The organism is Aeribacillus pallidus, assembly GCF_050478865.1.
GTDB lineage: Bacteria > Bacillota > Bacilli > Bacillales > JACDOC01 > JACDOC01.
Genome location: NZ_JBCNBW010000021.1, coordinates 1 through 57671, shown reverse-complemented (window position 1 = coordinate 57671; position 57671 = coordinate 1). Strand labels below are relative to the sequence as shown.

Here is a 57671-nt window from a genome sequence, read left to right as displayed (position 1 = left end):
TCCACTGATTGAAACGATTACTGCTGTAATAAGAGAAGTAATGATGACTAACCATTTTCGAAAACGCTCAACATTTACCCCTAACGTTTGAGCAACGTCATCTCCCATTAACATAACATTTAAATGTCGATGGTGAACAAACAAATAGATTGCACCTAACACAATACATAAACTAGGAAGAGATAAATAGGTCCATTTCGCTCCAGATAAACTTCCTAGCATCCAATGTAACGCATTTTTTATTGCTTCTTCCCTCGGCACTGAAATAACAATAAAACTCGTAACAGCTGATAACATCATTGAAACGGCGATTCCAGATAGTAACAGCCTACTTGTTGAGATTCTTCCGTGCACCGTTGCTAAAATATACACGAGAACTAATGAAGCTAATGCTCCTAAAAAGGCCGTAACCGACACTGCAAATTGGCCAAAAATACGAAACAATCCAAACAAAATGACTAAGGTAGCACCAACGGAAGCCCCTGACGAAACTCCTAATATATACGGATCAGCTAACGAATTTCTAACTAGCGCTTGAATCGCTACCCCACAAACTGAAAGGCCAGCACCGACAATAACAGCTAGAAGGACTCTCGGAAAACGAAGGTCCCATATAATATGATAATATGCTGCCGACCAATCTGGATAAATCCATTGTCCAATAAGAGGTAGCTTTGATAATGGAATACGCCATACCGTTAGGGCATCAATGGAAACTGGTCCAAAAGTAATAGCTGTTGTAATAGATAGGAAAAGGATGATAAATAATCCACTTATGACAAATGGGAAAAATAAAGAATGTTGACGAATATCGGTCATGTGGATGCTCCTTCTTACTCACCAAATTTTTCTGGATAAAATCCTTTTGCCAAAATTTCTACTGCATCATCATTACGTACACCTTCAAAAACATTAGATAAAGATAAAATTACAAATCGTTGATTTTTTACCGCTTCTACATCTTGCAAGGCTGAGTGGGTAAGTAGTTCATTGATTTTATCTTCAGTTGGTACTTCAGAATATTCATTAATGACAATTACATCTGGATTACGTTCTACTAACTCTTCCCAGCTTACTTTTGCCCATGTTTTCTCAATATCAGCAAATACGTTTCTTCCACCTGCTAGTTCAATTAAATTCGACTCTAATGCCTGTGCAGCAGTAAAAAGAGAATCTCCTCCCATATCCATAACAGCAACAGACACTGGTTCTTCGATTTTTCCGATTTGTTTTTGTACTGATTCAATATTTGCTTTCATTTCATTAATAATCTCTTCTCCCCGTTCTTCAACGTTAAATATTTTTCCTAAATTTTCAATGTCCTCATACACATCTTCAATCGTTGCTCCTGGCGTATATGTACCTTTTGATACAAGGACGTTAATTCCATATTCTTTTAATTTCTCTGGTGTTCCAATAGAATTTTCTGTGAACGCGCTTTCACGTCCAAACATGAAGTCTGGTTCATATTCTAAAATAGCTTCTAAAGAAGGATAATGATGATCAGATTGAGAAATTGTCGGAATTACATCAAACGCTTCCTGAAATTCTGGTAAAATATCACTTTCATGTCCTATTACTTTCCCAACAATGACATCTTCTAGTCCAAGCGCTAATAGCAACTCCGTCGTATGATTATTTGTACTAATGACTCGTTTTGGTGGCTCTTCAATTGTAAATTCGCGGTGATAATTAGAGATTGTTACTGGTGATTCCGCTTGTGCCTGTGTCTGCTCTTTATGAGACTCTTTATTCACCTGTTCAGTATTACAACCAGCTAACATAAGGGAAGAACTTACAATACTTACTCCTAACACATTAGTCCATTTCATTGAGAATTTCTCCTTCCATTCTAGTAATTCTTTCAACGAAATTTTATTAAACGTTTGTGAATTCTATGTGAAACAACCAAAAAATTTATATTTTATTAACAGTTATAATCTTCAATCTATTTAAATTGGTTTAAGAATTAAATAAAGATTGGTAGGCTCATTTAGAAGGAGAGTTCGCGAAACAATTCCAAGAGTTAGGAATCAGGAATCGACTCGATTTGTATCGGCAAATTTTAAAAAGCGAAACAAAAACTTAGATTTCTAATAAAAGATAGAAAAATATGTGAAATAAAAAATAACGGAGAAACCCAAAGTCATCATTGTCTATTCCGAAATCAGTAGAGTAGAAAACTGATTTCAAAGGGACAGCTTATGCTGTCTCTTTTACTCTCAGCTTCCCCTCATCAAACCGTACGTGAGGTTTTCCCTCATACGCCTTTCCGACATTCTTCTTCCTTTGGCTTTCGTTCTTGTCTAACTCGCTAATTTCACTAATAAACCATGCGTTACTTTCATAACTTCCTTCATTCTCGTATGTTTCTTCCTTTTGTTCTTCTTATAGGTTTCCTCTTTACTTCTTCAGAAGTGTGGAGGAGGGCCTCCCCAGTTCCGTTATCTACTTTCTCAACATACCGCTCCCCTTACCCCGAGGGATTCTTCGGTGCTGCACTTCCAAGTTCTTCACACCTTCCATGATCTTCGCCATATTGGCCCAGGCTCGACTTCCCTTTGTCCTCCAAAGGAGGTCTCTTTTGACGAGGCGGCAGGATTCACTTTATGTTACGGTCTGCTGATTTGCTCGCACTCTTCTAGTGAGTTACTTTGTCACAGGGCGCTGGCCTGGATTTCTCCACCAGTTGCCTGTCAGCTACCGAGCGTCTTGGCACTTACTCGGGTTGGACTTGCACCAACTATCAGATAACAGCTTTGCTGGGCGCGCTCAAATAAAAAAACGTACGAATTCAGATTCGTACGTTTTTTATACTTCATTTCGACTTGAAAACATGTACCTTTTATTGTGATATTGAACGGAAAAGATAAGCCCCATCGCTAACATATTCCCCATCAAGGAACTACCTCCATAACTAATGAACGGAAGCGGAATCCCTGTAATCGGTAGTAACCCAATCGACATTCCAATATTTTGGAAGACGTGAAACGTAATCATAGCAATAACACCTGAACAAATGTACGATTCATATGGGTTAACCGATTCTAATCCAACCTTTGTAACGAAATAAATGAGCATAAAAAAGAGCCCCACGACTATGCTCGCACCGATAAAACCAAACTCTTCACCAATCACACTGAAAATAAAATCCGTATGGCTTTCCGGTAAATACACTTCACGATTGTTGTACCCTTTTCCAATTGTTTCACCAGAACCGATCGCTAATAGTGAACGTATTAATTGATAACCGGATGTACTTTGATAATTATACGGGTCCAACCACGAGTAAATACGCCCGAATTGGTAAGGCTTCACATTTAAATATTTTTCTAATATATCAGGATGCCATAACACTAAATAAAAGATGACCCCAACCACCGACGTAAACACCCCAAATAGAGGAAGCAAAATACGCCATGTGATACCGGAAACAAATATAATTCCGAGCATAATTGAAAGGAGAACGAGTGACGTTCCTAAATCAGGTTGCATCATCACTAACAATAGAGGCCCAGATGTAACAAGCCCAATTTTGATTAACAGCCAAAAGTCCGTTTGAATCGTTTTTTCCGTAAATTTTTCATAATGACGTACTACTGTTCGTGCGAGTGCTAATATTAAAAATACTTTAACAAACTCTGACGGCTGTAAAGACCCTAACCCAGGCACGATAAACCAGCTTTTCGCTCCGTTTTTTACTGGTGCAATGCTAGATGGAGCAATCATTAATAAGGCAAGTAAAAATATTCCAAATCCATAAGCGTACCAACTTAAGCGATACAACTGCTCTGGATCAAAACGCATAACGACTATGATAATGCACGAACCGACAATGTACCAAACAATCTGTTTCATTAAAAAATTATCGCCATATTGTCCAGTCGTTTGCGCACTATAAATGGCTAAACAACTAACAAGGCCCATAAATAAAAGAACGAAAATCAGTCCTATATTAAAACGTTTTTGTTCCGTATTTTTTGATGTCATGTTGTTCTCTCCTACATCGTTCTCATGACTTCATTATACTTGATCTTATAAGAATCACAACTGACAGAATATAGTTGGAAACTTTCGATAAATATACTTCTTTATTGCATGACTTCGCTTCCTCTAGGTGCTATCAAATGGAACACAGTATTTTCGGTTGGTAGCACTTTATTTTGGGTTTGCCCTTATCAAGGCCAATATGCTGCTTTACATTAGGCTCTACCCTGAAATAACTGTGGATAACTTTTGCTGTTATTTCATTTATCGATGTGCCAATTTTTATTGGCATGGTTGTCTGTTAAACGATACTGTTGATATTTATACATTACCGCGGGCAAGGTGCAAGCCGCTTCCCTCGCTACGCTCAAGTAAGGGTCTTGCCTGGCTTCTTGTTCCCGCTGGAGTGGCCGCCGTGTGAATAACTTGCCAAAAATCAACAATGACATTTAACATAGCCTTACATTAAAAAAAGCCCAAGAAAAACGGGCCTTTCTTACACGAATGTCATTAGCACAGAGATAAGGACGGTCCCTAATACGACTTTCCACGGTGTCCCTTTCCAGAACATTAAATACGAGAAAGCGAGCATCGCGATCACAAAATCTACCTCATTTCGAATCGCACTTGTAAATACTGGGTCATAGAAAGCCGCAATTAATAACCCGACCACCGCGCTGTTAACTCCCAGCAACGGAGCACGAAATCCAGTCCGTTCCCGAATGGAATTCCAAAATGGTAATACGCCAACAAGTAACAAAAACGAAGGCAAAAAGACGCCGATTGTAGCAACTAGCGCCCCGGTACTACCCGAAATGACCATCCCCAAATAACTCGATAACGTAAACAACGGACCAGGAACCGCTTGAGCCGCCCCGTATCCGGCTAAAAACTCTTCCTCCGTCAAAAATCCATGTGGTACTAACTCCCTCTCTAACATCGGTAATACGACATGTCCACCGCCGAAGACGGTTGAGCCTACTCGATAAAATGTATCAAAAAGAGCTAGCGACATGTTCGGCGCCATCGTTCGCCAAAATGGGAGTCCGAATAATAAAAGGAAAAATAACGTGAAAGCAAGCACACCTACTTTTTTCGAAAACAAAACCGGGGCTTCTCCATCGATCTCGTTCGTTTCTTTTCGATACAAAAAGTACCCAATCAATCCTGCCGCAACAATAACGCCAAATTGAACAATAGCGGATGGAACTAATAACATGATGGTTGCCGAAATCATGGCAATAAAAATTCGTGGTCGATCAGGAGTTAGTTTTTTCGCCATTCCTAAAATGGCGTGGGCCACAACTGCCACAGCTACGATTTTTAATCCATGAATAAATCCGCTCGTATCAATAGACGTCCCTTGAAGAAAAAGGGCAAATGCGATTAAAATGAGCACACTTGGCAACGTAAAACCAAGCCACGAAAGAATGCCACCGAGTAATCCGCCCCTAATCATTCCGATTGAAATCCCCACTTGGCTGCTTGCTGGCCCAGGGAGAAATTGACAAAGAGCAATTAAATCGGCATACATCTTTTCGGTTAACCATTTTTTCTTTTCAATATACTCGTCACGAAAATAAGCTAAATGAGCGACAGGTCCTCCAAATGAGGTTAATCCTAACTTGGTCGCCGTCCAAAAAATGTCCATGTATTCTCGAAACATTCGTTTCATGTAGCAACCATTCCTCCAGTCTATATTAACAAAAGGACGGATAGTCCATGCTTCCTATTTAACCTCATCTAAACCAGAGGTCGAATATAGGTTCATTTCTCTTTTTTAGTTAAATACCGTGCCATTTGTTTATCGACTTCCCGTAAAATAGGAGCAGGAACCATCCGCGAACGGAATCGTTTCAATCCATATTTTCGTTTCTTAAGAACGAAAGTTAACGAAGCTCGATCCCCGCGGTCATCCAATTCATACGTTTGAATATCTTCCCATCGAAAATACAGGCCGTCAATCAGCATTCCTTCTTCTCGAACTTCAATGATATGGTTAAATAGGAGTGCATAAGGTAATACGGTAAGTACAAGCATGATAACGTTCTTTTCAATCCAAATGTTATAAAACCAGGAAAACGCAACAAATGCTAAACTTGCATAGGCAATAAAAACTGCTACTCGATATCCGACATGTTCTGTCGTCCGCCATCGGAAAATGAGATTGTATTCATCAAAATCTTTTCGCTTCGGATAAAGGATTAGCCCTAGTTGATGACGCCGATGATAACTAACAATAATTTCAAAATAAAGATAAAAAGCAATAACGGAAACAACGGTAACGACGATAATGTGAAGAACTCCGCTCATTGGACTTCCTTATGTATGGTTTCAAAGTTTATTGTTATCATCGGACCGTGCCAGCTGCGAGAGAAATTCAAGCCCATTTTCCATTCTCTCATTGTTTTTCCTCCTCCAGACTCTACTATGACCTATCTTATCATATTTTTTTGACATATTAGTGAAAAAGGTCGATTTTTCATATTTTTTGTTGAAATTTTAGAGAATTTTGTATCATCGCGTCTTTTTCGTTAAAAGTAGAAGGTACATTACTTCAAAACAATCAGTCATCTTTTATATAATAAGAGGAGGGAGGTTAAAAGAATGGAACAAATTACAAGCCAAGAACAGTTTGAACAACTAATCTCACAACAAGAACCAATTATCATTAAATTTTTTACGAACTGGTGTCCAGACTGCACACGCATGGATATGTTTATCGGTGAAATTATGGAAGAGTATAACCAATATAAATGGTACAGCATGAACCGTGACGATTTTCCTGAGATTGCGGAAAAATATCAAGTTATGGGAATTCCAAGCTTGCTCATATTCCAAAACGGTGAAAAAACTGCTCATCTCCATAGCGCCAATGCAAAAACACCTGAACAAGTGCGTGAATTTTTAAATAGTGTTCAATAATGAAAACAAAAGCACTAAAGAAACCATATTCTTTAGTGCTTTTGTTTTTATATCTTGTCGTATGGAAGGATAACATTTGTGTAAAAGGTGAGCGTAATTAAATGTTTAAGTGGTTAAATGGAAATCATATTTAATCCGTAAATCACTCATTCAAATATACCCTGCACTATTTTGTCTCACGATGTAATGTATGTTTCTTGAGACGAGGGGAATATTTCATAAGTTCCAAACGTTCCGGATTTTTCTTCTTATTTTTCGTAGTGATGTAGTTTCTATCCCCTGTTTCTGTGCATGCTAATGTCACTTTTACTCTCATTGATAATCCTCCTTTTGTTATTGCATGACTGTAAAAGGTGGAAGGGGGTCTTCCCATAAAGACCAATCTTGTTCCATTTCCTCATCAGTTAATAAGCATTGATCTAATGATTGTTCGATTGCTTCTCGATTCATATCGACACCGATCATCACAATTTCTGTCATACGATCCCCAAACGTTGAATCCCATTTTTCTAAAAGCTCTGGCTCTTCTTTGAAAATGGCTTCTCTTTCTTCTTCCGGATATACAGCAACCCATTCGCCAGCCGCCTCAATACTAATAGATGGACCAGCTTGTGATAATAATCCAGCTATATCATTACGTGTTGCTAACCAGAAGAACCCTTTGGCACGAACAACCTCGACAGGCCAATCTTCTAGCCATTTCATCCAACGCTCTGGATGAAACGGGCGTCTTCTTCGATATACAAATGAGGAGATTCCGTATTCTTCCGTTTCCGGGGTGTGTTCTTCATTTAATTCTTTTATCCACCCAGCGCTCTGACTAGCCTTCTCAAAATCGAATAGATGCGTATTTAATAGCTCATTCAAATCGACTCTAGCATAAGCGGCCTCAATAATTTTCGCTTCTGGATTCAGTTTTTGAATAACCGCTTTTAATTCCCGGACCGTGTTTTCCTCAACAAGGTCAATTTTATTTAGGACTATAACATTGGCAAATTCGATTTGGTCAATTAATAAATCGACCACTTCACGCGTATCATTTTCATCTGTTGCCTGCTTACGGTCAAGTAACGTTTCCCCTGAAGAAAAATCATGCCAGAAACGGTTCGCATCGACGACGGTTACCATTGTATCCAGACGGCAAAACTCGGACAAATTAATTCCTAATTGTTCATCAACATATGTAAAGGTTTGCGCTACTGGAATAGGTTCAGAAATACCTGTCGATTCGATTACAATATAATCAATGTCGCCTGATTTCGCGAGCTTTTCGACTTCTATCATTAAATCTTCACGGAGCGTACAGCAAATACAGCCATTTTGTAGCTCTACCATCTTTTCTTCCGTTCGTTTTACTAAGGAAGCATCGATGTTCACTTCGCTCATATCATTCACAATCACGGCGATTTTTTTATGTTCTCGATTAGCCAAAATATGATTTAACAGCGTTGTCTTCCCAGAACCAAGATACCCGCTTAACACGGTCACCGGAATACGTGGATCCATTCAAACACCCTTCCTTTTTTAATACGTAATCATTACGATTTAAACCTTATGTAAAACGTAATGATTACGAATTACATTGTAGGTCATCTTTTTTAAATAAGCAAGTAAAAATTCTTTCTTATTATGAAAAAATAGACTTACGACGAAGCGTAAGTCCATAACCTCTAGAATATAGAGTATGAACATCAATGCTTATGTTGTTCCATCAACTCACCTTGGGCAATCTCCCATAGCTCGAAAAAAAGAAACCCAATAAGCAACAAAAAGAGAACGTATAGAAATTGGACTTTTCTTTCTGTCCGGCGTTCACTGAATTGCTGGTACACAATTCTCCATTGCAGAAATAGAGCAAGAAGAAATAAAAACGTCAGGGCGTGTACAAGTTGTGGAAAAGGTGTCATGACCCCCAGCATGGCTCCCATCATACCAGCCATTAATCCAGACATCATTCCTTGAGTCCGAAGATGAAAAGATGTGCCGGACCACCCTCCACCTATGACCATCCCGGCCATCGTACCAACCAGCATTGAATACAACGATTGTTGATGCCACCATTGTGTTACCCAGCAACCAAAAAATAGACTATTTCCCATTATTACGGTCTTGGTTAAAGATTCTTTCCATCTGTCTTCGACGATCCATAAGCCCCATAAACTCATCCCCATCAAAATTACCGCTTGCACAAGATTCAACAAGATCCCTCCTTTTATCTGTAGTTGACCAATCGCTTTTTTAGTAAGTTGTACATACAATTAACCTAAGTGGAATGATACGAGTGGACCATTTATTTTGTGAATGCCTTTATTTTTCAGCCAATCGATTAGCCCGAATCATGAATAAAATGGCTGAAGAAGAGTTTGCCCCAATTGGGCTTTCGCCGACATACGCCTTTTTATTAATGACCGTACATGCCCATCCAGGAATAACCCAAAAAGAACTAAGCGAAAAATTGCATATTGCTCCTTCTACAAGTACTCGTTTTGTTAAAAAATTAGAACTAAAAAAGCTAGTCGTTCGTGAAAATGAAGGGAAGTTAACGCGAATTTATTTAACAGAAGACGGTGTAAAGATCCAAGAACAAATAAAAAATACTGAAAAAAATTACATGTCCGTTGCTCACAAATTCTTGGCGAAGAAAAAGGAGCGTCCTTAACAAAAGAAATAAATTGGGCAGCTAGTCTGCTTGAAAAAAAATAAAATTATTTTTTTAACTTGTTAATTGTATGAACAAATAAATGATTTTATTGGTATGTAATTATTTTTATGTACAAACAACAAGAAGCGAAAGGAACAGCTTTGTCTCCTTTCCCTTTAAGTAAATGTAATCATCGTTATGATATAGAAATAAAAGCTCCCAATAGAAATTGAGAGCTCTTAAACATCAATTATAATTCTTCGAATTCACGATTTAGTTATCGACAGCTTTATGGAAATCAGTGATTAAAACTTTCATGGCATATTTTACTGGTTTCATCAATTATTCAGCTATGGAGTCACCGTATCATTTCGGGCAAAACGGAAACTAAAAAGAATTGCTATTTGCAGAAAATTTGGTTTATACCAATTTTTAATGTAGGGCTGGCGTGATAGCCTGAAATTGAACCCCTTCCCTCAGTAATGGACAAGGGATTTATCATCAATCTCTATAAAGGGACATGTTGAAACCGTTCCTTTACCCATCAATAGAGTCAATCGTTGTATAAAATCACTTTCATCGCTTTTTCTTTAGCAGCATTACGAAACACATCGTACGCCTGCATGATCTGGTCAAGTGGAAAGCGGTGGGTGATCAACTGTTGTGGTTTGATCTTCCCAGAATTTACTGTCTTTAATAACATCGGTGTCGTGCTCGTACTTACCAAACCGGTCGTGATCTTGACATTACGGAGCCACAATTGTTCCAAGCGCAGATCAACAGGCTTTCCGTGTACACCGACATTGGCCAGCCTTCCGCCAGGCTTCAAGATTTGCTGACAGATGTCAAAAGTCACTGGGAACCCGACAGCTTCAATCGCTACATCGACACCCTTTCCATCCGTTAATTCCATCACTTGTTCAACTGCATCTCCTTTGGAGCTGTTAACTGTTTTGGTCGCCCCGAACTTTATGGACTGCTCCAAGCGATTGTCGTCAAGATCGACCATGATGATCTCCGCTGGCGAATATAGTTGTGCTGTCAAGAGTACCGCCATCCCGACTGGTCCGGCCCCGACAATAGCGACCACATCCCCCGGCTGAACTTCGCCGTTAATCACTCCGATTTCCAAACCCGTTGGAAAAATGTCGCTTAACATGACTAGTGCTTCCTCTTCGCTTCCCGGAGGAATGTGATACAGGCTTGTATCAGCATAAGGGATGCGGACGTATTCCGCCTGGGTACCGTCGATTAGGTGCCCCAAAATCCAACCGCCGTTTTCACAATGAGCGTACATCGCTTTTTTACAATAATCACATCTTCCACAGGAAGTGACACAAGAAATCAGTACTCTGTCGCCTGGCTTGAAATTGTTGACATCCGTGCCCACTTCTTCTACAATTCCAACACCTTCGTGTCCCAAGGTTCGGCCGTCCGTTACCGCTGGTACATCACCACCTAAAATATGCAAATCTGTGCCGCAAATCGTCGTTTTTGTGATTCTGACAATTGCATCCGTCGGTTTCTGAATCGTCGGCTTGTCCTTCTCTCCCCACTCGATCTTTCCTGGTCCACGGAATATAAGCGCTTTCATAATTATATACCTCCTTAGTTTATGTGGTAATGAAATGGGTGGTCGTTTTTGTAAAGGTGATCGTGCGCTTTTCAATAAACGTTAGGCTATTAACACGTGTCTTTATTATTGATTAACAACATTATACAGATTAACCAATAAATTATGATCATTATATTTGTTCGTTGTATTGTTATACTATCACCGCCTAAATTTAGAAGAATTAATATATAAAAAAATCTTGAGCCGAACCCTATTTTAAGTATTGTCCTGAGGTTCTTATATAATTCCATTCGATGTGAAAGTGGTTAAATTTATTTCATCGAAAATCATTTTACTTAAAAAATTTATTATTAACGGAAGTTTCTTAAACAAGTATTTGTTTCTACTTAGAAGACTTCAAACATACTTCATAATTTCGTTTTATAATTATATAGAATGGCTATAGAAGGAATAACATAAAGGCAAAAAAGGAGTTAGTAACATTGAATTCACTAAAAGTACTAATTGTCGATGATGAAGACCAAATGAGGGAACTTATAAAAACATTTTTAAATCGAGAAGGCTATACATGTTTGGAAGCAAAAGACGGAATGGAGGCTCTCAACTTAGTAAAACATGAGCATCCAGATATGCTGATTGTCGATGTCATGATGCCGTATCTCGATGGTTTTTCGTTAGTTAAAGAAATGCGCAATTATTTTCACCTCGATATCCCAGTTATTTTTTTAACTGCTAAAGGGGACGATGAAGATAAAGTGAAAGGCTTAAAGCTAGGTGGAGATGATTACATGGTTAAGCCTTTTAATCCCGCTGAACTATTAGCTCGGATGGAAGTCATTTTTCGAAGAACACGGCAACATGAAAACAAGAATCTAGTCGTAACATATGGACCTTTACAAATAGACTTACAAGGACGAGTTGCTACTGTTGAAGGAAGAAAGCTAGCATTCACCCAAAAAGAATTTGACTTGTTGTTGTTTTTAGCGAAAAATAAGGGGACCGTTTTTTCCCGTCGCCAATTGCTCGATCACATTTGGGGGCCAGCTTATGAAGGAAGTGAGCGAACAGTGGATACGCATATTAAAACCATTCGATTGAAATTAAAAGAGCATGGTCATCTTATTGAAACAGTATGGGGACTAGGGTATAAGTTTGAGGTGCCAAAGTGAACGTGAAGATAAAGAAGCTTTCTATTAGTCAAAAAGTGTTAACGCTTTTTCTTTTTAGTTTTATCTTTTCCATCCTCTTTTCGTTTTTGTTCATTCACTTTTTATATAAAGATTTATACATTCGTAGCGTAAAAGAACGGCTTGTTAACGAAGGACAACGAACCGCCGCTCATTTTCATTACGGGTCCCTTAGTGGTGACATTAAAGAAAAAATTGACTGGTATAACGTTATCTCCTCATACGAAGTCATTGCCGTGGATCAATTAGAAGAATTAGATCAATATTTTCCTTATCGAATTGATTATGAACATCTGTTAAGTGATGCGGATGAACAGAAATTATTAAACGGTCAATATGTATTGAAAGAAGGATACGTACACGAATTTAAGCGGAATATTGTCGGAGCGATTTTTCCATTAACCCATGAAGAACAATTAATCGGCTTCATTTATATTTATGTTCCGTTAGCCGAAATCCCCGAAGTGTTTCGTAAAGGAATTCCTGTTTTAGTGATTACGGGAACCTTCTTTTTCATCGTCTTATATATAATAGTAAATTATTTTGTTCGGTCTATTTTTAATCCGATACGAATGATGCGAGAATTTGCCAAAGAAGTCGGGCGTGGAAACTTCTCAAAAAGGATACAGGTGGAAACATCCGATGAAATTGGCGAATTAGCCACAGCCTTTAATAAAATGACCGAGTCGCTTGAAAAACAAGATGAGCGTAAGAAAGAATTTTTAGCCAATGTGGCGCATGAACTAAGAACGCCGCTCACGTATATTGGAGGGTATACCCGGCTTTTACTAGATGAAGCATATGAATCAAAAGTAGAGGCCAAAAATCACCTACAGCTGATTGATAAAGAAGCGAAACGAATGCAAAAGCTCATTCACGACTTACTACAATTAAATCAATTAGAAGACCCTAACTTAACGCTTCAAAAAGAGCCCATTGCCTTTTCGCAATTGATTTTAGATTCGCTGGAGCTGTTTACTCCGTCACTTACGATGAGAAATATTATCGTAAAAACCGATTTAGACGATGAAGTGATCATCCTAGGAGACTTGAATCGCTTACAGCAAGTTCTTTATAACGTTATTGACAACGCCATCAAATATTCTTATGATCACGGAACGATTCATATTCGTTTGATTCAACAAGACAATCAAGCGGAATTAACAATTCGGGACCACGGAATTGGTATTCCTAAACAAGATTTAGACCGAATCGGGGAACGTTTTTACCGAACCGATAAGTCGCGTTCTCGAAAAACTGGTGGAACTGGACTCGGTCTTTCCATTGTGAAAGAAATCGTCAATCTCCATGATGGAACGATGGACATTCAAAGTGAAGAAGGAAAAGGAACAACGGTGATTTTATCGTTTCCTCTCGTTGAGCTTTAATGGAAGTCTAGCCCTCTTGTTCATTACAAGAGGGCTCTATTTAATATTAAAATGACATTTTATATTTCGTTCCTTTGTTGTTTCCGATTTTCTTAAAAACTTTGAAAATTGGTTATGCACCGATAGGATATTTTTTCACAAAAAAATGGATGGATATGTCTACTAAATACGTATTTTCAAGAAGTTTAGATACATTACCGTACAGATAATAAAGGCTCACCAACCACAGTCTAATTGAATACACTGATGTGTAATGATTTGACAGGTGGTCTTTTCATGAACAACAAAGAAAAGGCTGTGTTTGGTGCTTGGATTCAAGCAATCGGTACCATCCTTTCGGCCATTGCTAGTACTCCGTCAACAACACTTCGTGAAGCTACACGTAATGATTTGGATATATTGGGAAATGTGCTTCAAGCAACTGGGAATGCCTTAGAAGCCGATGCAGAAAAATATAATTTAAATAAACTTGGAAATATGATTCAGTCCATTGGTAATTCGACCGTTTTAATCGGACTATTAAGTGGTCATGAAACGACAGAAAAAGAACTTTCGACAAAAGGAAATTTACTTCAAGCTCTCGGTGGAGGACTTGTATTTGTATATGCCATAGAACAGGAGTCATCATACAATGGACTGTATGCTATATACGGAAATTTACTACAAGCCATCGGAAACTCACTCCAAGCACTTTCAACAAACGCTAACCGAAAAGGGAAAAATGGTCAAACATTAGACTTCATCGGTAGCTGGATACAAGCCATTGGTGCTGTTATTAGTGCGATTGGTCAAACAAAGAGTAATTTATCCCTTTAAAGCATCGCGGGACAGTCCCTCAGTACGTTAACGTACTGAGGGACTGTCCCTATTTTTTGTCCCTATTTTTGCTTTTTTATCCTTTTTTGCTAAAAACATTTGACGTATACATATTTTCCCTTTTTTGAAGTCAAACTACTATACGATGTTGGTTAAAAGGGAAAGGTGGGGATTGGATTCATGGATCATCTTCTTACGGCGAGAACTTTGTTTGGGACGACGATGGCGTTTCATATTATTTTCGCAACATTAGGTGTGGGTATTCCGCTCATGATTTTATTTGCTGAGCTTATGTATCAAAAAACAAAAGATCGCGATTATGCCCTTATGGCAAATCGATGGACAAAAGCGTTAGCGATCCTTCTTGGTATCGCAATTCCATCGGGAACGATTGCTGGTGTGCAGTTATCGTTGCTTTGGCCTGGATTTATGGAAGTTGTCGGAAAAGTGATGTCGCTTCCTTTTCAGATTGAAATATATGCCTTTTTTATCGAAGCACTATTTATGTCCATTTACGTCTATGCAGCTGATAGGATTTCTCCAACTATGCGCATCGTGAGCGTCACGTTCGTCGCCATAGGTGCCGTAGCATCTGCCATTTTAATTACAAACGTCCATGCATTTGAAGGAACACCGACCGGCTTTCGTATCGAAAATGGGGAAATTGTCGATGTCGACCCCTGGAAGGCGTTTTTTAATCCAAGCTTTTTTGTTACTGCTGGTCATGTCGTTGTCTCCGCATATATGACAGGAGCATTCGCGATTGCCTCAATTGCTGCCTTTAAAATGCTGAAAAGCCGTCATCAAGAACGGGTTCGTTTATTTCATAAAAAAGCGCTCATGCTCGGATTAACAATCGGAGGAATTTTTTCTCTGTTAACAGCTATTAACGGACACGAGTCCGCTCAATTGCTTCATGAATATCAACCGGAAAAATTAGCGGCTGCGGAAGGTTTGTTTGAAACACAATCCCATGCTCCACTCGTTATTGGTGGGTTTACGGACCGAGAAACACAAACGGTCAAATGGGGCATTGAAATTCCATGGCTACTAAGCTTTTTGGCTGGAAACAGTTTCGATACGGTTGTAGTGGGACTGAATGATTTTCCGGAAGAATGGTGGCCACCACTTATCGTTCATACTTTATTTAATGCAATGGTTGGTATTGGAATGTTTCTTCTCCTTCTTTCCGTCGTCGGCTTTGTATGGAACAAAATTCGTAAAACAATCGACTTTCCAAAATGGTTTATGTGGACCGCCGTCACAGCAGGGCCGCTGGCAATGCTCGGGATTGAGTTTGGTTGGGTGTTTGCCTGTACCGGTCGACAACCGTGGGTCATTTATCACATGATGACCACGGAAGAAGCGGTAACCCAATCTACCAATTTAGGAACACTCTTTATTTTATTTACGGCGATTTACGTCTTTTTACTAGTGGCTGTTGTCCTTGTGCTCAATAGTTATTTCCGACGACATGCTCTAGAACACGAATTGCTTGGAAACAGGGAACAAACTCTACAAGGATAGGAGGAGAAGCTTATGACGGATGAACTGATTGCCATCTCAATTTTATGGGGATTTATTTTTATTTACGCCGTGATGGCCACGATGGATTTCGGGGCTGGCTTTTGGTCCATGTTGTATATGAATCGACCGCAAACAAAAGCAACGAAAATTGCTAACCGTTACTTATCTCCTACATGGGAAGTGACCAATGTATTTATTGTCGCGATTGTCGTCGCCCTTGTTAGTTTTTTCCCGGGGGCGACGTATACGCTTGGAACGGTGTTGTTAATCCCAGGTAGCATCATCTTATTATTGCTCGCGATTCGGAGCGCATTTCTTGTGTTTTCCCATTTGGCGGCAAAATATGAAAAAATACTCGTCTATATCTCTGGCATAAGCGGACTACTTATTCCTGCCCTGCTCATCAGCGTCTTACCGATTACACATGGTTCTTATATTGAAACTGTAAACGGCATCGTTCGACTTCGCTTAGATTATTTGTTTACAAGCCCCCACGAATATGCGTTTATTGGCTTTGCGATCACAAGCACCCTGTTTCTATCCTCCCTTTTACTAGCGGATTACTCCAATGAAGCGAATGAACAAGAAGCGTATAACATATATCGTCGGGACGCTCTTCTCATTGGCCCATTGGCATTAGTGATGTCGATATTGATTATGATCACGATGCGTGTGGAAGCCCGGTGGCTCTTCGAAGGGATGATGAACTATTGGCCGTGGTTGTTCGCTTCCGTTGCGATGTTTTTTATAGCTGGAGGAGCCTTGTTTATCCCTTCCCGGAAAAATAAACAGCAATTGGGATGGCCGAGACTAGCTGTTGTGGCAATTGTATTGCAATATTTTTTCGCCAGCTATGCGTATGGAAAAGCTCATTTACCGTATATGATTTATCCCGACATTACGATTCAATCAGCCTTCACTCATCCGAATACATTTCGAGCTTTGTTTGTGACCTATATTGTCGGTTTTTCAATTTTGTTTCCTGGATTTATCTATTTTTGGCGGTTATTTATGAAAGATCGCCGGTATTTGCATCCAAATAAGGAAAAGTAACATTAAGAAAAGGACTCTCTTTTGTCAGTCAATGGGCGAACAAAAGAGAGTCCTTTTTTCTTTGAATCTACATACCTACAATTAATAAAAACAAATTTTACTTGCATCGGCTCAAAAAATTCTCTACAAATGTACATAGGTGATGATATGGAATTGTTAGATTGGACGCATACAAGAAAATACAATATTAAAGCACATTTTTCCAAATTTCCTCATTCGGTTGTTGTTTTTAGACCCATTAAAGATTACTACTTTGTCTATCAAGTAAACTGGTCAGACAAAGACCCGGTTGTGTTACGAGAAGATTTGGAAGAGATGGAACTTTTGTTAAATAGAGAGTTAAATTTGGAAGATGGCTATCTGCAACGGAAAAGCAGGTGTGAAAAAAAGTGCTGATGACTAAATATACATATACGATTTAAATCATCAACCTTAGAATGTTTAACATTTTAGGATTTACACTGAAGCGGACAAGATAAACAACGAGAGCCATCTTTAGTTGTTTGATAGTACAAACAACAGGTTGTACGAATACGAATGTTTTTTTGGTGGGGGATTGAAAAAGTTTTGTCTTTCCAAAAACGTGACAATGGATTGTTTTGATATCCCCCAAAAAGTTCTCCTCGTGCCTCTTGAATGACAAAATGAAAGTCTTCAAGAAGCTTTTCAGTCATATGAGTATATTGTTCATCTGCTAAAAGGGTTTCATACAACCAGAAAACATAGATGGCTACATTTTCCCAGAGTATGAGCTTAGACAGCTTTGTTGTCTGAAAGAGAAGTTCAATCAGAGGATGTATATGATTTGCAAAGAGAATCCGGATTGTTTCACAGCGCCATTGTTGTCGATCGGAGTCTAGCTGGCTGCATTCTAACTTGTCAAGTCGAAATGTAGGCAGCCATTTTTCTGATTCATCATCCATTTCTAACCATACATTCTCTGGTTGAATATGTAGCCGTTTATCCCAGATGGACATCGCATAAAGTGTCATGACAACTAAAAAGCTATAGCGTTTCATCAACATGGATGCTGTGGTAGGTAAATTCGGAATATCTATTTTTTGTTGCACCATTCTTAAGTATGCAGCCAACGAGTCTTGTTTCATCAATTGATCGGCGCGAACAGATAATACTGAATCACTTCGATCGGTCGAAAGACGATATTTTTTTAGTTCTTTTATTTCTTGTTCTGAAATAAGCACTATGAAACGCCTTCCTTTTGTAAAATACATCTTCCTCTGCCATACGGAATACATAACGGTGTACCAAAGAGCGGATCATGCGTCACTTGGCAGTCCATTTGAAATACGTCTTTTACTAATTGACAAGTAATAATATCTTCAGGCTTGCCTTGAGCATAGATTTTTTTATCACGAATCGCAACAATATGATGTGCATAACGACAAGCGAGATTTAAATCATGAAGCACCATGATAATCGTTCGCTTTTCTTTTTCGTTTAGCTCAAATAACAGATCAAGAATTTCGATTTGATGTGTCATATCTAAATAAGTAGTTGGTTCATCTAATAAAATAATGTCTGTATCTTGTGCAAGAGTCATGGCAATCCAAGCACGTTGGCGTTGTCCTCCAGAAAGCGAGTCGACTTGTCGTTCAGCCAATTCCTTCATACCCGTTACTTCTAATGCAAATTGTACCTTTTTCTCGTCATCTTCCGACCATTGTTTAAACCAGTTCTGATATGGATAACGTCCTTGTTTAACAAGCTGCAGCACCGTCAATCCTTCTGGAGCTGTAGGAGATTGTGGAAGAATGGCCAATTTCTTCGCTACTTCTCTCGTTGATAATTTACTTATCGCTTTGCCCTCTAACAGAACGGTGCCATTCATCGGCTTCAAAAGTCGAGCTAACGAACGAAGCAATGTCGATTTACCGCATCCATTTCCGCCAATAAAGACGGTGATTTCCCCTTTAGGAATTTTTAAGTCGAGCTCATTAATGATGATCGTATTTCCATAGGACAATGTAAGAGATTTCGTTTCCAAAGCATCCATTTGTTTTGCACCTCGCTATGAATTTCTGCTTTTATAAAGCAAATAAATAAAGTATGGAGCGCCGATAGCCGCAGTAAATACACCAGCCGGGATTTCCAATGGTGCAAATAAAGTACGCCCAAATAAATCAGCTGCCATTACCAATATGGCACCGAGAAGAGCGGAAACAGGCAACAACGCCCCAAACGATGAACCTACTAGTCTCCTCGCCATGTGAGGTGCCATAAGACCGACAAAGCCGATTCCTCCTGCAAAAGCGACTGCACCGCCCGTTAATGCCGTACTCAACAATAATAAGAAAACTCTTTGTCTTTGAAGCAACACACCTGCTCCTAACGCAATTTCATCTCCCAGCTCTTGAATGTTCAGCTTTCTTGCAGAAACAAAACTAATAAGTAAAAGAAGAATCGTCCACGGCGCTAATATAGCAATATTTTTCCATGTGGCTCCGTATACAGTGCCGGTAATCCAAATATTCGCTTGGCTTGCGCGATAGATCGGGCCCAGTATCATAAAAAGGGTTGTACCTGCTTGCATTAATGCAGTTATACCAATTCCGATTAAGACAAGCCGCATCGGAACAATCCCGTTTTTCCAAGCAAGAATATATACAAGTATAGCGGCAATGGTAGCGCCGATAAATGCTCCAAGCGGCAGCCAATGTATACTGATGGTCAAAGAATTATTTTTATCACTAAAAATCGCAAAGAAGAGAACTACCAATAGGGAGGCTCCTGCAGTCATCCCAAGAATATCTGGTGAAGCTAATGGATTGCGAATCATTCCCTGCAGTATCGCACCAGCTACCGCTAAGGACATTCCAACTAAAAGAGCAGTTACGATTCGTGGCAATCGAAATGAATATATGACAATTTGTTCCATTTCTGACCCATTTCCAAATAACGTCTTCACCACTTTTAACGGTGAAATATACATTTCTCCGCTGCCTGTACTAATGATAAATGTTACTAACACACCTAATAATAATAGGAAACTAGTAATTAATGCTTTTTTATCTATTAAAAATGAAATGGTATTTCCCAATCGAAACGGTATATACTTTCTCATTTTGCTAATATCCCCCTACGGGCAATATAAATGAAAAATGGAGTTCCGATAAATGCCGTCATTACCCCAACCGGCACTTCCTGAGGCATAATGATGTATCGTGCCGCAATATCTGCTGCGATTAATAAAATTCCTCCTAGAAGACCACAATATGGAAGCAGCCAGCGATGATCAATTCCGACTAATGCTCGAGCTAGATGAGGAACAACGATACCGATAAATCCGATTGGTCCGGCTACTGCTACAGCCCCCCCTGCTAATAAAACTACTATTAGAGTGATCCCAAGTTTAACGAGCTCGGTCCGTTGCCCCAGCCCTTTTGCCACATCATCGCCCATCGTCAATACGTTCACCTTTCGTGCAAAAGCAAAAGAGGCAATCCATCCAATTAGCAAATATGGTATTACTGGTACTAACATTTCAAGCTTTCTGCCAGAAACGGAACCTGCAAGCCAAAATAACACTTGCTCCAGCGCTGTCTCATTTGCTACTAACAAACCTTGTGTTAAGGAAGAAAATAATGCTGCTACAGCAGCTCCAGCTAATGTCAACTTTAGCGGCGTCATTCCCTCACGTCCGATGGAACCAATGATAAATACAATTAATGACGCAAGCGCAGCACCAAGAAATGCAAGCCAAGTGAACAGTTGTAAGGAACTAACATGAAATATACTTACAAATAATACAATGAAAAAACCTGCACCCGCATTTATCCCGAATAATCCTGGTGAAGCAAGTGGATTTTTCGTCAGAGCTTGCATAAGCGCACCCGCTATTGCCAAACTCGCACCAACAGCGGCGGCAATCAGTGCTCTTGGCAGCCGTACGGTTTCAATGATAATATGCTCGTTCGAGCCATTAGGATTGGTAAAAGCTTCAATAGCTGTTTTCCAGCTTGTATCGGTATAGCCATAGACAATGCTCATACACATAAAACCTATTAATAAGAAAGAAAAAATGATCAACCCTGCGGTTCGTCTCCTAGTAGTATTCAGAACCATGTTTGATAGCTTCTCCTTTAATTATTAAGTTTCCAACTTTAAGTCTATGTAATAATGACTATCAATGTCAATAATATTGAAAATCATTTTCATTTTTATATTGACAATGATTCTCATTAGCAGTATTATCATATTCGTAAATGAAAATTATTATCACATGATGGAGGGAATACATAATGCATAAACAAAATAAATTTACTTTTTTAGCATCCCTTGTTTTTGCTCTTCTCTTCGTACTTGCCGGTTGCGGCGGCGCTCAAAAAGAAGAGACGGAGTCTAATAAAGATGAAGCAAAATCGGAAGAATCAACTGCTTACACAGTTGAGCATGCGATGGATACTACAGAAATTAAAGGTACACCAGAGCGTGTCGTTATTTTAACAAACGAAGGAACGGAAGCTTTATTAGCATTAGGTGTGAAACCGATTGGTGCGGTTCAATCATGGACTGGAGACCCTTGGTATGACCATATTAAAGATCAAATGGAAGGCGTAAAAGATGTTGGTACAGAGAGCGAACCTAACTTAGAAGCGATCGCAGCATTAAAACCAGATTTAATTATTGGGAACAAGTTACGTCAAGAGCAAATTTATGAGCAATTAAGTACCATTGCTCCAACTGTTTTTGCCGAAACATTAAAAGGCGACTGGAAAGAAAACTTTATGCTATATGCAAAAGCTGTTAATAAAGAAGAAAAAGGCCAAGAGGTTATGAATGCATATAACAATCGTATTGAAGAATTAAAGGAAAAATTAGGAGATAAATTAAATATGAAAGTCTCCATCGTACGCTTCTTGGCTGGTGACGTACGTATTTACCATAAAGACTCTTTCTCTGGCGTGATTTTAGATCAATTAGGCTTTGCCCGCCCGGAATCACAAGACGTTAATGACTTTGCAGAAAAAGGCGTAACAAAAGAACGCATCCCGGCAATGGATGGGGACATTCTCTTCTACTTCACTTATGAAACTGGTGACGGGGAAGCCTTAAAGGTTGAAGAAGATTGGATTAACGATCCATTATTCCAAAACTTAAATGTGGCTAAACAAGGAAAAGTATACAAAGTAAGCGATACCATTTGGAATACAGCTGGTGGTGTATTAGCAGCTAACTTAATGTTAGACGATATTGAAAAATATTTCTTAGAAAACTAATTATACAGGAGGCGTTGCCAATAGGTGCGCCTCCTTTTCTATTTTGTATTTATATTTTTACCTTCCATGGTTAATTCATTTTAATACAAAAAGCTGCCTTAGATAGAGAAGTAATATATACTCTAGAAAATCAAAAAGGACTCACCGCTATCGGTAAGTCCTTGATCATATCTGTAACTTAAACCATATTTTTGCCACACTTTGAAGCATATCCTTGCCAAAGACTGGTGTATTAAGGATTAATAATGTAATTTATAAAACCTAAACATTCGAAATAGTTGCTGCCACTACTTTTTTTTCCGGATATAAGATTTGGTAAGTTTGACGTTCTGATACTCCTTCACTGCTTTTACTTTAAAGGTTGGGGCAAACGTAATAAAACGTTCCGAACCCACGCACCACATGAGGGTTCTTCTCCAATTCTTTTATTTAAAACTCCGAACATAACTTCCTGTTAATGGTTATCCTCCGTTCATCTAATGCCTTTATTAACGGGTTTTGCATCTAAAGACATAAAAAACCCGAATTAGGGCACTTTTTTATTTAGTGTCCATAATTCGGGTTATGGTTCATTAAAACGAGGTACTTTTCTGTTTTGAAGTATATTATTGCCGTTAGTATTTGGAAGCATATCGTTGCCGTTTCGGCAAAATTATGCTTCAAGTAACAATATCGTAAGTTACCACCAATTATGTATTTTGGTGGAGACGGTGGGAGTCGAACCCACGTCCAGAGATATCGCCACTTAAGCGTCTACGAGCGTAGTCGGTATATTATTTTTCGCTGCATCTTCTGCCTACCGACAGGCGTCCGACCAGCTAGCCTGATTGGTCTCTTCCTTCATCCTCAGGCGGCGGAATCCGGCGTAGCCCACTTGGTTGAACCCCTACACTTCCACATGGGCGATGGAAGGAGGAGCTAGCTGCGTTAATTAAGCAGCTAAAGCGTAGTTTTCTTTGCCAGTTATATTTAGGTGACGTTGATGACGGAGACGATCCCTCCGGCTCGCAACTTAAGCTCGATCTACCCCTGTCGAATCCGTAACGTCCCCGTGTTAGAGACGAGGTAAATGAAACTTAAGTGCTTGGCTTCATGAGTGAAGACAATTAATATTATATCACATGAAGCCAGTTTTGCAATTGTTAAATACTGTTATTACCCACGCTGACGCTCTTTGAATGCTTTTTCGATTTCGCGTTGGGCGGCTTTTTTCTTCAAGTCTTCACGTTTGTCGTATTTTTTCTTACCCTTCGCAAGGCCGATTAACACTTTCGCATATCCATCTTTGATATATAACTTCAAAGGAACAAGAGAATATCCTTTTTCCTTCGTTTCCCCGATTAACTTATTTATTTCTTTTCGGTGAAGTAATAATTTTCGTGTGCGCAATGGATCATGATTGTAACGGTTTCCTTGTTCGTACGGACTAATGTGCATGTTGTGTAAAAATACTTCCCCTTTTTGAATTTTCGCAAACGCGTCTTTTAAGTTGACACGCCCCGCACGAATCGACTTAATCTCCGTCCCTTGAAGAACAATTCCGGCTTCGTACGTTTCTTCGATAAAATAATCGTGATGGGCTTTTTTGTTCTGCGCAATCACTTTTCCTGCTCCCTTTGGCATCACAAATCCCCCTTCTTACCGCATCGCCTACTATTATACACAGGAAAGGAGGAGGTTAGAAGTAAAAACCTCTAACCTCTTGTTATCCTTTCTTTCTTCGTTTTTTACTTCGCTTACTATTCGGAATTTGCTCGTAAAATTTTTGTTTCTTTTTCTCTTTTTTTGACTTCTTCTCTTCTTTTCCTTGCTTTTTCTTCTTTTCTTTAGCTTTCACAACGCGTAATTCTTCATTGCGCTCTTTTTTCCGATTGATTTTCATTCCGACGATTTCAAAATCAATCGACCGTTCTTCTTTATTCACATTGATAACTCGAACGGTAATTTCATCACCAATCCGGAAGACGTTACCTGTTCGTTCTCCAATCATCGCATAGTGGCGTTCATCGTAACGGTAAAAATCGTCCGTCATATAGCTGACGTGAACAAGCCCTTCGATGGTATTTGGCAGTTCCACAAACATACCGAAATTCGTGACGGAGCTAATAATACCTTCAAACTCTTGACCAATTTTATCTTCCATAAATTCCGCTTTTTTCAGCTCGTCTGTTTCGCGTTCCGCATCAACCGCCCTTCGTTCCATTTGGGACGAATGTTGCGCTATTTCTGGAAGTTGTTGCTCCCATTTCGCCCGGGTTGCTTCATCCATTTTTCCTTCAATTAAATACGTCCGAATGAGACGATGGACAATTAAGTCTGGATAGCGACGAATTGGTGACGTAAAGTGGGTATAAAAATCGGTTGATAACCCGAAGTGGCCTACGCTTTCTGGGTCATACTTCGCTTGCTGCATGGAACGAAGCATCACCGTCGAAACGACCATTTCTTCCGGTTTTCCTTCCACCGCTTCTAGAATTTCCTGTAACGCGCGTGGATGCACCGAGTTGGCTGTTCCTTTAACAACAAGGCCGAAATTCGTAATAAATTCAAAGAACCGGTGCAACTTGTCTTCTTTCGGGTCTTCGTGGATCCTGTAGATGAACGGAACGTCCAACCAATGAAAATGTTCAGCCACCGTCTCGTTCGCAATTAACATAAACTCTTCAATGAGACGTTCGGCAACTGATCGTTCCCGAATAACGACATCGGTTGGTTTTCCTTCTTCATTCACAATGATTTTCGCTTCTTTAAAATCAAAATCAATCGCACCGCGTTTCATTCGCTTGTCTCGAAGAATGGAAGCTAGCTCTTCCATTAATTCGAACATCGGTACGAGCGGTTCATATTTTTTACGCAGTTCTTCGTCTTTGTCGACTAAAATTTTATTCACATCGGAATACGTCATCCGTTCCGTTGTTTTAATGACACTTTGGAAAATTTCGTGATGAATTACTTCACCTTGTGGATTGATTTCCATTTCACAAGAAAGCGTAAGCCGATCGACCTTTGGATTTAATGAACAAATACCGTTCGATAAGCGGTGTGGAATCATCGGAATCACACGGTCGACTAAATAAACGCTCGTTCCTCGTTCAAACGCTTCCCTATCAATAGGCGAGCCTTCTTTGACGTAGTAACTTACATCCGCAATATGAACGCCGAGCTTATAGTTTCCGTTCTCTAACTTTTTGACCGTTACCGCATCGTCTAAGTCTTTTGCATCAGCTCCGTCAATTGTCACAATCATTTCATTACGTAAATCCCGACGATTGGCAATTTCCTCTTCAGAAATCGTATCTGGCGTCTCATTTGCTTGTTTCATCACATCGTCCGGAAATGCTTGCGGTAACCCATGTTTATGAATAATCGATAAAATGTCTACCCCAGGATCGTTTTTATGTCCTAATATTTTAATAACTTCTCCCTCTGCACTTTTTCGACCTTCTGGGTAGGTGGTAATTTTTACGACCACTTTATGGCCTTCGACCGCACCCATATTCGCATTTTTCGGGATAAAAATATCACTAGCGAGCTTTTTATCGTCCGGAATGACAAACCCAAAGTATTTACTTTCGGTATACGTACCAACGACTTCTTTTATGCCACGCTCTAGGATGCGGACGACCGTACCTTCGCGGCGTGCCCCGGAGCTTTCGCTAGAAACACGAACGAGCACATGGTCCCCGTGCATGGCATCGTTCGTCTCATTCGGAGGAATAAATATATCATCTAAATTTGGATCGTCCGGCACGACAAAAGCAAATCCTTTCGCATGTCCTGTCAGTTTACCACGGATTAAATTCATTTTTTCCGGCAATCCGTACCGATTGCTTCTCGTCCGAACCACTAACCCCTTCTCTTCCATATATACGAGTGCCTTGACAAATTCTTTAAACGCAGCCGAATCTTCTATGCCAAAAGCTTCTTCTAGTTCTTGAACGGTGAGCGGCTTATACGCTTCGTCCTTCATATAATGAAGAAGCTTTTCAACGTGCTGCTTTAATTTATTCTCCATGGAAAATTCCTCCTTTATTTCCCCTACACGTTCCAATCAAGACGTTCTAAAAATTGATAAATATCTTCGTGTAGTTGTTCCTTTTCTTTGTCGAGCGTAATGACGTGTCCAGACTCTTCGTACCATTTCAGCTCCTTCACGTCCGACTCGACCTCGTTATATATAATATTGGCACTATCCGTATTAATCATGTTATCGTGACGAGCTTGTACGACAAACGTTGGTGCATAAATCATATCGACATTTTGACGTACGTCGGCAATTAATTGCTGTAATGCCTTTAGCGTTTTCATCGGTGTTTTCTTAAACTCTTCCATTTCTTGTTCTATTTGCTCTGGTGATTTTCCTTCAAACTTTTTATATTCACGAGCATACGCTAGCACCCCTTCGTACATCACCTCTTCGCTTTTAATGTACATCGGGGCACACATTGGAATAATTCCCTTTACAGGTACAGTGTAACCTAATTTTAACGAAAATACCCCTCCGAGTGATAATCCTGCGACCGCAATTTCTTCATATCCTTTGCTCTTTAAAAACTCGTATCCTTCCATGACGTCTTGCCACCAATCTTCCGGTCCCGTATGTACTAATTCTTCTGGTGGCACGCCATGACCTTTGTATTGTGGCGCATGGCACGTATATCCTTTTTTTTCTAAAAAGCGACCAAGCATACGAACATCGGCAGAGCTGCCAGTAAATCCATGTAGAAGTAAAACGGCACGAGGACCGCTTTCAAACGTAAACGGTTTTGGTGCGACTTTTTTCATGACAAAAACTCCTTTCGTTATGGTTTATTTTCTCACAATTGCTCAAATTTTCTCACGATAAAAAAGAAAAACCTGACCGAATGTGGTCAGGATATCCATTGTGTGTTTTTACAATGAAAAATACGTCACAGCAATCGTTAATACAAAAAATAGAACGGATAAAACAATCGTAATTCGATGAAGTACTAAATCAATTCCGCGCGCTTTTTGCTTACCGAAAAGCTGTTCTGCGCCTCCAGAGATGGCACCAGAAAGTCCAGCACTTTTTCCTGATTGTAATAAAACGACCGCAATAAGGGCGATGGATACGATGACCAATAAGACGATTAAGAATGTATGCATTAGTCCCACCTCCTGCAACGAACATCACAATACTTTTAATGTAACACAATTCAAACTTTTTCTCAACAAAATCTGCCAACCTTACGAGACTTTAATCCGTGACTGTTTGTTGACATTTGTCGGCTAAATCAAACAGAAAGTAAAATTTGCGGAACTGAAAGTAATTTGTGCCAAACATAAAGTAAAATTTACAGAACTGAAAGTAATTTGTGCCAAACATAAAGTAAATTGTTCAAACGGAAAGTATCCGGAAGAGAAGTTAAAAATTTCGATCCAGATATTCAAATTAAACAAAAAGCACACAAGATGATTTTAACATCTTGTGTGCCTCATTCACCGGTTAAACCGATTATTTCTTTAAGTTATAGAAAGCTTTAATACCAAGGTATTGCGCAGTGTCTGCTAATTGGTCTTCAATGCGAAGTAATTGGTTGTATTTCGCTACGCGGTCTGTACGAGATGGTGCACCTGTTTTGATTTGACCAGCGTTTGTTGCCACCGCAATATCCGCAATTGTGCTGTCTTCTGTTTCACCAGAGCGGTGAGAGATAACAGCTGTATAGCCAGCACGTTTTGCCATTTCAATCGCATCGAATGTTTCAGTAAGTGTACCAATTTGGTTCACTTTGATAAGGATTGCGTTTCCTACACCTTTTTCAATACCTTCTGCAAGTTTCTTCGTATTTGTTACGAATAAGTCGTCACCAACAAGTTGTACTTTGTGACCAATGCGCTCAGTTAGGAGTTTGTGACCGTCCCAATCGTTTTCATCTAGACCGTCTTCAATAGAGATGATTGGGTATTTAGAAACAAGCTCTTCATACCAGTCAACCATTTCTTCAGACGTTTTGACAACGCCTTCGCCAGCAAGGTGATATTTACCGTCTTCTTTGTTGTAAAGCTCAGAAGAGGCTACGTCCATCGCTAGCATTACCTCTTCGCCAGGCTTATAACCAGCACGTTCAATCGCTTCGATGATTGTTTGAAGCGCTTCTTCATTCGATTTTAAGTTTGGAGCAAATCCACCTTCGTCACCAACTGCAGTGTTGTAACCTTTTTCTTTCAATACTGCTTTTAAGTTGTGGAAGATTTCTGCGCCCATACGAAGCGCTTCACGGAAGTTTGGTGCACCAACAGGCATGATCATGAACTCTTGGATGTCCACGTTGTTATCTGCGTGAGCACCACCGTTTAAGATGTTCATCATTGGTACAGGAAGTTGTTTTGCGTTGAATCCACCTAAGTATTGATACAGCTCAACACCTAAGTAGTCAGCTGCAGCGCGCGCAACTGCCATGGATACTCCAAGGATCGCGTTCGCACCTAGTTTTCCTTTATTTTCTGTACCATCAAGCTCGATTAACGCTTTGTCGATACCTACTTGGTCTGTTACATCAAAACCAACGATTTCTGGAGCGATAACTTCGTTTACGTTTTCAACCGCTTTTAGAACACCTTTTCCTAAATAACGGCTTTTATCTCCGTCACGAAGTTCTACCGCTTCGTATTCACCAGTAGATGCACCGCTTGGCACAAGGGCACGACCAAATGCACCAGATTGAGTGTAAACTTCAACTTCAACTGTTGGGTTACCACGTGAATCTAGTACTTCACGAGCATAAACTTCTGTAATGAATGGCATGTTCATCTCTCCTTTTTATTTTTTAATTAATGACTGTCCTGTCATTTCTTTTGGTTGTTCTAATCCTAATAGGTCAAGCATCGTTGGCGCTAAGTCACCCAAAATACCGCCTTCACGCAATTCAATGCCTTCTTTTGTCACAATGACTGGAACTGGGTTGGTTGTATGCGCCGTCATTGGTTTTCCTTCAAGTGTGACCACTTCATCAGCGTTTCCGTGGTCAGCAGTAATAATTGCAACGCCGCCTTTTGCTAAAATCGCATCTACGACTTTACCAAGGCATTCATCAACCGCTTCAACCGCTTTAATCGTCGGCTCTAGCTTACCGGAATGACCCACCATATCTGGGTTCGCAAAGTTTAAAATAATCGCATCGTGTTTGTCGGCTTCGATTTCTTTTAACAGCGCTTCGGTCACTTCATAGGCGCTCATTTCCGGTTTTAAATCGTAAGTCGCGACTTTTGGTGAGTCGATTAAAATTCGTTCTTCGCCAGGGAACGGCTCTTCACGGCCACCGCTCATAAAGAAGGTGACGTGCGGATATTTTTCAGTTTCCGCAATACGAAGTTGCGTTAAACCGTTTTGAGAAATGACTTCTCCAAGCGTATTATCCAAGTTCGTTGGCTTAAATGCCACATACCCTTTTACTGTTTCACTAAAATGCGTTAAGCAAACAAAGAATAAGTTTTTCGGATGCTTCGGTCCGCGATCAAACGAACGAAAATCTTCGTTAGTAAATGTGTTGGAAATTTGAATCGCCCGGTCTGGACGGAAGTTGTAGAAAATGACAGCATCTTCGTCTTTGATTGTTGCTACTGGATCGCCTTGTTCGTCTGTGATGACGGATGGGATGACGAACTCATCATAGATTCCGTTTTGGTAGGAATCTTCGATACAGTCGATCGGGTTCGTATATTTCGGACCTTCACCATATACCATTGCTCGGTATGATTTTTCCACGCGTTCCCAACGTTTGTCACGGTCCATGGAATAATAACGGCCAGAAATAGTCGCAAACTTTCCGACACCGTACTCTTTCATTTTCTCTTCCGTTTGCTGAATGTACGTTTTTGCCGTTTGTGGACCGACATCGCGACCATCTAAGAACGCGTGCACATAGACGTTTTGAACGCCTTCTTTTGCCGCAAGTTTTAAAAGAGCAAATAGGTGGTCAATATGGCTATGTACGCCACCGTCAGAAAGCAAGCCAAAAATGTGTAAGTTCGTGCCTTTTTCTTTTACATGATTCATCGCTTGCAGGAACGTTTCATTTTTATCGAATTCTCCTTCGCGGATCGCAATGTTCACGCGTGTTAAACTTTGATACACAATTCGTCCTGCACCAATATTTAAGTGACCAACTTCAGAGTTCCCCATTTGACCTTCTGGTAATCCAACGGCTTCTCCAGACGCTTTTAACGTTGTATGAGGATATTTATTCCAGAAACGATCAAAATTTGGCTTTTTTGCTTGAGCGACGGCATTTCCTTTTACTTCATCACGTAAAGCAAAACCGTCTAAAATAATCAAAGCTGTAGGTGCTTTACTCATTATTACCTGCCTCCAATAGTTGCAAGAACGATTTTGGATCTAAGCTAGCGCCACCAACTAATGCACCATCAATATCTGGTTGTGATAAGAACTCTTTAATATTCGCTGGCTTTACGCTGCCACCGTATTGAATTCGTACAGCATCTGCCACTTGTTGAGAGAAGTTGTCTGCGATCACTTGACGGATATGGGCACATACATCATTCGCGTCTTCCGCTGTAGAAGACTTACCTGTACCAATCGCCCAAATTGGTTCGTAAGCGATCACGACTTGTTTAGCTTGTTCGTTTGTTAAGCCTGTTAATGCTTTTTTCACTTGGTCTTCAACCACTTGCTTTGTTGCGCCATTTTCACGTTGTTCTAACGTTTCACCAACGCACACAATCGGCGTTAAATCATATTTAAATGCAGCTAATACTTTTTTATTAACAGCGTCATCTGTTTCGTTAAACATTTCACGACGCTCAGAATGCCCTAAAATCACGTAAGTTACACCTAAATCTTGGAGCGCTTTCGGACTAATTTCTCCTGTAAATGCACCGCTTTCTTCAAAGTGCATGTTTTGTGCACCAATTTCGACATCATATTCTTTCGTCACTTCTACAAGACGCTCTAAAAAGATTGCTGGGGCACAAATGACAGAATCCACACGCTCTTTCGGTGGAACGAGACCTTTTACTTCTTCTGCAAAAGCTTTTGCTTCGCTTAACGTTTTGTGCATCTTCCAGTTACCAGCAATAATTGGTTTACGCATCTTGCTTCCCCCTTTCATTCATTTCTTTACCAATTGAGCGGATTATTTATCATCTAATGCCACTACACCTGGTAAAGCTTTTCCTTCCATAAACTCAAGAGAAGCACCGCCACCAGTAGAAATATGGCTCATTTGATCCGCTAAGCCAAACTTTTCAACAGCTGCTGCGGAGTCACCACCACCGATAACCGAATACGTACCTTCTGCTTTAGCTAACGCTTCGGCAACTGCTTTTGTTCCGTTCGCGAATTGGTCCATTTCAAATACACCCATTGGACCGTTCCAAATCACTAGTTTGGATTCATTGATCACTTGGCTGTATAGTTCACGCGTTTTCGGACCGATATCAAGCGCTTCCCAATCTGCAGGAATCTCTTCAATGGATACCGCTTTCGTGTTCGCTGTTTCAGAGAAATCATCAGCGACGATCACATCTTGAGGCATATAGAAGTTAACGCCTTTTTCTTCAGCTTTTTTCATAAATTCTTTCGCTAATTCAATTTTATCTTCTTCTAATAGGGATTTACCGATTTCGTACCCCTTTGCTTTTACGAACGTATAAGCTAATCCACCGCCGATGATTAAGTTGTCCACTTTGTCTAATAAGTTTTCAATAACACCAATTTTATCTTTTACTTTGGCGCCACCAATAATCGCTGTAAATGGACGCTCTGGATTTGATAACGCATTTCCTAACACGCTTAATTCTTTTTCCATTAAGAACCCAGCGACAGCTGGAAGGTGTTTTGCAATACCTTCAGTAGAAGCATGAGCACGGTGAGCCGCACCGAACGCGTCGTTCACATAAACATCCGCAAGCTCAGCGAACGCTTTCGCTAACTCTGGATCATTTTTCTCTTCACCAGGATAGAAGCGGACGTTTTCTAAAAGCATGACGTCTCCTTCATTCATTTCAGCGATTTTCGCTTGAACTGCTTCCCCATATGCTTCGTCGACTTTCACTACAGGGGCACCAAGAAGCTCTTGTAAGCGCTCAGCCACTGGAGTTAAGCGTAACTCTTCAACAACTTGTCCTTTTGGGCGTCCTAAGTGGCTCGCTAAAATGACTTTCGCCCCTTGTTCTTTTAAGTATTGAATGGTTGGTAGAGCCGCCCGAATACGTGTGTCGTCAGTAACCGCACCGTCTTTCATCGGCACGTTAAAATCTACGCGGCAAAACACTCGTTTTCCTTTTAGTTCAATATCTTTTACCGTTTTTTTGTTCATCAAAAAGGACCTCCTTGTTTCCATTGAAGGACTTTGATAAGTGAAAAACGGGGAGAGGGCACTCCCCCCTACTCCCCTTCCATCCCAACTCTATTATAGATGCTGGGACATAATTTATCCATCATTTCCATCTAAAAATGATGTCACATTTGTTAACTTTTTATTAAATAGTGTAACACTTTATTGAATTTGTTTTTATTAAAGGCCCTTTTGAGCGATGTAGTCAACTAAGTCTACTACACGGTTAGAGTAACCAGTTTCGTTGTCATACCAAGAAACAACTTTTACCATGTTGTTATCGATAACCATTGTAGAAAGCGCATCGATTGTTGAAGAAGCTGTATTACCGTTGTAGTCGCGAGAAACAAGTGGTTCTTCGCTATATGCTAAAATTCCTTTTAATTCGCCCTCAGCTGCTTCTCTAAGAGCTGCATTTACTTCTTCAGCAGTTACTTCTTTTTCAAGCTCAGCTACTAAGTCTACTACAGAAACGTTTGGAGTTGGAACACGCATCGCCATACCGTTTAATTTACCTTTTAATTCAGGTAATACGAGCGCTACTGCTTTTGCTGCACCAGTTGTTGTAGGGATGATAGACTCGCCAGCTGCACGCGCACGACGATAGTCTTTATGCGGTAAGTCTAAGATTTGTTGGTCGTTTGTGTACGCGTGTACAGTAGTCATCATACCGCGCTTAATACCGAATTTTTCGTGAAGTACTTTCGCGAATGGCGCTAAGCAGTTTGTTGTACAAGATGCATTAGAAATCACGTGATGGTTTGCTGGGTCGTATTTGTCTTCGTTAACACCCATAACGATTGTGATATCTTCATCTTTTGCAGGAGCGGAGATAATCACTTTTTTCGCGCCAGCTTCAAGGTGTTTTGCTGCATCTTCACGTTTTGTGAAGCGACCAGTAGATTCAACAACAACTTCTACACCAAGTTCGCCCCAACCAAGTTGAGCTGGGTCGCGTTCTGCTAATACTTTAATTTTTTTACCGCCAACGATGAGATATTCACCGTCAACAGAAACTTCCTCTTCTAATTTACCGTGAACAGAGTCGTATTTTAAAAGATGAGCAAGCATGTTTGCATCTGTTAAGTCGTTTACAGCTACTACTTCTACGTTAGGGTTTTTAAGTGCTGCACGGAATACGTTACGACCAATTCGACCAAAACCATTGATACCAATTTTTACTGCCATTTGAAGAGTCCTCCTTTTATATGTGTAAAGGTATATTTTAAAGGTTGTTTTCGAGTATGGAGTGGGATGATGAGATAGGAAAACAACCTTTATTTACTGTTTTTCATTTTTAGTAATTCACGAGCAGCTCCTTCGTCCGTAATTAAAATCGTCGAACGTGGTGCCCGTTTCATATACGCTTGAATGGCTTTTGCTTTTGAGCTTCCACCAGCTACGGCGAAAACGTGTTCTACCCGGTCCAAATCTTTTAATTGAATGCCTACCGTCTGCACCCGATGAACAACTTCTCCGTCTTCATCAAAGTAGTAACCGAACGCTTCGCCGACAGCTCCACTTTTTTTAATTTTGTCCAAATCTTCCGGACTTGTTTTACGTCGCTTCGCCATCGTAATCGCATCTCCAATTCCGTGAAGAACCATGTTAGCGGACGTAATTAAGTGGATCACTTCTTTAATCGCCGGTTCTTTAATAAAAGATTCGTATACTTCCTTACTTACCTGATCGGGAACGTATAACACTTTATGAGAAGCTCCCGTATGCTCAGCCATCTTGGCACAGATTGTATTGGCTTGATTTTTTACATCTTCGCCAATACCACCGCGTGCCGGAACAAATAATAATTCACCTTTTAAAAAGTCAGGGGTCAACTGTTCTGCAACAGCGGCCATCGTCGTTCCACCAGTGACAGCAATGATATTTTTCTCTGCCAATCGCTTTTTCATGCTTTCAATACAAGCTCTACCAAGCTCTTCTTTTACCCATGGCGTTTCATCACTGTTGCCGTCGACAATGACAACTTCTTTCACGCCGAACCGAAGTTTTAATTGCTTCTCCATTTCATTTATTCCCGAAACTTCTCGCATCATGCCTTCTAATTTTTCGAGAATGTTGACACCTTCAGTCGTCAGACTCATTCCCGTTGTTTTAATGTCAATTAAATTTTGTTCTTTTAAAAACTCAACTTCACTTCGTAACACCCGCTCGGTAAATCCTAACGTTTGGGCTAATGTTCGGCGTCCAACGGGTTGCAATATGTGAATCGTTTTTAAAATGTGATACCGCTTTTGCATAATATCAAGAAGGTCGGGTAATAATCTTTTTTGTAAATCAAGTAGTTGCAGCATATTCTTCACCCTTACTAGGTCGAGGGACATTTTTTGTCCCGTATAGACGTATTATGTCCCACCGACGGTAAAAAAATAACCCCTGCTACATCTTTATTTTAGCAGGGTTGAATAAGCGATTCAACAAGAGAAAGTCAGCTTTTTTGTTGTAAGCGATTACTAATTGTCCATAAATCAATTTGCCCATATTGGACAATTTCCCCTTCGATTTCCACCACTGGAATCATCATCCCAAACTGTTCTGTTAACTCATCGCTTTCATCAATATCCACTTCACGTATGTCGAACGAGTAATCGCCTTGTAGTATCTTTAATACTTGTTTTGCTTCTTCGCATAGGTGGCATTGTTGCCGTGTGTATAATACAACTTCCATATCTCAAACTCCTAACTAATCAAATCGTTTTCGTTTCGCCGACGATGGGATACCGAGTTGGTCTCGATATTTCGCCACTGTCCTTCTTGACACAATGATTCCGTACTCTTTTAATCGATTGGCGATTTGTTGATCAGATAACGGTTTTCGTTTATCTTCTTGATCAACCCATTCTTGAATTAAGTTTTTCACAGTGGCAGAAGAAGCTGTCTCGGCATTATTTGTTTGTAAGGAACTAGTAAAAAAGTGTTTTAATTCAAAGGTACCATATGGTGTTTGCATATATTTTTCCCGTACCGCACGACTAACCGTAGATTCATGAATGTTTAGCTCCTCAGAGATATCTTTCATCGTTAAAGGCGCGAGATGTTTCGGCCCTTTTAAAAAGAAGTCTTTTTGTTTTTCTACAATTTTTAACCCAACTTTAAATAATGTTTCTTGACGGTGTTCTAAACTTTTCATGATCCAGTGATAGTCGTTCGACTTTTCTTTTAAAAATTGATTGACTTGGCGATCTTCATAGCGTGTCATTTCATCGTAATACTCTTGGTGGAAGCGCAGCTTTGGCAGTAAATCATCGAAAAGAGAGACCTCTACTTCTCCATCTTCAGCCAACCGAACAATTAAATCTGGAACAATATAAGACGGATTCTCTTCATAAAAAGATGCCCCAGGCCTTGGCGTCAGTGTTTGGATGATATCAGCTACTTCTTGAATGTCTTTGACCTCGATTTGGAGCTCTTTAGAAAGTTGTCGCCACCGTTTCTCGGCGAAATCTTCAAAATGATCGCGAATAATCTCCAAAGCGATTCTCGGTACATTTTCTTTTCGCTCTAACTGTAAATACAAACATTCTTGTAAACTCCGTGCTGCAATACCAGCAGGCTCTAACCCTTGTACGGTGGCAATACACGCTTCGACTTCATCTTCGGTCGCTTGACACATATTCGCAATTTCTCTCGTAGAAGCTGTTAAATATCCGTTCCGATCTAAATTATATATAATATGGTCAATAATTCGCCGTTCCTTTTTTGTGAACGTTTTCAAAGTTAGCTGTGCATTTACATAATCGACAAATGAATTGGACTTGGCCGCAATTTGTTCGAGCCAGCTTTTTTCATCATCATTTTTTACCGTTTTACGTTTTTTCACATAATCATAGCGGGGGTCCATGACACGAATATTTGGTGTTTCCAATTGAATCAGTGGGTTTTCCATTGCTTTTGATTCTAAAAACGAAGTCAGCTCTTGCACGGAATATTGTAATAAGGTAATGGCTTGGGTCAATTCTTGCGTCAGCGCTAATTTGACCGTCTGTTGTTGCCATAATCCAACTTTTAAATTCATTGCACTCCCCCCTTCATTCATTGTACAAAAAATTCATCAAAAGCTGTATGGAAAATACTTTCGTACGTACGAATGGGTTATTGTAATTATACTCTGAATATTTAGAAAAATTAAATTTTCTTTCGTGAAATAAAAGAAAATCCCCTTGCGATTGGCAAGAGGATTCCAATGAATCAAACGCCCTCGGCAGGAATCGAACCCACATTTCAAGAACCGGAATCTTGCGTGTTATCCATTACACCACGAGGGCATATAATAAAACTAACGTGCACTATCTATTATACTGATGAGTCATTCTTTTTGCAACAATGTTTCTGTTTTAATAAATAGATTTTTGGGTATGATGGTATACGTAATTGTTTTTTATCTCTGCTGAGTAATTTGTTTGACCTTTATTGACCATCGGTGTATGATTACAGTACGTAAGTTTTTCTCAACATCTGTCAAACACCACGGTGAATAATGATTTTTTCGTACAAAGGAGGATGAAGGAATGAACTTAATTCCAACTGTTATTGAGCAAACCAATCGCGGGGAACGTGCGTATGACATTTATTCACGTTTATTAAAAGACCGTATCATTATGTTAGGTAGTCCGATTGATGACAATGTAGCGAACTCCATTGTTGCTCAATTACTCTTTTTAGAAGCAGAAAACCCAGAAAAAGACATCTCCATTTATATTAACAGCCCTGGCGGAAGCATTACAGCTGGTATGGCGATTTATGATACAATGCAATTCATTAAACCAGACGTTCAAACCATTTGTATCGGTATGGCCGCATCCATGGGTGCGTTCCTTTTAGCTGCTGGTACAAAAGGAAAACGTTACGCGTTACCGAACAGTGAAGTGATGATTCACCAACCGCTTGGTGGAGCTCAAGGTCAAGCGACGGAAATTGAAATTGCTGCTAAACGTATTCTCTTCTTACGCGATAAATTGAACCACATTCTATCTGAACGCACTGGTCAGCCGCTCGAAGTAATCGAGCGTGATACAGAGCGCGACAACTTTATGACGGCTGAAAAAGCGAAAGATTACGGTTTAATCGACCATATTATTACAAGAAACTCTTTATCTAAATAATCGATGAAAAAACGTACGAGGACTGATTCACCATCCTCGTACGTTTCTTTTTGGGAACACATGTCTTGTTAACATGTAATATGGTTGTTCTTTTTACCTAGTAGAGTAAAAAACTGATTTCAAAGGGACAGCTTATGCTGTCTCTTTTACTCTCAGCTTCCCTCATCAAACCGTACGTGAGGTTTACCCTCATACGGCTTTCCGACGTTCTTCTTCCTTTGGCTTTCGTTCTTGTCTAACTCGCTAATTTCACTCGGGTTGGACTTAACCAACTAGCAGATAACAGCTTTGCTGGGCGCGCCTAAATAAAAAAACTCGCATTCCATTATGCGAGTTTTACTCTTCTCGACTAACAAACGCGGTGAGGACATCCATTGCTTCTTGTTCATCTCGGCCGTCTGTCATAATCGTAATCGTCGTACCCGAACTGATGGCTAGACTCATTAAGCCCATGATACTTTTACCGTTCACCTTTTTGCCGTCTTTTTCTAAAAAAACATCAGCTGCAAAGCGATTCGCTTCTTGAACAAACCGGGCTGCGGGCCGCGCTTGAAGACCAGTTTTTAACTTTACTTCCACTTGTCTCTCGAGCATATCTTTTCCCCTCCCCCTATCGAAATTATTAATAAATATTATTTCAACTGATTAATCGGTTCTCCTGCACGAAGTTTTTCAGCAATTTCATCGATTTTTCGTAATCGGTGATTGATTCCAGATTTACTTATTTTTCCACCACTTACCATTTCACCGAGTTCTTTTAATGTCACGTCTTGGTAGGCAATTCGAAGCTCCGCAATCTCTCTCAATTTATCCGGTAATGCGTCTAATCCAATCGTTTGGTCAATATAGCGAATGTTTTCCACTTGGCGTAAGGCAGCACCAATCGTTTTATTCAAATTGGCCGTCTCACAATTTACGAGCCGATTGACGGAGTTACGCATATCGCGTACAATACGTACATCTTCAAAGCGAAGTAGCGCATTGTGTGCACCGATAATATTTAAAAACTCGGTAATTTTTTCTGCTTCTTTTAAATACGTAATAAACCCTTTCTTCCGTTCTAACGTTTTAGCGTTTAAACCGAATGTGTTCATTAAATCACATAATGAATCATTATGATCTTTATATTGAGAGAACACCTCTAAATGATAGGAAGACGTTTCTGGATTGTTAACGGAACCTCCCGCTAAAAAAGCACCGCGCAAGTAAGAACGTTTACAACACTTTTTCTTCACGAGCTCTGCGGATATATCGTGTATAAAGGTAAATCCTTCTCCGAGAATTTTTAAATCTTCTAGTATGTCACGGGCATTTTCTTTTAACCGAACAATATAAACATTGTTCTTTTTTAATCTCATCTTTTTCCGAACAAGCAATTCGACAGGAGTTTGATAAATTCTCTTAATAAGCGTATAAATTCTTCGCGCAATAGCCGCATTTTCCGTTTGGATGTTGACAATCAGTAAGCGATTAGAAAATGATAATGAGCCGTTCATGCGAATTAATGCCGACAATTCTGACCGAGCACAACAAAGCTTCACTTCGAGATTCGTTAATTCTTTTTTCGTTTCAGATGCGAACGACATCCCCCTTCACCTCCATTCCAAGCAACCGACATCATTACGTATTTTTACTTTCCATTAATAGGGAGTAAAGAATTTCCGAGACTTTATCTGTATCATGTCGTATAACTCCATCTTCATACGTCATAATTTCATCATAAATGACATCTAGGCCAAGATCCGTTAATCGTTCGATATCGAAATAAACCGGTTTGGCCATTTCTTCTTTATACCGTTCTTGAATGTCTAAAGGAACTTCTTCGTTGTTCACTAAAATCGTATCAATAAACGGTTGTTGAAAATGATCATAGATCGCTCTTACATGGTCGCTTGCAGTAAAATCAAGCGTTTCGCCTGCTTGTGTCATTAAGTTACAGATATATACTTTTTTCGCCTTCGCCCGGCACACCTCTTCACCAATTTTCGGAACAAGTAAGTTCGGCAAGATGCTCGTATATAAACTTCCCGGTCCGATAACGATCAAGTCAGCTGTTCGAATCGCATCTAACGTTTCCGGAAGGGGCTCAATATGTTCAGGTGTTAAAAACACACGGCGAATACGCTTACCTGAAAACGGAATTTTTGATTCACCCGAAACAACGGTCCCATCTTCCATCTCTGCGTGTAAAACAACGCTTTGATTAGCTGCAGGGAGCACCTTTCCGCTCACATTTAACACTCGACTCATTTCTTGAATCGCTCGGACAAAATCACCAGTAATTGACGTTAAAGCAGCAATAATTAAATTACCTAGCGAGTGGCCCGATAATTCGTTCGCTGTTTTAAATCGGTGCTGAAATAATTGCTCGATTAGCGGCTCGACATCTGATAACGCCGCTAAGACGTTACGTACATCTCCAGGAGGGGGAATATCTAATTCATTTCGTAACCTTCCTGAACTCCCTCCATCATCCGCTACCGTTACAATCGCCGTTATATCAATGGGATATTTTTTTAATCCGCGTAAAAGAACCGGCAAGCCAGTCCCTCCACCGATTACGACCACTCGGGGTTGTTGATGTATGGTCATGTTGTTTTTTCCTTTCTTTTCTCAATATCCCGATGGGTAATACGTGTATGATAGTCGTTTTCAAAATACTTGCCAATGTACTCTGTTAAGGCAACGGAACGGTGTTGTCCACCGGTACAGCCGATAGCAATAACGAGTTGACTTTTCCCTTCTCGTTTATAATGTGGGAGCATGAACGTTAATAAGTCGATCGTTTTCTCTAAAAATTTTTGCGTCTCGTTCCATTTCATGACATATTCATACACTTCTGCATCTAATCCTGTTTTCGGGCGCATATGCTCAATATAATGCGGGTTTGGTAAAAAACGAACGTCAAATACTAAATCGGCATCAATAGGAAGACCATGTTTAAAACCAAACGACATGACGTTTACCGTAAAAATAGAACGCTTATTCACCGAAAACTGAGTTAAAATTTTTTCCCGAAGCTCCCGCGGCTTCATATGTGATGTATTAAAAATAAGTTGCGCTCTTCCTTTTAGCTCTTCCAACAGCTTCCGTTCTTGACGAATTCCTTCAAGGGGGAGGCCGGATGGAGCTAATGGGTGTGAACGGCGCGTTTCTTTATAACGGCGAACGAGCACCGAGTCTTCCGCGTCTAAGAACAAAATTTGTGGGGTTACCCAGGACGTTTCTGCCAAGTCATCCAGGGCTTTAAATAGATGGTCAAAAAATTCTCGACCTCTTAGGTCCATCACAATCGCCACTTTGTTCATTTTACTTCCCGAGTCTTTCATCAATTCCAGAAACTTCGGTAACAAAGTCGGCGGTAAATTATCGACACAGAAAAAACCAAGATCTTCAAAGCTTTGAATGGCAACCGTTTTTCCTGCTCCTGACATCCCGGTAATAATGACTAATTGAACATCGCTTACAGAACCCGTACTCATTGAAAGATTCCCCCCTTGCTGGCTTTCATCAGCTTGGATCAAGTCGATACGATATTAATTCAAAATCTGGAGAATATGTAAACGTTCCGTAAAGGATTCCTTTTCCGTGGAGCACATAATCAAGGATATGATAATCCCCTTCAGCCATTGGCAATTCTTTTAGTTTGTCAATCGAATGCCAATGAATCGTTCCTTCTTCCGTTTCCTTTACGTTTACACCGTCTCCTTCTTTCGCTAAAAACGTAAACATCATCCACTCAGAGACCATTTCATGCCCATCTTTTATAATAAACGTGAAAATCCCTTTTACTTGCGGGTTTTTCACATAGATTCCCGTCTCTTCCCGGAATTCACGAATGCACGCTTCACGAATAGATTCACCTGGCTCCATTTTTCCGCCTGGAGCAGACCACCATCCACGTTTCGGCTTTTGAATCAATAATATTTGATCATCTTTGACAAATACGCAATTGGTTACTCGTTGCATTTTTTCACCTCAATAATATAAGAGAACATATACTTCATTTTATTATACAATGTTTTTTTAATTCGCTACAATGAACGAACATCCCTTCTCGAAAAAGTAGACAAAAAGAAAAGACACAGGTAGGTTCCTGTGTCAAAGGTTGGAATATATGAAAAAGGGGGTCAATTTCATTTCTATGTTACCTAAATTTTATTTCACCACTGTTACAACAGGTTTAAATGACCGTTACGGTTTTTAAAAAAATTGTTGAATCTTGACCCCTTTATGTCCCTTTCTTTTTAAAAGGCTCTACCCTAACATAACTAAGCGAAAGGCGGCGACTCCAGCGGGAACAAGAAGCCGCAAGACCGTTACTTGAGCGTAGCGAGGGAAGCGGCTTGCGGCTTGCCCGCGGAAAGCGCCCGCCACAAGCGAAATGTATAAATATCAACATTATCGTCTACATAGCCTTTTAAACAAGGAAAGAAACTGACGATGATTAGGCACGGCTTTTTATTTTCTCTTTGAGCTCTTCTACATAATGTTGAGCACTTTGCGCAGCGATACTTCCATCACCTGTCGCTGTGACAATTTGGCGTAACGATTTTTCACGGACGTCTCCTGCCGCAAAAATACCTGGTACTTTCGTCTCCATTCGTTCATTAGTTTCAATGTATCCATTCTCGTTCGTAATGCCCAAGTTTTCGAACGGTTTTGTTAATGGAACCATACCAATATAAATGAAGACACCATCTGTTTCAAATTCGCGCTCTTCTCCTGTTTTTGTGGATACAAGCGTTACACTGCCAACTTTTCCATCTTTTTCGTTAATTTGCTTCACTGTATGACTCCAAATGAAGTCGACTTTCTCATTTTCAAACGCACGTTGTTGTAAAATTTTTTGCGCACGTAGTTCATCACGACGGTGAACGATCGTTACTTTATTAGCGAAACGTGTTAAATAGACTCCTTCTTCTACCGCTGAGTCACCCCCGCCCACAACTACAAGGTTTTTTCCTTTAAAGAATGCGCCGTCACAAACCGCACAGTAGGAAACTCCACGGCCGCCTAATTCACTTTCGCCAGGTACACCTAGTTTTTTATACTCCGCACCTGTAGCGATAATCACCGCACGGGCTTTATATTCTTTGGTACCTGTTTTGACCACTTTATAGTCTCCGTGATCTTCAATTTCTTTTACATCGCCGTACGCATATTCCGCACCGAATTTTTTCGCATGCTCGAACATTTTATTGGATAACTCCGGTCCAAGAATATGGTCAAACCCTGGATAGTTTTCAACATCTTCCGTGTTGGCCATTTGTCCACCAGGAACACCACGTTCAAGCATTAAGGTAGACATATTCGCACGGGAAGAATATACAGCTGCTGTCATCCCCGCTGGACCTGCTCCAGCGATGATCACATCGTAAATTTTTTCTTCACTCACGATGCTACAACTCCTTTTAGAACAATTGTGTAATGACTTCTAAACTTATCGTATAGAAATACTTCTTTTACGTCCATTGATTTGCTCAAAAGGTCTCACTACTTCAAAATCCATTCTTTTAACTGTTTAACATATTTCGCCACGGTCGAAAGTGAAACGCCATAAAGTTCGGCAACATGGCGCTGAGTAACTTTTTCGTTTCGTAAATGATGCCATAAATAATCAATTCCAGCGGCCATCCCTCTTACATTGGCAAACGTCGCGTTTTCAGAAGCGATAGTCGTAAACACGACGAACCAAAACGCGAATAATCCTCCATTTTCTGGGCGAATCGGACGGTGCTTCTCGTATAGCTGTACGGCTACGTCATGTCCTCTTTGAATGATGGCAGGAACTTCTGCTTCTATATATTCACTAAGGACGAGGGAAAAATATCCTTTTTCCAATGACGTAAATTGCTCCGTCCCTTTCCACTCTGTATGAGATAACAGTCGTTTTTTATTTTCGCTTAATGAAAATAAAAATATTCCAAAGAGGCGATCTTCTACGTCAGTACTCGCCATTTTTTCTATGATGTACGCTTCATTTATTTCCAATGATGGTTCCGTATTTTTTTGTTCCCAAGGAGGCGTTCCTTTTTTCTCCGGACTTAACATCTCTAACTTTTTCCACGCCGCTCGCGCAATTTCTAGATGGTTTGTATGATAGGCAGCTTGACTGAGCCAATAATAAAAGGCAGGATCACCTTCAAACCCTTGTTTTTGCAACTTGCGTAACCAATAAAAAGCTTTCTCGTAACGACCAACAAGAGCCATCGTCGCCCCTAGTTTATATCGATGTTCTAACAACATCGGGTACGTCTTTTCTAAACGATCCAGCAGTTGATTAAGTCGTCCTTCTTCCCGTTGATAATACATAAATACGGCCGCATTACACAAAGCGTGTAAGTTTCCCGGATTTTTGTCCAATACGGTATGAAGAATTGTTGTTGCTTTTTCCGTTTCCCCGGTGTAAAAGTAAGCAAGCGCTAAGTTGTTATAAGCCGAATAAAAATCTGGAAACTGTTCAATAATATCTTCAAGCATTTGAATCGCCTTTGAAAAGTTTCCTGCCTCTAATTGTTCCCGTGCTTGTTCTTGCTTTACGATGAGTTCGTCTTGCTCGTACAACACTTCGTTCGCCTCTTCGGCATCTAACTGAATAATTTCGAGCAATTCTTCGGCATCTTGGACAAATTCACCATTTGGATCCAATTCTAAATAGGTTGTGATATGTTTGTACGATTCTTTAAACAACCCTAAGTAGGCATAGTTGTTCGCTAAAAAATAATGACATTCGACCATATAAGGGTCTAATTCGTTTAATACTTGATGAAACAACTGATTAGATTTTTGATATTCTCCTGTTTCCGCATACACAATTCCTAATTGACACACAATCATCGGTTCGAGCGGTTCTAATTGATTCGCCCGAATTAAATATTTCTTCGCATTTTCCAAATCACCGCTTTGAAACGCTTTGACTCCTTTGGAAAAATAATATTCACCTGTAGGGATAAACGAAAGAATTTTCCCTTTGTTCTTTTCTACGTGTGAGTCTTTTCTCATGCAAGACCTCCAATCCCGTTAAGTGTGGGATAATTTGAAACTTCCATCCATGAGGGGCTCTTTCCCACACGGATGGTTAGTTGAACGAATCGGACCTTAAGGGCAGTTGATTCCCCACGTATCTTCTTTGGTTCGCTCCATCTTGAGGTGGGGGCTTACTCCCGTTATGGTGATATAGTAAAACTTCAAGTGTAGAAAATAACGCACATGATAACTAGAGTAGTATACCATATTTCAATCATGTCATAAAATAGGGACTCTCTGACATTTTCCTTCACATTCACCGATGAAGTACCTCATTGTCAACTGAGTTCCTTTTTTACAATAATAAAAAGGCGATTCGCTTTCGAATCACCCTTTGTCATATCGTTTCTTTAACACCGCCCAAATATCATCCAATGGAACTTGTTGCTCTTGTAAAAGAACAAGTATATGGTAGAAAAGATCAGCGACTTCCCATTTCACTTCTTCTTTGTTTCGATTTTTCGCAGCGATGATTACTTCCGCAGCTTCTTCTCCGATCTTTTTCCCAATTTTATCGATTCCTTCATTGAATAAGTAGGTGGTATAGGCTCCTTCTGGTCGATCGAGCTTCCGCTTTTCAATTCGTTTGTCTAATAACATTAAGATAGAAATGGTGGCTCGTTCCTCTTCCCTTCTATCGGTTTGAAAAAACGGTTCGTCAAAGCAGCTCGTCGTCCCATGATGACACGCCGGACCTTCAGGAATGACTTGAACTAAAATAGCGTCGCGGTCGCAATCGTATGACATGTTGACGATATGTTGCACGTTCCCACTCGTCTCACCTTTATGCCAAAGCTCTTGTCGCGACCGACTGTAAAACCATGTTTGTCTCGTTTCCATGGAGCGAATGAGCGACTCTTTGTTCATATACGCCAACGTTAGCACTTCTTTTGTACGAACATCTTGTACAATGGCTGGAACAAGACCGTTTAGATCAAAGCGCACGTTCTCGACGATGGATTCCCAACTCACGAACTGGGACCCCCTTTCCGACTAAAAAGGTTTTTACTGCTTCAATGGACGTTTCACGATAATGAAAAATCGAAGCAGCTAATGCAGCGTCCGCTTTTCCTTCGGTAAACACGGTGTAAAAATCTTCTATCGAACCTGCTCCGCCAGATGCAATGACAGGAACATGGACGACTTCACTCACCACTCTCGTCAACGCGACATCATATCCCTTTTTTCCCCCATCTGTATCCATGCTTGTTAGTAAAATTTCTCCCGCACCTAAGGATACCGCTCGTTTGGCCCAGGTAAGAACGTCTAATTCCGTCCGAACATTCCCTCCATGGGTATGCACAAACCACGTCCCTTTTTCTTCATCCCACTTAGCATCAATGGCCACAACGATACATTGGTTACCAAAATACGCTGCTCCTTTCTGAATCAGTTCAGGATTTAATACCGCCGCTGTATTTAATGACACTTTATCTGCTCCCGAGCGAAGAATTCGTTTCATATCTTCTAAGGTACGAATACCGCCCCCCACTGTAAATGGAATCGCTAACTGGCTCGCTACAGAACGAACGACATCAATCATCGTTTCCCGCCCTTCTTTTGATGCGGAAATATCTAAAAACACTAATTCATCCGCTCCATGACGGTCATACATTTTCGCCAACTCCACCGGGTCACCCGCATCTTTTAACTGTTCAAATTGAATGCCTTTGACGACACGACCATCTTTTACGTCCAAACACGGAATAATTCGTTTAGCTAACATAGCTGTTCACCAGAGAATACGCCTCTTCCAACGAGAGTTTTCCAGTATAAAGAGCTTTACCGATAATCGCGCCTTGCACGCCTTTTTCTTTTAAGGCTACCAGTTTTCGTACATCGTCGATGGAGCTGACTCCACCTGAGGCAATTACGGAACACCCGGTTGCAACTGCTAACTGTTCAATCGCTTGTACGTTCGGTCCTGAAAGCGTCCCATCCGTAGCAATGTCCGTAAAAATAAACGTTTCAACGCCAATATCGGCTAATTGCTTCGCCACATCCACCGCTTTTTTACGAGAGTTTTTTAACCAGCCATCGGTGGCAACATAACCGTCTTTGGCATCCAACGACACTGCGAATGTTGACGAACCATACGTTTTTACCCATTCACCGATAAGTTCTGGCTTTCTAACGGCTAAACTACCGATGATTAAGCGGCTCGCTTCGTTTTCCAAATACCATTCAATGTCTCGTTCGGAACGAATGCCACCTCCAATTTGAACCGCTACCTTTAGTTCGGATAACATTTGAACAATCGTTTGTTTATTTTGAGGGGTACCTATTTTCGCACCGTCTAAATCGACGACGTGCAACCATTCGGCACCTTGATCAACAAACGCTTTGGCCACTTCCAGCGGTGTTTCGCTATAGACCGTTTCTTTCGTAAAATCTCCTTGGAACAAACGGACGCACTTTCCGTTTCGTAAATCAATAGCTGGATAAAGTTGAAATGTCATCACAAGTTCTCTCCCTTACACATGATTGAACAAACCGTTTGAGTAATGTTTGACCGACTTCCCCGCTTTTTTCTGGATGAAACTGCATGCCCGTCACGTTTCCCTTTTGGACGATACTCGGGATAGCCACTTCATAAGTAGTTGTAGCCACTAATATGGCTGGGACGTCCGTTTGAACGTAATACGAATGAACAAAATACACATACTGTCTGTTGACCCACTGGAAGTCTGGAGCAAAGGAGGCAACTTTAAGCGCGTTCCATCCCATATGGGGTACTTTGACCTTTTCGCCTTCAGTGGTTTGATTCGGAATACGAACAACCCGGCCAGGTAAGAAACCTAACCCTTTCGTCAACCCATTCTCTTCACTTTCTTCAAATAACAATTGCATCCCAAGGCAAATTCCAAGAAGAGGCCTTTCTTGAATATACTCCGTTAAAAATGGGACAAGTTGTTGTGCATGTAATCGTTGCATAGCATCTTTAAACGCACCGACGCCAGGTAAAATGAGACCGTCTGCTCGTTTCAGTTCGTCGATCGAACTTGAGACAAACGCATCCACTCCGATTCGCTCGAACGCTTTTTGCACGCTAAATAAATTGCCCACCCCATAATCAACAATGCCGATCATTGTTACAATACTCCTTTCGTGGAAGGAACGCCTTTTTCGCGTGGATCGAGTAAGGTCGCTTCATCAAGCGCCCGCCCTAACGCTTTAAATACCGCTTCAATCATATGATGCGAATTCCGTCCGTAATGTATGATGACATGTAGGTTCATTCTCGCCTCTAGGGCCAGCTTCCATAAAAATTCGTGTACTAACTCCGTATCGAACGTTCCGACGCGTGAACTCGGAAGTTCTCCCCTCATTTCAAAATGCGGGCGGTTGCTTAAATCAATAACGACTTGGGCTAACGCATCGTCCATCGGTACCCACGCCTGTCCGTAGCGGCGAATTCCTTTTTTATCACCTAACGCTTCTTTTAAAGCAAGACCTAAACAAATACCGATATCTTCCGTTGTATGGTGGTCATCAATGTCGGTATCTCCATTCGCTTTCAGCACTAAATCAAACTTTCCGTGCTGGGTAAACAAGTCAAGCATATGGTTTAAAAATGGCACGCCGGAATCGATGTCCGCTCTTCCTTCGCCGTCGATTGTAAATCGTAACGAAATATTTGTTTCCTTCGTCACCCGTTTCCACTCGGCTGTCCGCATCATTGGTCCCCTCGCTTTTCCATTCGAATTTCCACCGCCCGTGCATGGGCTTCCAATCCTTCTAATCTTGCAAACGCCGCAATTTTCGAAGCCTGTTCTTCGAGCGCTTGCTGGCTGTAACGGATAATGCTCGATATTTTAATAAAATCATTAACGTTTAACGGACTAGAAAAACGGGCCGTTCCGTTTGTTGGGAGCACATGATTCGGTCCCGCCAAGTAATCTCCAACGGGTTCTGAGCTCCATCTTCCGAGAAAAATCGCCCCCGCATGTTGAATGTTGGCCAGCACTTCCATCTCGTTTTCCACTATGATTTCTAAATGTTCTGGAGCAAATTGATTGATCGCTTCTATTCCTTCTTCAAGGGAAGCGACAAGGACAATTCGGCCATTGTTCGCTAAAGAAGCACGAGCGATGTGTTGACGAGGAAGTTCAGGAAGTTGTTTTTCAATTTCTTGCTGAACTTTCAAAGCCAACGATTCGCTTGGAGTGACTAAAACACTCGCCGCCCGTTCGTCGTGCTCAGCTTGAGAAAGTAAGTCCGCCGCCACTTCCTTGGCATCCGCCGTATCGTCTGCTAAAATCGCAATCTCGCTCGGACCGGCAATCATATCGATATCCACTTGTCCAAATACTTCCCGTTTCGCTAAGGCGACATAAATATTCCCAGGTCCGACGATTTTATCAACCGGGGCAATCGTTTCCGTTCCGTACGCTAGCGCAGCAATCGCTTGAGCGCCGCCTACTTTATAGATTTCAGTCACCCCAGCTTCGTTTGCAGCAACTAATACGGCAGGCGGAAGTTCCCCCATACGCATCGGTGGCGTCACCATGACGATACGCTTTACCCCGGCCACTTTAGCAGGTATCACGTTCATTAAAACGCTCGATGGATAGCTAGCGGTTCCACCTGGCACATACACGCCGACCGCCTGTAATGGGGTTAATTTTTGACCAAGCATTGTCCCTGTTTCGTCTGTCGTGATCCAGCTTGTTTTGCGCTGATGTTCATGGAACCGTTGAATGCGTTTTTTTGCTTCCCGAATGAGTTGCACTACTTCTTCTCCTACTTTTTCATACGCTTGCTCGATTTCTTGTTTGGATACGTAAAACGTCGTTAAGGAAACGTTGTCAAATTGATTCGTATAGTAAGCGAGCGCTTGGTCACCATTTCGGCGGACATGGTCAATAATTTCTTTGACAATGGCTCGCTGCGATTCCGTTGATTGTTCAATTGTCCGACGTAATTCATTCGGATTGGCTAAACGGGTGATGTTCATCGTGAAACCGCTCCTATCTTTTTCGTAATCGGTGTTAACTTTTGGACAATGTATTGAATTTGATCATATTTCAAACGAAATTGAACAGGATTGGCAATCAGTCGGGATGTTACTTCAATGATACGATCGTATTCGACCAGCCCGTTTTCTTTTAACGTCCGACCAGTGGATACAATATCGACAATCCGGTCCGCTAATCCGACTAACGGAGCAAGCTCAATGGACCCTCGGAGCGGAATAATGTCCACTTGCTCTCCCTTTTTCCGGAAATAGGATGAAGCGATGTGTGGATACTTCGTGGCGACCTTTTCATTCACTGCTTGACTCGGTAACCCCGCTACCGCTAAGTAACACGGACTAATTTGGAGATCCAGCAATTCATAAACATTCCGCTGTTCCTCTAACAAAACATCTTTCCCGGCAATTCCGATGTCGGCCACCCCTTGCTCCACATATGTCGGGACATCCATCGGTTTGGCTAAAATAAATCGGAATTTTTCTTCTTCCCCATCGATAATCAATTTCCTCGAATCCTCAAAATCGCTTGGCAGTTGAAAACCAGCTAGCCGAAGCATTTGGACGGCTTCTTCAAAAATTCGACCTTTTGGCATCGCTATCGTTAACCAGCTCATCGTTTTCCCTTCCTTAATCAAAAAATGGATAAATCTGTTTATATTTGTCAGAATAAAGTTTTATCTCATCCAAACTTTCAATCGGTTGTAAAACGATAGGAATTCCTTCCGCTCGTTTCTGTAGAGCAAAGCGAATCGCTTCCCGTTGCTTGTGTGGCAGAAACAGTACACATTCAAGCACCGGCAGCTGGACCTTCACGTTAAGCGCTTCTAAAACGTAATCGAGTCTTAGAGCAAAGCCCGTCGCCCCTAGCTTTCTCCCAAACTTTTCTACTAAAAAGTCATACCGGCCACCGTTCCCAAGCGGAAAGCCTATTTTTGGTGCATCCACTTCGAAAAGAATGCCAGAATAATAGTTCATTTCCCCAACAAGCGTTAAGTCAAATTGAACAAAAGAGGACACTTCATAATCTTCCAACACGTACCAAAGCTTTGATAGCTGCTCGAGCTCCTCAGATCCCTCTTTGTCGGTTAACAGTTCGGAAGCGGTAGAAAGCACGTCTTCTTTTCCCCGCAACGATAAAATGTTTAACAACCGTTTTTTCGTTTCCGTTGATACGGATAACGATTCGACATCTTTTTCGAATGCGACATAATTTTTTTCCACTAAATGCTGAGTAAACGAAGAAACGAGACGTTCTTCAGGGAGCATTCCTTTTAAAAGCTCCTGTAATAAGGTGGCATGCCCGATGGACACTTGAAACTTTTCTAAACTAATTTCTTTTAGTACAGAAACAAGTAAGGCGACGACCTCTCCATCAGCAGTAATGGAATAATCACCAATATACTCCACACCTATTTGTTCGAATTCCGATAGTGCTCCTCCCTCTTTTTTTGGCGAACGAAAAACGGGAGCACAATAGCCGAGGCGTAAGGGTAGTGGTTCTTTAGATAACGTTGAAGCAGCTAAACGGGCAATTGGTGTGGTCATATCAGGTCGTAATACAAGCGGTTGCCCAGATGAGTCGAGTAGTTTAAATAATTGGTGATCTTCAATAGCGGAAGCCACCCCCACCGTTTCGTAATATTCCAATGTCGGAGTTTCAACAAATCGATACCCCCACATGTGCAAGACGCGTTCTATGCTGGATCGAATTTGTTTTTTTCTTTCATATCGCTCTGGAAGAATGTCTTTCATCCCGTTCGGTTTTTCAAAAGCTAAAATTCGCGACAATGTTCTCACCCTTCGAATGATTCAAAATCCTTTAGTTCGCTAATATGGTAGTAAAGTAAAGTTATTCGTAGTTTACCTTGCTTTTCGGTTGACGTCAACCAAAATGGAAAACTTTTTTATCAAATGTTTACAAATGGTAACAAGCATCTTTTTTTCAAGAAAATGAAACAGTAAGGTACAATAACGATAAGAGGTGGTTGAAATGAAAGAAACGGAAGAAATGAAACGGGAGTTAGAGAAAAAAGGTGAACATTACTCGGAAGAAAAACTGTGGCAAAAGTTAAAAAAGTATGGAAAAAAAGCTGGGGTTTCGGCCGTTTACTCGGTACTCCTTCTTTATTACACCCTTCAAAAGCCGAACGTTCCTCCAAAAGCAAAAGCGATCATCATCGGGGCACTCGGATACTTTATTTTTCCAATTGATTTAATTCCTGATCTATCACCAGGAGTCGGCTTTACGGATGATTTAGGTGCGTTAGGTGTCGCCTTACTCCAAGTGGCCATGTACATTGATGACGACGTCAAACAGAAAGCGCGGAAAAAATTAGCCGATTGGTTCGGTAAAGACGTTGACTTATCTTACGTGGAAGCAAAAATAAACGGAAGGGACTGATCTAACTGAGGGCTTGATTTTCAGTAGATCAGTCCCTTTTTTTGATTGATAAATAGGAACGTTATAGCAAGTAAAATTCGACTTATTGGCAAGTAACTCAACGGTAGCGGAAAGTAATTCAATAGTAATGGCAAGTAAATTAATAGTAACGGAAAGTATTTCAAGAGTAACTGAAAGTAAACCTCTATCTAAGCAAGTAAATATCTATATGGAAACCGTAGACCACGATGGGGAGAAGTTTACACTCATTTTTCCATCTCAATTCGAATAGAATGATGCAATAAACTCTCGTCTAAAAATCCGATTTCCGCAAGTGGTCCATTATTTTAACTGAACTTTCTATCTGATCCCGCTTTTCCCGTTCTTCTTTTGTATAAATAATTCGCATCGGATTTCCGCCGACGAAGGCACCGGCTGGAACGTCTTTATGAACAAGCGTTCCTGCTGACACAATTGCACCGTCCCCAATGGTCACACCAGGTAAAATCGTCGAATTGGCCCCGATTAACACTTCATCACCGATTCGCACCTCGCCCAGTCGATATTCGTTAATTAAATATTCATGAGTGAGAATCGTCGTATTATAGCCGATGATGCAGTTGGAACCAACCGATATTTTTTCTGGAAACATTACATCCGGCATCGCCATTAAAGCGAACGATGTTTGTTTACCAACTTTCATTCCGAGAAGCGTCCGATACAGCCAGTTTTTCACCGGTAAAAAAGGCGTATAACGAGCGATTTGAATGACGATGAAATTTTTCATCACTTTCCAAAAGGAAACCGTTTTATACATTTGCCATAACGAATTAGAACCTTGGACGGGATATCGATCCGTTTTTCTCATTGTTTGCTCACCTGTAAAATATCAAATAAATCTTGAATATGCTCGAGAATATAGTCTGGTTCAAATTGGGCTAAATACTCTTTTCCTTTCGCTGACCAAGCAACACCTGCCGTCTTCGTCCCCGCATTTTTTCCACCTAAAATATCGTGAGAGTTGTCGCCAATCATGAGCGCTTCGTCAGGGGTGGAGCTAAGTTGTTGTAACGCTTTTTGTAATGGCTCCGGATCCGGCTTTGCGTGTTTCACATCGTCAAGACCGACGACCACATCGAAAAATTTGTCCAATTTCGTCAAACGGAGTCCTTTTATCACGGTGTCACGAATTTTGGTTGAAACAATTGCCATTTTATATCCCTGTTCATGTAATGCTTGAATGGTTTCATATACCCCGTCAAACTCTTTCACGAGCAAGTCATGGTTTTCTAAATTATATTTCCGATATCGTTCGATCATTTCGTCTACGCGTTCAGAATCGATTTTCATAAACGTATCCGCAAGCGGTGGACCCATAAATGGCAATACATCTTCGCGTTTGTATTGGTCCGGATAGTAATGGTTTAACGTGTGTATAAACGATGAAATTATTAATTCGTTCGTATCAATTAACGTTCCATCCAAGTCGAATAAAAGGGTCGTAATACGTTTACTCATAATGAAGCTTCCTTTCTATTCGTGATTGCGAGACGCCTCCAAACAAGCGAGACGATACATGTGATGATAATAGCAACAACTACCCGAATTAATAATAACGGCCAAACCGGAATGCCTAACGGAATAAAAATTAACGTATCCTCAATGACCGCGTGACAGGCGACAAGAAAAATAAACGCCAAGGTGACATCTTTGGAACTGACTCCGTCTTCTTTTACCGCTTGGATCATCACCCCGGCCCCATAGGCTAAGCCAAATAAAAGGCCAGCTGCCAACGTTGTAGAAGTATTCCGACTCATGCCAAGAATTTTCGTAAATGGAGCGACCCACTTGGAGAATTGTTGGAGCCATTTTAAATCTTTCATGAATTGAATACCCATCATTAACGGAATGACGATAAGAGCTAACTGAAACACTCCGATCGCTGCACTTTGTAGCCCATACAACGCAATTTCTCCCCACGAAGAAAAAGTCGGGTCACTTGGAGCCACCATGCCATATTGGGCTAGTTCACTGCCGCCTTCCCAAAGAAGATGAATAAAAAAGGCCGAAATCAAGGCTAAGCCTAACCGGACAGCCACCATCACCCATATTTTGACCCCGACTTTTTTAGCCACGCTCGATTCAACGAGTAAATTATGTGAAAACGATAGCATCACCGCGAGAATGAATACTTCTTTTACTGTCAGTTGTAGTGATAAAATGGCACCAATCCCCGCATATAAGTTTAAAAAATTTCCTAACACAAGCGGAATCGCCGCATCTCCAGATAAGCCGATATACGACATCAATGGTGAGATCAATTCAATCAACCAATGAAGAATCGGCGTATGTTGTAAAATCGATACAAATAACGTAATGGGAAAAATAATTTTTCCAAGCTCCCATGTCGTCTTTAGTCCAACTTGAATCCCTTGACGGAACGATTGGCGCCAATTCATATTTCTCTCTCCCATCTATTATTCTTTATCAGCATAACGTTGGTCAGCATACCCTTTAAAGCGACGATACCATATCAAACCAATGGCACTCACAACTAACACAATGGAAATGATTTGTGCCATTCGTAGCGTATCGGTCAACATTAAACTGTCTGTCCGCATGCCTTCAATATAAAACCGGCCGATCGAATACCAAATGATATATGTTAAAAATACTTCCCCACGACGTAAGGTCACTCGTCGTAAAAATAACAATAAGGCAAAACCAGCGAGGTTCCACAGCGATTCATATAAAAACGTTGGATGATGATAAGCTCCATTAATGTACATTTGATTGATGATCCAATCTGGTAAAAATAGCCCTTCTAAAAAGGAGCGACTTACTTCTCCACCATACGCTTCTTGGTTCATAAAATTGCCCCAGCGACCGATCGCTTGCGCTAAAATAATGGACGGTGCCGCAATATCCATCAATTCCCAAAATGAAACGTGCTTCGCTCTAGCAAAGACAATCGTGGTCACAACTGCACCGATAAGTGCCCCATGAATAGCTAACCCACCGTTCCAAATTTTAATGATATTTTCAGGGTATTGAGAATAATAGTCCCACTGAAAAATCACATAATAGGCCCGTGCCGTAAGAATCGAAATCGGAAGCGCCCATATGAGTAAATCCGCAAAAATATCGCTGTCTAGTCCTCGTTTTTCCGCTTCTTTGGATGCTAATAAGTAACCCAGCACTATGCCAATCCCGATGATAACTCCATACCAGCGAACTTCAATCGGTCCAATCGAGAAGGCAATTGGATCAAGTGGTTGCATTGTATGTTCCTCCTTTTTATTTATCATACGTTAACTCATTTTGAAGATTATAAATCTTCATGTCCGCTTTCCTCAATAACATCCGCTAATTTTTCGGTAAACTGTTGCGCCGCATTAACGCCCATCCGTTTTAAACGGAAGTTCATCGCAGCCACTTCAATAATGACCGCTAAGTTTCGTCCCGGTCGAACCGGAATCGTTAATTTCGTCAATTCCGTATCAATAATTTTTATTTTTTCCTCTTCAAGGCCCAGGCGGTCGTAATGTTTATTTTGATCCCATAACTCTAAATGAACAACGAGGGTGATTTGCTTATGACTTTTAACCGCCCCTGCACCAAACAAGGTCATGACGTTAATAATGCCCAGCCCACGAATTTCGAGTAAGTGCTCAATCAGCTCGGGGGCTGAACCAATAAGGGTATCTCCGTCCTCTTGGCGAATTTCGACGCAATCGTCCGCAACTAGCCGATGACCTCTTTTCACCAACTCTAAGGCCGTTTCACTTTTCCCAACTCCGCTTTTTCCAGTAATGAGAACACCGACGCCATAAATATCGACTAACACCCCATGAACAGCGGTCGTTGGGGCAAGCTTACTTTCTAAATAATTCGTAAGGCGGCTGGATAGACGCGTCGTCTTCATCGAAGATTTCATTACTGGTACGTCGTGCTCGTTCGATGCGACAATTAATTCTTCCGGTACATCCATATCCCTTGAAATAATAATTCCAGGAGTAATATCCGTACATAACTTTTGCATGCGCAATTGACGTTCTTCTTTGGACAACATTTCAAAAAAAGATAATTCTGTCTTCCCTAACAATTGTAGTCGCTCAGCTGGATAATAATCAAAGTAACCAGCCATTTCTAACCCTGGTCGGGAAATATCGCTAGTTGTAATCGGGCGATGAATCCCTTCTTCACCGCTGACTAGCTCTAAATCGAAACGCTCAATTAAATCTTTTGTCCGAACTTTAGCCAAACTAAGAGCCTCCTTACTTTTTGAAAATAACGATGAACAATCGTATGTATATTACAAATTCCTTCTTCATTGTAGCACTAATTGTCACCAATTGACATGATTCAATACTCTGTAGGAAGTTCCGTTTTTTTAAAACTCTACCCTGAAATAACTGTAGATAACTTTAGCTGTTATTTCACTTATCGATGTGCCAATTTTTATTGCATGGTTGTCTGTTAAACGATACTATTGATGATTATACATTACGCTTGTGGCGGACGCTTTCCGCGGGCACGCCGCTTCCCTCGCTACGCTCAAGTAAGGGTCTTGCGGCTTCTTGTTCCCGCTGGAGTCGCCGCCGTGTGAATAACTTGCTAAAAATCAACAATGACATATAACATAGCCTTTCTTGAAAATCACTATTTTCTCTGTAAAAGTATCGGATGGTTAAACAGGCTCATATTATAGAAGTAGGTTTTTCCTAAGTTTAATAGGGGTGAACGAAGGATGAAAATTATGCTCGATGCTGGACATGGATTTGACACACCAGGGAAACGATCACCGAATGGAATGAAAGAATATGAATTTAATCGAGCGGTTGCTAATTATGCTAAGCAAATGCTGGAAGACTACGAAAATGTGACCGTATATTTTGCACACTCAGACGAAGACGATGTCCCATTGCAAGAGCGGACGGACCGGGCCAACGCGTTAAATGTCGATTGTTATATTTCCATTCATTGCAATGCATTCGGAAACGGGGACTGGAACGAAGTCGACGGCATCGAAACGTACGTCTATATCACAAAACCAAAAGAAGCGTATGAACTGGCAACAGTTATTCATAAACAGCTTTTAGCCGTGACCGGTAGAGACGACCGAGGAGTGAAAACCGCGAATTTCCATGTGCTAAGGGAAACAAAGATGACCGCCGTTTTAGTTGAATGCGGGTTTATGACCAATCGTCTAGAAGCAGATTTGTTAAAATCGGATGAATATCGAAAAGCGTGTGCAGAAGGAATTGTACGAGGTCTAGCAGACTATTATCATCTAAAGAAAAAACCGAAACTAGTTCCAAGGATACTATCTACCACATCCGAAAAGAATAGAGGCTTATATCGCGTACAAGTAGGGGCATTTAAATACAAAGAAAATGCAGAACAATTAGCTCAAAGACTGAAAGAAGCCGGATTCGATTCGTATATCTACTATGAAGACTAGCAAAAAAAGGTGACTTGGTGTGTGGCATGGTATTATCCCCTACAGGT

56 protein-coding genes, 1 tRNA gene, 1 other RNA gene and 1 pseudogene (1 of these 59 running past the window's edge) are annotated in these 57671 nt (G+C 40.7%); 12 read left to right on the top strand and 47 right to left on the bottom strand.

The window, feature by feature from the left end; translation table 11 throughout:
- The 5 genes from ABES52_RS05330 to ABES52_RS05310 form a co-directional block, all read right to left on the bottom strand.
- Positions 1-819 carry the 5' portion of a FecCD family ABC transporter permease gene (locus ABES52_RS05330; protein ID WP_429649695.1) on the bottom strand. Its footprint begins 246 nt before the window's first position, so 819 of the gene's 1065 nt are visible here — the first part of the coding sequence; its start codon is at positions 817-819; the stop codon falls past the left edge of the window.
- A 14-nt stretch (positions 820-833) separates the two neighbouring features.
- Positions 834-1832: an ABC transporter substrate-binding protein gene (locus ABES52_RS05325; RefSeq protein WP_429649694.1), complete on the bottom strand. Its 999-nt coding sequence runs from the start codon at positions 1830-1832 to the stop codon at positions 834-836.
- Between the two features lie 979 nt (positions 1833-2811).
- Complete coding sequence (locus ABES52_RS05320) at positions 2812-3990, bottom strand: FtsW/RodA/SpoVE family cell cycle protein (protein ID WP_429649693.1); 1179 nt, start codon at positions 3988-3990, stop codon at positions 2812-2814.
- 493 nt (positions 3991-4483) lie between these two features.
- Positions 4484-5662 (bottom strand): chromate efflux transporter, encoded by a 1179-nt coding sequence (gene chrA, locus ABES52_RS05315; protein ID WP_429649691.1) that lies wholly within the window; start codon positions 5660-5662, stop codon positions 4484-4486.
- Positions 5663-5754: 92 nt separating this feature from the next.
- On the bottom strand, positions 5755-6300 hold the full coding sequence (locus ABES52_RS05310; RefSeq protein WP_429649689.1) for a DUF5673 domain-containing protein: 546 nt from the start codon (positions 6298-6300) through the stop codon (positions 5755-5757).
- Between the two features lie 252 nt (positions 6301-6552).
- On the opposite strand from ABES52_RS05310, the gene ABES52_RS05305 reads away from it, so the two are divergent.
- The gene (locus ABES52_RS05305) at positions 6553-6912 is read left to right on the top strand and encodes a thioredoxin family protein (protein WP_429649860.1); all 360 of its coding nucleotides are present in this window, start codon (positions 6553-6555) and stop codon (positions 6910-6912) included.
- 166 nt (positions 6913-7078) lie between these two features.
- On the opposite strand, the gene rpmG is transcribed toward ABES52_RS05305, so the two are convergent.
- The 3 genes from rpmG to ABES52_RS05290 all read right to left on the bottom strand — a co-directional run bounded on the left by rpmG (position 7079) and on the right by ABES52_RS05290 (position 9110).
- On the bottom strand, positions 7079-7228 hold the full coding sequence (gene rpmG / locus ABES52_RS05300) for a 50S ribosomal protein L33 (RefSeq protein ID WP_429649687.1): 150 nt from the start codon (positions 7226-7228) through the stop codon (positions 7079-7081).
- A gap of 17 nt (positions 7229-7245) precedes the next feature.
- On the bottom strand, positions 7246-8418 hold the full coding sequence (locus ABES52_RS05295; protein ID WP_429649685.1) for a GTP-binding protein: 1173 nt from the start codon (positions 8416-8418) through the stop codon (positions 7246-7248).
- A 185-nt stretch (positions 8419-8603) separates the two neighbouring features.
- Positions 8604-9110 carry a hypothetical protein gene (locus ABES52_RS05290; protein ID WP_429649683.1) on the bottom strand — a complete coding sequence of 169 codons (507 nt, stop codon included), beginning with the start codon at positions 9108-9110 and terminating at the stop codon, positions 8604-8606.
- Between the two features lie 83 nt (positions 9111-9193).
- Between ABES52_RS05290 and ABES52_RS05285 the strand changes: the two genes are divergently transcribed.
- Positions 9194-9571 carry a MarR family winged helix-turn-helix transcriptional regulator gene (locus ABES52_RS05285; RefSeq protein ID WP_429649681.1) on the top strand — a complete coding sequence of 126 codons (378 nt, stop codon included), beginning with the start codon at positions 9194-9196 and terminating at the stop codon, positions 9569-9571.
- Between the two features lie 535 nt (positions 9572-10106).
- Here ABES52_RS05285 and ABES52_RS05280 read toward each other — a convergent pair.
- Positions 10107-11147: a zinc-dependent alcohol dehydrogenase family protein gene (locus ABES52_RS05280; RefSeq protein WP_429649679.1), complete on the bottom strand. Its 1041-nt coding sequence runs from the start codon at positions 11145-11147 to the stop codon at positions 10107-10109.
- A 464-nt stretch (positions 11148-11611) separates the two neighbouring features.
- Between ABES52_RS05280 and ABES52_RS05275 the strand changes: the two genes are divergently transcribed.
- The 6 genes from ABES52_RS05275 (at position 11612) to ABES52_RS05250 (ending at position 17496) form a co-directional block, all read left to right on the top strand.
- Positions 11612-12298 carry a response regulator transcription factor gene (locus tag ABES52_RS05275; RefSeq protein ID WP_429649677.1) on the top strand — a complete coding sequence of 229 codons (687 nt, stop codon included), beginning with the start codon at positions 11612-11614 and terminating at the stop codon, positions 12296-12298.
- Positions 12295-13704 (top strand): sensor histidine kinase, encoded by a 1410-nt coding sequence (locus tag ABES52_RS05270; protein ID WP_429649675.1) that lies wholly within the window; start codon positions 12295-12297, stop codon positions 13702-13704. The genes ABES52_RS05275 and ABES52_RS05270 overlap by 4 nt, the downstream gene beginning before the upstream one ends.
- Positions 13705-13980: 276 nt before the next feature.
- Positions 13981-14520 carry a DUF6944 family repetitive protein gene (locus ABES52_RS05265; protein WP_429649673.1) on the top strand — a complete coding sequence of 180 codons (540 nt, stop codon included), beginning with the start codon at positions 13981-13983 and terminating at the stop codon, positions 14518-14520.
- A gap of 180 nt (positions 14521-14700) precedes the next feature.
- A complete protein-coding gene (locus ABES52_RS05260; protein WP_429649671.1) occupies positions 14701-16047 on the top strand; it encodes a cytochrome ubiquinol oxidase subunit I in 1347 nt (448 codons plus the stop codon).
- A 12-nt stretch (positions 16048-16059) separates the two neighbouring features.
- On the top strand, positions 16060-17100 hold the full coding sequence (locus ABES52_RS05255; RefSeq protein WP_429649669.1) for a cytochrome d ubiquinol oxidase subunit II: 1041 nt from the start codon (positions 16060-16062) through the stop codon (positions 17098-17100).
- A 147-nt stretch (positions 17101-17247) separates the two neighbouring features.
- Complete coding sequence (locus tag ABES52_RS05250) at positions 17248-17496, top strand: protein YuzH (RefSeq protein WP_429649667.1); 249 nt, start codon at positions 17248-17250, stop codon at positions 17494-17496.
- Positions 17497-17549: 53 nt separating this feature from the next.
- Here the strand turns inward: ABES52_RS05250 and ABES52_RS05245 are convergent, their stop codons facing one another.
- The 4 genes from ABES52_RS05245 to ABES52_RS05230 are packed head-to-tail and all read right to left on the bottom strand — an operon-like array spanning position 17550 to position 21183.
- Positions 17550-18302, bottom strand: a complete 753-nt coding sequence (locus ABES52_RS05245) for an IucA/IucC family C-terminal-domain containing protein (RefSeq protein WP_429649665.1) — start codon at positions 18300-18302, stop codon at positions 17550-17552.
- Positions 18302-19114 (bottom strand): ABC transporter ATP-binding protein, encoded by an 813-nt coding sequence (locus ABES52_RS05240; protein ID WP_429649663.1) that lies wholly within the window; start codon positions 19112-19114, stop codon positions 18302-18304. Before ABES52_RS05240 ends, ABES52_RS05245 begins: the two co-directional genes overlap by 1 nt.
- Positions 19115-19129: 15 nt before the next feature.
- Positions 19130-20182 (bottom strand): FecCD family ABC transporter permease, encoded by a 1053-nt coding sequence (locus tag ABES52_RS05235; RefSeq protein ID WP_429649659.1) that lies wholly within the window; start codon positions 20180-20182, stop codon positions 19130-19132.
- Positions 20179-21183, bottom strand: a complete 1005-nt coding sequence (locus ABES52_RS05230) for a FecCD family ABC transporter permease (RefSeq protein ID WP_429649657.1) — start codon at positions 21181-21183, stop codon at positions 20179-20181. Before ABES52_RS05230 ends, ABES52_RS05235 begins: the two co-directional genes overlap by 4 nt.
- 176 nt (positions 21184-21359) lie before the next feature.
- Here ABES52_RS05230 and ABES52_RS05225 point away from each other — a divergent pair, with 176 nt between their 5' ends.
- A complete protein-coding gene (locus ABES52_RS05225; RefSeq protein WP_429649655.1) occupies positions 21360-22337 on the top strand; it encodes an ABC transporter substrate-binding protein in 978 nt (325 codons plus the stop codon).
- A gap of 699 nt (positions 22338-23036) precedes the next feature.
- Here ABES52_RS05225 and ssrA read toward each other — a convergent pair.
- From ssrA to ABES52_RS05155, 14 genes are all read right to left on the bottom strand, one after another.
- Positions 23037-23388, bottom strand: a transfer-messenger RNA (tmRNA) gene (gene ssrA, locus ABES52_RS05220).
- A gap of 104 nt (positions 23389-23492) precedes the next feature.
- Positions 23493-23960: an SsrA-binding protein SmpB gene (gene smpB, locus ABES52_RS05215; protein ID WP_429649653.1), complete on the bottom strand. Its 468-nt coding sequence runs from the start codon at positions 23958-23960 to the stop codon at positions 23493-23495.
- A gap of 82 nt (positions 23961-24042) precedes the next feature.
- A complete protein-coding gene (gene rnr / locus ABES52_RS05210; RefSeq protein ID WP_429649651.1) occupies positions 24043-26352 on the bottom strand; it encodes a ribonuclease R in 2310 nt (769 codons plus the stop codon).
- A 23-nt stretch (positions 26353-26375) separates the two neighbouring features.
- Positions 26376-27122 carry an alpha/beta hydrolase gene (locus ABES52_RS05205; protein WP_429649649.1) on the bottom strand — a complete coding sequence of 249 codons (747 nt, stop codon included), beginning with the start codon at positions 27120-27122 and terminating at the stop codon, positions 26376-26378.
- Positions 27123-27230: 108 nt separating this feature from the next.
- Positions 27231-27464, bottom strand: a complete 234-nt coding sequence (gene secG / locus ABES52_RS05200) for a preprotein translocase subunit SecG (protein ID WP_429649647.1) — start codon at positions 27462-27464, stop codon at positions 27231-27233.
- Positions 27465-27813: 349 nt separating this feature from the next.
- A complete protein-coding gene (gene eno / locus ABES52_RS05195; protein WP_429649645.1) occupies positions 27814-29106 on the bottom strand; it encodes a phosphopyruvate hydratase in 1293 nt (430 codons plus the stop codon).
- 15 nt (positions 29107-29121) lie between these two features.
- Entirely contained in the window at positions 29122-30657 is a 1536-nt protein-coding gene (gpmI, locus tag ABES52_RS05190) for a 2,3-bisphosphoglycerate-independent phosphoglycerate mutase (protein ID WP_429649643.1), read from the bottom strand.
- Positions 30650-31411 (bottom strand): triose-phosphate isomerase, encoded by a 762-nt coding sequence (gene tpiA, locus ABES52_RS05185; protein ID WP_429649641.1) that lies wholly within the window; start codon positions 31409-31411, stop codon positions 30650-30652. Before tpiA ends, gpmI begins: the two co-directional genes overlap by 8 nt.
- 42 nt (positions 31412-31453) lie before the next feature.
- Positions 31454-32638 (bottom strand): phosphoglycerate kinase, encoded by a 1185-nt coding sequence (locus ABES52_RS05180; protein WP_429649639.1) that lies wholly within the window; start codon positions 32636-32638, stop codon positions 31454-31456.
- A gap of 198 nt (positions 32639-32836) precedes the next feature.
- Entirely contained in the window at positions 32837-33844 is a 1008-nt protein-coding gene (gene gap, locus ABES52_RS05175) for a type I glyceraldehyde-3-phosphate dehydrogenase (protein WP_429649637.1), read from the bottom strand.
- Positions 33845-33933: 89 nt separating this feature from the next.
- On the bottom strand, positions 33934-34968 hold the full coding sequence (locus ABES52_RS05170) for a sugar-binding transcriptional regulator (protein WP_429649635.1): 1035 nt from the start codon (positions 34966-34968) through the stop codon (positions 33934-33936).
- A gap of 134 nt (positions 34969-35102) precedes the next feature.
- On the bottom strand, positions 35103-35342 hold the full coding sequence (locus ABES52_RS05165) for a glutaredoxin family protein (protein WP_429649633.1): 240 nt from the start codon (positions 35340-35342) through the stop codon (positions 35103-35105).
- Between the two features lie 15 nt (positions 35343-35357).
- Positions 35358-36689 (bottom strand): RNA polymerase factor sigma-54, encoded by a 1332-nt coding sequence (gene rpoN / locus ABES52_RS05160; protein WP_429649631.1) that lies wholly within the window; start codon positions 36687-36689, stop codon positions 35358-35360.
- 178 nt (positions 36690-36867) lie between these two features.
- Positions 36868-36939 (bottom strand) — tRNA-Arg (locus ABES52_RS05155).
- Between the two features lie 240 nt (positions 36940-37179).
- Here ABES52_RS05155 and clpP point away from each other — a divergent pair.
- Positions 37180-37776: pseudogene (gene clpP, locus ABES52_RS05150) on the top strand (ATP-dependent Clp endopeptidase proteolytic subunit ClpP); the annotation flags it as partial.
- 336 nt (positions 37777-38112) lie between these two features.
- On the opposite strand, the gene ABES52_RS05145 reads toward clpP, so the two are convergent.
- The 15 genes from ABES52_RS05145 to ABES52_RS05075 all read right to left on the bottom strand — a co-directional run bounded on the left by ABES52_RS05145 (position 38113) and on the right by ABES52_RS05075 (position 51568).
- On the bottom strand, positions 38113-38370 hold the full coding sequence (locus ABES52_RS05145; RefSeq protein WP_429649629.1) for an HPr family phosphocarrier protein: 258 nt from the start codon (positions 38368-38370) through the stop codon (positions 38113-38115).
- Between the two features lie 38 nt (positions 38371-38408).
- The gene (gene whiA, locus ABES52_RS05140) at positions 38409-39362 is read right to left on the bottom strand and encodes a DNA-binding protein WhiA (RefSeq protein ID WP_429649627.1); all 954 of its coding nucleotides are present in this window, start codon (positions 39360-39362) and stop codon (positions 38409-38411) included.
- A gap of 34 nt (positions 39363-39396) precedes the next feature.
- Entirely contained in the window at positions 39397-40368 is a 972-nt protein-coding gene (locus ABES52_RS05135; RefSeq protein WP_429649625.1) for a gluconeogenesis factor YvcK family protein, read from the bottom strand.
- A complete protein-coding gene (gene rapZ / locus ABES52_RS05130; protein ID WP_429649623.1) occupies positions 40365-41258 on the bottom strand; it encodes an RNase adapter RapZ in 894 nt (297 codons plus the stop codon). Before rapZ ends, ABES52_RS05135 begins: the two co-directional genes overlap by 4 nt.
- Before the next feature lie 28 nt (positions 41259-41286).
- Positions 41287-41745: an NUDIX hydrolase gene (locus tag ABES52_RS05125; RefSeq protein ID WP_429649621.1), complete on the bottom strand. Its 459-nt coding sequence runs from the start codon at positions 41743-41745 to the stop codon at positions 41287-41289.
- Between the two features lie 478 nt (positions 41746-42223).
- Positions 42224-43174, bottom strand: coding sequence for a thioredoxin-disulfide reductase (gene trxB / locus ABES52_RS05120; protein WP_429649619.1), 951 nt, complete (start codon positions 43172-43174; stop codon positions 42224-42226).
- A 98-nt stretch (positions 43175-43272) separates the two neighbouring features.
- The gene (locus ABES52_RS05115; protein WP_429649617.1) at positions 43273-44781 is read right to left on the bottom strand and encodes a tetratricopeptide repeat protein; all 1509 of its coding nucleotides are present in this window, start codon (positions 44779-44781) and stop codon (positions 43273-43275) included.
- 351 nt (positions 44782-45132) lie between these two features.
- Positions 45133-45777, bottom strand: a complete 645-nt coding sequence (gene hisIE / locus ABES52_RS05110) for a bifunctional phosphoribosyl-AMP cyclohydrolase/phosphoribosyl-ATP diphosphatase HisIE (RefSeq protein ID WP_429649615.1) — start codon at positions 45775-45777, stop codon at positions 45133-45135.
- Positions 45740-46531: an imidazole glycerol phosphate synthase subunit HisF gene (hisF, locus tag ABES52_RS05105; RefSeq protein ID WP_429649613.1), complete on the bottom strand. Its 792-nt coding sequence runs from the start codon at positions 46529-46531 to the stop codon at positions 45740-45742. The genes hisIE and hisF overlap by 38 nt, the downstream gene beginning before the upstream one ends.
- Positions 46521-47264, bottom strand: a complete 744-nt coding sequence (gene hisA / locus ABES52_RS05100; protein WP_429649611.1) for a 1-(5-phosphoribosyl)-5-[(5-phosphoribosylamino)methylideneamino]imidazole-4-carboxamide isomerase — start codon at positions 47262-47264, stop codon at positions 46521-46523. The genes hisF and hisA overlap by 11 nt, the downstream gene beginning before the upstream one ends.
- Entirely contained in the window at positions 47236-47895 is a 660-nt protein-coding gene (gene hisH, locus ABES52_RS05095) for an imidazole glycerol phosphate synthase subunit HisH (RefSeq protein WP_429649609.1), read from the bottom strand. Before hisH ends, hisA begins: the two co-directional genes overlap by 29 nt.
- 2 nt (positions 47896-47897) lie before the next feature.
- Positions 47898-48482 carry an imidazoleglycerol-phosphate dehydratase HisB gene (gene hisB, locus ABES52_RS05090; protein ID WP_429649607.1) on the bottom strand — a complete coding sequence of 195 codons (585 nt, stop codon included), beginning with the start codon at positions 48480-48482 and terminating at the stop codon, positions 47898-47900.
- Complete coding sequence (gene hisD / locus ABES52_RS05085; RefSeq protein ID WP_429649605.1) at positions 48482-49762, bottom strand: histidinol dehydrogenase; 1281 nt, start codon at positions 49760-49762, stop codon at positions 48482-48484. Before hisD ends, hisB begins: the two co-directional genes overlap by 1 nt.
- A complete protein-coding gene (gene hisG, locus ABES52_RS05080; RefSeq protein ID WP_429649603.1) occupies positions 49759-50394 on the bottom strand; it encodes an ATP phosphoribosyltransferase in 636 nt (211 codons plus the stop codon). Before hisG ends, hisD begins: the two co-directional genes overlap by 4 nt.
- 13 nt (positions 50395-50407) lie before the next feature.
- A complete protein-coding gene (locus tag ABES52_RS05075) occupies positions 50408-51568 on the bottom strand; it encodes an ATP phosphoribosyltransferase regulatory subunit (RefSeq protein WP_429649601.1) in 1161 nt (386 codons plus the stop codon).
- A gap of 202 nt (positions 51569-51770) precedes the next feature.
- Here ABES52_RS05075 and ABES52_RS05070 point away from each other — a divergent pair, with 202 nt between their 5' ends.
- Positions 51771-52181 carry a YkvA family protein gene (locus tag ABES52_RS05070; protein ID WP_429649599.1) on the top strand — a complete coding sequence of 137 codons (411 nt, stop codon included), beginning with the start codon at positions 51771-51773 and terminating at the stop codon, positions 52179-52181.
- A gap of 292 nt (positions 52182-52473) precedes the next feature.
- On the opposite strand, the gene ABES52_RS05065 is transcribed toward ABES52_RS05070, so the two are convergent.
- From ABES52_RS05065 to hprK, 5 genes are read right to left on the bottom strand one after another with little or no spacing between them, the layout of a single operon-like run.
- Positions 52474-53028 (bottom strand): acyltransferase, encoded by a 555-nt coding sequence (locus tag ABES52_RS05065; RefSeq protein WP_429649597.1) that lies wholly within the window; start codon positions 53026-53028, stop codon positions 52474-52476.
- A complete protein-coding gene (ppaX, locus tag ABES52_RS05060; RefSeq protein WP_429649595.1) occupies positions 53025-53678 on the bottom strand; it encodes a pyrophosphatase PpaX in 654 nt (217 codons plus the stop codon). The genes ABES52_RS05065 and ppaX overlap by 4 nt, the downstream gene beginning before the upstream one ends.
- Entirely contained in the window at positions 53675-54619 is a 945-nt protein-coding gene (locus ABES52_RS05055) for a nucleoside recognition domain-containing protein (RefSeq protein WP_429649593.1), read from the bottom strand. The genes ppaX and ABES52_RS05055 overlap by 4 nt, the downstream gene beginning before the upstream one ends.
- Before the next feature lie 18 nt (positions 54620-54637).
- Entirely contained in the window at positions 54638-55441 is an 804-nt protein-coding gene (gene lgt / locus ABES52_RS05050; RefSeq protein ID WP_429649591.1) for a prolipoprotein diacylglyceryl transferase, read from the bottom strand.
- A gap of 47 nt (positions 55442-55488) precedes the next feature.
- Entirely contained in the window at positions 55489-56424 is a 936-nt protein-coding gene (gene hprK, locus ABES52_RS05045; protein ID WP_429649589.1) for an HPr(Ser) kinase/phosphatase, read from the bottom strand.
- A gap of 486 nt (positions 56425-56910) precedes the next feature.
- On the opposite strand from hprK, the gene ABES52_RS05040 reads away from it, so the two are divergent.
- A complete protein-coding gene (locus tag ABES52_RS05040; RefSeq protein WP_429649587.1) occupies positions 56911-57624 on the top strand; it encodes an N-acetylmuramoyl-L-alanine amidase in 714 nt (237 codons plus the stop codon).
- Positions 57625-57671: the final 47 nt, after the last annotated feature.

Bases quoted from the DNA above. Each gene is read 5' to 3' on its own strand.
- ABES52_RS05325 (WP_429649694.1), bottom strand. From the start codon at position 1,832: ATGAAATGGACTAATGTGTTAGGAGTAAGTATTGTAAGTTCTTCCCTT.
- ABES52_RS05320 (WP_429649693.1), bottom strand. From the start codon at position 3,990: ATGACATCAAAAAATACGGAACAAAAACGTTTTAATATAGGACTGATT.
- chrA (WP_429649691.1), bottom strand. From the start codon at position 5,662: ATGAAACGAATGTTTCGAGAATACATGGACATTTTTTGGACGGCGACC.
- ABES52_RS05310 (WP_429649689.1), bottom strand. From the start codon at position 6,300: ATGAGCGGAGTTCTTCACATTATCGTCGTTACCGTTGTTTCCGTTATT.
- rpmG (WP_429649687.1), bottom strand. From the start codon at position 7,228: ATGAGAGTAAAAGTGACATTAGCATGCACAGAAACAGGGGATAGAAAC.
- ABES52_RS05295 (WP_429649685.1), bottom strand. From the start codon at position 8,418: ATGGATCCACGTATTCCGGTGACCGTGTTAAGCGGGTATCTTGGTTCT.
- ABES52_RS05280 (WP_429649679.1), bottom strand. From the start codon at position 11,147: ATGAAAGCGCTTATATTCCGTGGACCAGGAAAGATCGAGTGGGGAGAG.
- ABES52_RS05265 (WP_429649673.1), top strand. From the start codon at position 13,981: ATGAACAACAAAGAAAAGGCTGTGTTTGGTGCTTGGATTCAAGCAATC.
- ABES52_RS05260 (WP_429649671.1), top strand. From the start codon at position 14,701: ATGGATCATCTTCTTACGGCGAGAACTTTGTTTGGGACGACGATGGCG.
- ABES52_RS05255 (WP_429649669.1), top strand. From the start codon at position 16,060: ATGACGGATGAACTGATTGCCATCTCAATTTTATGGGGATTTATTTTT.
- ABES52_RS05250 (WP_429649667.1), top strand. From the start codon at position 17,248: ATGGAATTGTTAGATTGGACGCATACAAGAAAATACAATATTAAAGCA.
- ABES52_RS05240 (WP_429649663.1), bottom strand. From the start codon at position 19,114: ATGGATGCTTTGGAAACGAAATCTCTTACATTGTCCTATGGAAATACG.
- ABES52_RS05235 (WP_429649659.1), bottom strand. From the start codon at position 20,182: ATGAGAAAGTATATACCGTTTCGATTGGGAAATACCATTTCATTTTTA.
- ABES52_RS05230 (WP_429649657.1), bottom strand. From the start codon at position 21,183: ATGGTTCTGAATACTACTAGGAGACGAACCGCAGGGTTGATCATTTTT.
- ABES52_RS05225 (WP_429649655.1), top strand. From the start codon at position 21,360: ATGCATAAACAAAATAAATTTACTTTTTTAGCATCCCTTGTTTTTGCT.
- smpB (WP_429649653.1), bottom strand. From the start codon at position 23,960: ATGCCAAAGGGAGCAGGAAAAGTGATTGCGCAGAACAAAAAAGCCCAT.
- rnr (WP_429649651.1), bottom strand. From the start codon at position 26,352: ATGGAGAATAAATTAAAGCAGCACGTTGAAAAGCTTCTTCATTATATG.
- ABES52_RS05205 (WP_429649649.1), bottom strand. From the start codon at position 27,122: ATGAAAAAAGTCGCACCAAAACCGTTTACGTTTGAAAGCGGTCCTCGT.
- secG (WP_429649647.1), bottom strand. From the start codon at position 27,464: ATGCATACATTCTTAATCGTCTTATTGGTCATCGTATCCATCGCCCTT.
- eno (WP_429649645.1), bottom strand. From the start codon at position 29,106: ATGCCATTCATTACAGAAGTTTATGCTCGTGAAGTACTAGATTCACGT.
- gpmI (WP_429649643.1), bottom strand. From the start codon at position 30,657: ATGAGTAAAGCACCTACAGCTTTGATTATTTTAGACGGTTTTGCTTTA.
- tpiA (WP_429649641.1), bottom strand. From the start codon at position 31,411: ATGCGTAAACCAATTATTGCTGGTAACTGGAAGATGCACAAAACGTTA.
- ABES52_RS05180 (WP_429649639.1), bottom strand. From the start codon at position 32,638: ATGAACAAAAAAACGGTAAAAGATATTGAACTAAAAGGAAAACGAGTG.
- gap (WP_429649637.1), bottom strand. From the start codon at position 33,844: ATGGCAGTAAAAATTGGTATCAATGGTTTTGGTCGAATTGGTCGTAAC.
- ABES52_RS05170 (WP_429649635.1), bottom strand. From the start codon at position 34,968: ATGCTGCAACTACTTGATTTACAAAAAAGATTATTACCCGACCTTCTT.
- ABES52_RS05165 (WP_429649633.1), bottom strand. From the start codon at position 35,342: ATGGAAGTTGTATTATACACACGGCAACAATGCCACCTATGCGAAGAA.
- rpoN (WP_429649631.1), bottom strand. From the start codon at position 36,689: ATGAATTTAAAAGTTGGATTATGGCAACAACAGACGGTCAAATTAGCG.
- ABES52_RS05145 (WP_429649629.1), bottom strand. From the start codon at position 38,370: ATGCTCGAGAGACAAGTGGAAGTAAAGTTAAAAACTGGTCTTCAAGCG.
- whiA (WP_429649627.1), bottom strand. From the start codon at position 39,362: ATGTCGTTCGCATCTGAAACGAAAAAAGAATTAACGAATCTCGAAGTG.
- ABES52_RS05135 (WP_429649625.1), bottom strand. From the start codon at position 40,368: ATGACCATACATCAACAACCCCGAGTGGTCGTAATCGGTGGAGGGACT.
- rapZ (WP_429649623.1), bottom strand. From the start codon at position 41,258: ATGAGTACGGGTTCTGTAAGCGATGTTCAATTAGTCATTATTACCGGG.
- ABES52_RS05125 (WP_429649621.1), bottom strand. From the start codon at position 41,745: ATGCAACGAGTAACCAATTGCGTATTTGTCAAAGATGATCAAATATTA.
- ABES52_RS05115 (WP_429649617.1), bottom strand. From the start codon at position 44,781: ATGAGAAAAGACTCACACGTAGAAAAGAACAAAGGGAAAATTCTTTCG.
- hisF (WP_429649613.1), bottom strand. From the start codon at position 46,531: ATGTTAGCTAAACGAATTATTCCGTGTTTGGACGTAAAAGATGGTCGT.
- hisA (WP_429649611.1), bottom strand. From the start codon at position 47,264: ATGACATTTCAACTTTATCCAGCTATTGATTTACGAAACGGAAAGTGC.
- hisH (WP_429649609.1), bottom strand. From the start codon at position 47,895: ATGATCGGCATTGTTGATTATGGGGTGGGCAATTTATTTAGCGTGCAA.
- hisB (WP_429649607.1), bottom strand. From the start codon at position 48,482: ATGCGGACAGCCGAGTGGAAACGGGTGACGAAGGAAACAAATATTTCG.
- hisD (WP_429649605.1), bottom strand. From the start codon at position 49,762: ATGAACATCACCCGTTTAGCCAATCCGAATGAATTACGTCGGACAATT.
- hisG (WP_429649603.1), bottom strand. From the start codon at position 50,394: ATGAGCTGGTTAACGATAGCGATGCCAAAAGGTCGAATTTTTGAAGAA.
- ABES52_RS05070 (WP_429649599.1), top strand. From the start codon at position 51,771: ATGAAAGAAACGGAAGAAATGAAACGGGAGTTAGAGAAAAAAGGTGAA.
- ABES52_RS05065 (WP_429649597.1), bottom strand. From the start codon at position 53,028: ATGAGAAAAACGGATCGATATCCCGTCCAAGGTTCTAATTCGTTATGG.
- ppaX (WP_429649595.1), bottom strand. From the start codon at position 53,678: ATGAGTAAACGTATTACGACCCTTTTATTCGACTTGGATGGAACGTTA.
- ABES52_RS05055 (WP_429649593.1), bottom strand. From the start codon at position 54,619: ATGAATTGGCGCCAATCGTTCCGTCAAGGGATTCAAGTTGGACTAAAG.
- lgt (WP_429649591.1), bottom strand. From the start codon at position 55,441: ATGCAACCACTTGATCCAATTGCCTTCTCGATTGGACCGATTGAAGTT.
- ABES52_RS05040 (WP_429649587.1), top strand. From the start codon at position 56,911: ATGAAAATTATGCTCGATGCTGGACATGGATTTGACACACCAGGGAAA.